This window comes from Acinetobacter genomosp. 33YU, from assembly GCF_001990725.1.
Lineage (GTDB): Bacteria > Pseudomonadota > Gammaproteobacteria > Pseudomonadales > Moraxellaceae > Acinetobacter > Acinetobacter seifertii.
On sequence record NZ_LFZQ01000004.1, the window covers coordinates 115,344 to 173,014 of the forward strand.

Below are 57,671 nucleotides of genomic sequence, written 5' to 3' on the forward strand. Positions count from 1 at the left end.
AATCTTATCTAAAATACATTCGCCAAATTGCATGAAATGCGCGTAGCTATTTGTCCAATTTGGTTGGTGACTAAACGGCGACTGTGATCTAGCAAAATGATGCAGTTTTTGTAAATAAAGTAAGGAAGCCTGTCTTGCTGTGGCAGCAAATAACCAGTACCACATAATGACGAAGTACATCACAAACTTGCATAACCAACGTCCACCAAAACGATAAAACCAAAGCATTAACATTAATGGCAACATGCCACCACGCTCTTTAATATCATTCCATTTGGGAGAAGCTGACTGTGTCATGGTTAACCTTGCAGCTTATGTTTTAACAGTTTCGGCAAACGAATCAGCATCCCCATAAATAGAGTTGCATGTGCCTTGCTTAGACCTAAGTTGTCTCGCCAAGCATGAAAATGGGAAATCCCCTGCTCTGGATAAACCACTGGCGTCGGAACATTAATAAAAGGAATATTTTCCCATTTTAAACGCACTAAAATTTCACTATCAAAACCCATACGTGGCTGGAATTTAGCGCTATTCAATACCTTAATAGTGCTTTCAAGTGGATACACTCGGAAACCACACATACTGTCTTTAATCTCAAACGATAAACTATTTAACCACACCCAAAAGTGGGTGATGTAACGTCCATATAGGCGCTTTTTGGGAATAGAGGCATCGAAATATGGCTGACCAATCACCATCGCATCTGAATGCTGCCGAGACTGTTCCAGAAATTTTGGAATGTCATCCCAGCAATGCTGACCATCGGCATCGAGTTGTAATGCATGACTTAAACCAAGCGCATGCGCTGCGCGTAATCCGGTTATTACAGCTTGGCCTTTGCCTTTATTTACCTCATGCTCAATTAAATGAATTTGAGGATATTGCTCTGCCAAGCCTCTTAAAATTTGGCTACACGCATTATCGCTTCCGTCATTTACCAACACAATCGGCAGATGAAAACCATCCAAATTAGCAATCAAGTCTGCTAAGAAATGTGGATGATTATAGACTGGGATAATAAAGCCATAGTTGGTCTGCATTTTTAACCCTCTACTTCCGTTTGCAAAGCAAATAATAGTCGTCCTGAAGCTAGAATCTGTTCTGAATCACGTAATTCAAAACTCACTTTATGCTCTTTTCGAGAAAGCTTGAGTTGCACGACAGCATAAGGACAAATGAGATTTTGGAATTTTAACTGCTCATACCCTTGGCACCAATTTAAATCGGACCAAATTGATTTAGCAAAATATTGTAAAAAACCTATTTGCCCCACTCCTGGATAAATGGGCTGTTTTGGAAAGTGGCCTTTAAAACATGCTAGGTCAGATGGAAACTCAAGACTAAAAATATAGTCATCTGCACTTTGGCTCTGTGATAGCACTACAGGTTGCAACATCGGCTTGAATAGTGTTTTCAAATAACTTTTATCGAGTTTAGACTGTGTATTTTGAGGTAACTGACTTAAAAAACGCCATTGACGTGGAATTGCTAAGGTTTCTAAATGATCTTTCAACTGCTGTTTTAAATGGCCAACAAAGACTGCCTTACCCTGCTTTTTCAACTGCTCACGAGCCTGCTCTGTCAGAACAACAATACAACCCAGCATTTGACGATGCTCATGCTCAAACACCAGTACATGACACTGTTTGACTTCGTCTAAGGCTTGAATACTTTGTTCAATCGCATCTAGACTCAAACGCTTTTCTTCAAGCTTAATAATTCGGTCGGTGCGCCCTAAAAGCTGAAAGCTCTTACACATGTGATCTGCCCATTCAGCACGATCACCTGTGGTAATCCAGTTATCTTCATAAGCATGATTACTTTTGACCATGAGCTGATGATCTTCAATACAAATAGCTACATTGGCAAAAGGCGTCCATATGTCATCATCTTTAGCACGATGGGCAATGCCGCCCGTTTCCGAACTTCCCAAAACTTCAACAATTAAGCAATTTACTAAAGGACGAACGCCACTTTCTAGTTTGCCACCAGAACTAAAGACCATCTGACATTGTTCTAAAACCACATCGGCTGTCCAGCGTTTTAATAAAGCTGGGCTTGAAATCAAATAATTACTTAAACCCAGTGTTTTTAATTGCTTTTGAACGTGTACGACATCTTCTGGATAAGCAACTTGCGGTATATAAAAACAACGCCCTGTTGCAAGAGGTAAAAGTAGCTTAAACAGTAATCCATAAATATGTTGGTGGCTCACCGTTGCAATAGCTATAGCATCATTTTCAAAAACAAAACTTTGGCTTAAGCCTTGCACCTCATTGAGTAATTGTTTTAGGGTTCTTGGGATTTTTTTAGGCTGCCCTGTTGAACCAGAGGTATAAAAATAGAGTTGTGCCTGCTCTAAAAAGTCATCATCCAACGTTAAAGATAAGGGAGCAACTGATTCAACACTTTGACGTTTTAAAAAATAAATATGCTGTGCTGCAAAGTCCTGTTCTAATTCACGCACTCGATTTGGCGGTAACAGCACCTGCTTTTTAGCCAATAAAGCAGCAAACAATAAAACCAAAAATTCGTAGCTATCTGTTTCCCATAAAGCCCAAGTTAAATTTTCTAATTGAGCAATTGCACCGGCTTGTAAGGCCACATCCTGCCAAAAATGATTAAAGCTAGTTGAATGCAGAGCACTATCTAAGCAAAGTGGCTGAACCGAATCGATGAATTTCTGAAAATGACACTGCATAATTTTGAATTAATGATTTGAAGAATGTAAACGCTGATGCCTTTTACGCAAAATAAATTCGCCAAGGAATAACATACCCATCAGCACATAAGAAATAAAGCCATTATAAATGACCCAAATTTGAGTCGAAGTAAAAAAAACCGTAATGAATGCAATTAATGCATTACATAAAAAGAAAACACACCAGACCTTAGTGACCTGCCTAGTCCAATGAACTCCTGATGGTGGTAAATCAGGTTCAATCAACCGAGCAAAACGCTCAATCATAGAAGGAGGTTTTATTAAGGTGAATGCAAAAATACCTAAAGCGCCTAAACTCATCCCAACCGGATACAGCTTTAACCATGCATGATCCTGTAGTAGTAAGCTTAAGCCACCACAAACAATAGCGAGGCTGGTTAAAGGCCATAAAAGGTGATTACCTTTACTAAATAAACGTAAAACACCTAGCCCAATAAGCAATGCACTTACCCAGACAAATTGTCCGTGCGATAAACTCCAACCAACAATAAAGGGATACAGCACAAAAAGTGCTGTAATTATCCCTTTAATTAACATTTTCATTCAGCAGTCATATTCTGAATAACAGTCACCACATCTAACACAGTTCTTACATTTTTAAAGTCTTCAGGTTTTACTTGTTTACCTGTGAGCTCTTTAATCTTAACTACCAAATCAACTGCATCAATACTATCTACATCTAGATCTGAATATAAGTTTGAATCTAACTGCACAGACTCAGGTTCGATTTCAAATAAATCTTCCATCCATTCACGGAGTTTTGCCAGTACTTGTTCTTGAGATAACATCATCACACTCCTTATGCTTGCTGCTGCGCTTCGACCAAGGCAACCAAACTTTGAACTGATTTAAAGTGCTGTTTGGTCTCATCCGATTCTGCACTTAAATGGATGTTGTAACGTTTTTTCAAAGCAAGTCCTAACTCAAGGGCATCAATCGAGTCTAATCCTAAACCTTCTCCAAATAATGGAGCTTCTGTATCAATATCGGCAATAGTAATATCTTCTAGTGCTAAAACATCAATAATCATTTGCTTTAGTTCATCAGCAAGATTGCTCATTTCAAGATAACTCTTCATCAAAAATTTTGTAAAAACTACGACTTAACTCACGAACTTGTTTAGGTCCTACTGTTAAATCTTCTAATAGATCTTTTACATACACTGCATCTAGTACCTTCACTTCTATATGAAATGGCCGAGATGGTACGTGATACCATTTTTCATTTTTGGTTAATGTAGATGGAGCACATGTAATCACTACTGGGCGAATTGGCACATTTGCACGAATGGCAATATTTGCGGCCCCTCGCTGAAACTCATTGAGGATCATTCCTTTTTCAGTCCGAGTACCTTCCGGAAAGATCAAAAGAGAAGCGGCATTATCCTCTTTTAGCCGAGAAACACAATCCTCGACAAACTGTTTAGAGCCTGCATTTAAAATATAACCTGCACTTTGTACTGGCCCTTTGGTAAATGGATTGCTCCAAAGAGATTCCTTCACCACACAATTAGCTTGCTGCATCATACCAATTAGTACTACAACATCAATCAAAGTCGGATGGTTGGCAATGACAAGTTCTTGGCGACTATTTTCTAATTTTTCTAGACCTTCTACCGAATAGGTCATAATGCCAAGCTTAACCATCATTTCAGTAAAGCCTTTAAAGCTATGCTTAATTATACTTTGTGCATATTGTTGGCGTTTTTCCGGATCTGATGTGGTCACTTTCAATGCAGGTGCAATGACTGCCGCGATTGCCATCCCCCCTATACCAAAACTCGCAAAGCTAAAACCTGTAGCAGCTACCCGCCAACAGTAATTACTTTTTTGCTTTAACTTTTTAAGGTTTAGCATTTTTTCCACCCATATTCAGACATAGAAAGATCAGCACTTTGCCAAAAACGAGAAAATGTCAGACTGTCTAATTCATCTGTAGGTGACCATTCAGTAAACTGTAAATTAGGCTGATCCAGACTTACTAAAGCAGCCATTGCATAGGCAGGAAAATCAATAGTCTCGCTATAAATGTTTGGTAAGGGTTCATCGTAGGCTACGACTAAAACCCGCTGAATACGTGGTAAAGCTTTTAATGCAGCGTAAGCTTCTATTAATCCTTCAGTCCATGAACAACTTAGACTGGTAGATGGAGTGTCATCCTGACATAAAATAGAATACAAACCAGAAATAGCATTGTGAACTGAGGTAGAGAACTGCGTAGGTGATGGTGTTTGGCCTTGCAGAACATCTTGTAATATTCCCAATGTTTTGGCTTCATCACCATAACGTGATATCCAAACAATATAATCAACACGCTGTCCATCTAAAGTACTAATTGCACTATTGAGCGCTAATTTAGCCAAGGGTGACAGACGCCTTCTTTGCATGGCGGGAATACACTCAAGTGCCGCGTAAGAAGGCTGGGCATGTGTAAGCGTTAACTGGGCAAGATGTAATGTTACCATGCTAAAAAAGAACCTTAAGCAGCATTATTCTTTCGGAATATAGATTATTTTATAAAAAAATGGATTATAGCATTCGTTATGAAATTTACAAAAAATTACGTTTATCAATCACACTTTTTCATAAATCTTTGTTCTGTCTTAATTCTTTGTAAAAAAAGCCCAAAGAATACTTTGGGCTTTTTTACATGAATACAGATTAACGGTTAAATTTCTTTTCCGCTTTCTTGAATTTCTGAATATAACGACGACGACGAGCTGCTGTACGCTCATCAACTTGACTCTTACGACCTTCAAACGGGTTTTCAGAAGTTTTAAAGTCAATACGAACTGGTGTACCTTCAAGTTTATATACTTTACGGAACACGTTCTCTAAGTAACGGCGGTAGTCCGCAGGTGTTTTATCAACCTTGTTACCATGAATCACAATAGTCGGTGGGTTTTGTCCGCCCATGTGCGCATAACGCATTTTAATACGTTTTCCGCTAATCATTGGTGGTTGGTGAGCTTCTGTTGCATCACTCAAAATTTGAGTTAATTTCGCTGGTGATACTTTTAAGTTCGCAGACTCATAGGCACGATGGATAGAAGGATATAAATCACCTACCCCTGTTCCATGCAGTGCAGAAATTAAATGAATTTTTGCCCAAGGAATAAAGTCAAAACGACGCTCAACATCAAGCTTACATTGCTTACGGTCATACTCGCTCATGTTGTCCCATTTGTTAATGGCGATTACCATGGCACGACCAGCTTCAAGCGCATAGCCAATTAAATGTAAGTCTTGCTCAACAATACCTTCACGTGCATCGACCACAACAACCACAACGTGTGCATCTTTCATAGCCTGTAAAGTTTTAACAATTGAGAACTTCTCAATCATTTCATCAACTTTACCTTTACGACGCACACCCGCTGTATCAATTAAAGTGTATTTACGACCTTCACGCTCAAACGGAATATAAATAGAGTCACGAGTTGTACCCGGTTGGTCAAATGCTACTACACGGTCTTCACCAAGTAAGCGGTTTACCAACGTTGATTTACCCACGTTTGGACGACCAATAATGGCTAAACGTAAGCCAGTGTCTTTGTCATGTTCATCTGGGTTTTCATCTTCTGGAACTTCTGCAAGTACATCTTCAAGCATTTGCTGTACGCCACGACCATGGCTCGCTGCAACTTGTAATGGTTCACCCATACCAAGTTTATAAAACTCAACTAAAGCAGCTTCAGCATGAACACCATCTACCTTGTTCGCAACAAGATAAATTTTCTTACCTAAAGTACGAAGTTCACGAGCAATTTGCTCATCAGAAGCTAACAAACCAGCACGCGCATCAACTACAAAAATAATAATATCTGCTTCGTTGATGGCTGTTTTTGACTGCTCGGCCATGTAGTTATCTATACCGCCTTCACTTTCACCGATACCGCCAGTATCAACAACAATGAAAGACTTATTTTGATAAGTCGCATCACCATATTTACGGTCACGAGTCAGACCCGCGAAGTCGGCTACAAGTGCATCACGACTCTTGGTAATCTGGTTAAATAACGTTGATTTTCCGACATTCGGACGACCAATGAGCGCAATAACGGGTTTCATACAATAACCTTAATCAAGACCAGCCATATCTCATGGCATGAGCATTAGAAACAATACAGGAGATATATTTTAAGGTCAGATATGACCATAATAAAAGACGGGGCTTTGAACTGATTTAATTCAAACACCCCGATATTTTTTAACAGCGTAATTTGTTAAGCGGCTATTTTAGCACAAGCGAACAAAATTAACGATTCTGCCAAATACTTAAATCGCCTTTTTGGGTCGAAACGTAGAGTTGATTCTCAATAACACGTAATGTATTGACCTCACCACTTGTTTTTGAACGTCCTACCAATTTACCTGTTGCCGGGTCGATCAAGTGTAAAACACCATCCAAATCACCGACTATTAAATTTTGGCCTAATACAACAGGATTACTTAAATGACGATTCAATAAGCTGTCATTTTGCCAAAGCTGCTCGCCTGTCGTTAAATCATAAGCAGTCAGCTTGCCATCAGTTGATGAGACAAATACCTTATTGTCATAAACTTCTGGACGTTTGGTACTGCTTGAATCTTCACTCCAAACTACACGTTGAGAAGCCAAATCAGTCACTGTGACTTGCCCTTGGAAGCTTGTTGTCACCATAAGCTGGCCTGCAACAACTGGATCACCATCAATATCGATCAGGCGTTGAATATCAGAACGACCTTCACTTACCGCAACACGACGTTGGAAACGTGGAATACCGCTAATGATATCAATTGCATAAACATAAGCATTTGCTGAAGCAATTAAAACAGTGCGTGAATCAAGGCTCACTGGCGATGGCTGACCACGTAAACTAAACTGAACGTTTGGCAATTTGTATGCCCAAACTTGTTGTCCTGTTGATGCATCATGGGCAAAAACAGTACCGTCATTTGCAATCGTAATCACACGTCCAGACTGAACTAAAGAAGGACTTAATAATGCACCAGATAATTGTGCAGTCCATTTTTGTTCACCTGTTGCTTGATCTAAAGCAAATAGCTGACCTTTGCTGTTACCCACAACAACAATACCTTCAGCCGCTTCAACACCAGAGCTTAAGCCCAATTTACTTACTTTTTTCTCCCAAAGTCTTTGTTTGCCGCGATATGCTGCAACTTCGCCTTTAGGATCAAGTGTAAAGACAACGCCTTCATTAGCGTCAAGTTGTAAACGTAATGGATCTGCCTTATTCGTAGAAGAAACACTGCGTGAAAACACCGGTACTAGAGCCTTTGTTGACTCAGTCAATTTCGGTAGTGGATTTGGTTTTGCTTCTTTTACTTTGTTGCTAGAACATCCCACCAATACAGCTGATGCGATTGCAATTGCCAAAGGCAGTTTGAATTTCTGATTCATTAAGACTCTTCCACCTGTGTTTCCAAAATTGGGCGCTCAATCTGTGGATCTTCAACTAAAACGCCAACACTTTCGAGTTTAATTTGTAAAATTTGTCGCTCTTGTTTACGTTCCAGTAACGAATCCCATGCAGCTTGATACGCTTTTTTAGCAGAATCAATATCTTTCTTCGCAACAAAGATATCACCACGTAACTCTTCTACTGTTGCTTTAAATGCCGGGTCGACATTACCAGACAAAGTTTTTAGAGCTTCATCATATTTGTTTTGCGCCAATTGTGCATCTGCTAAACGCAATTTTACAACCTGAATCAGTCCTTCATCTTTTACTTTTGAGTTTTCAACTTTTTTCAAAGCTTTTTCAGCAGCCGCATAATCTTGTTTTTCATATGCAAGCTTTGCCAATACAAATTGAGTTTGTATCGCCTGAACTGAATCAATATCGTCTTTTACAAGTTTATCTGCCGAAGCTGTTATTGAAGCTAAAGCATTTGGATTATCGGCTGTTGCATTTGCCTCATCCATTAACTGCTGTACTTTTGCAGTTTCAGTCTGACTCGTTGCAAGATTTCTTTTTTGCCAATATTCCCACCCAAAAAAGGCAATCAATGCAATGAGAATCCCGCTAATCATGGCAGAACCATATTTTTTGGCGAACGACTTTAAGCTGTCGAATTGTTCTTCATCACTTAAGCTCATGTGATTGTCCTTTTCCAGATGTTTCAGTTTATTTTGCAAATTTTTCAATTAAGAATGGTACAAGTTCAGCTAGTGCAACTTGTGTCTGCTCAGCTGTTGCTAACTCTTTGATAGCAAGCTGCTGTGCTTCCCATTCACGCTCACCTAAAATCATGGCGTAAACAGCCCCAGCCTGATCAGCTTTTTTCATCTGACTCTTCATGCTGCCTTGTGAACCCGTTTTAATACGAATATTACTATTCGCAGCTTCTAGCTGATCGCGTAATTGCTCTGCCAAAACCAATGCTTTAGCTTGGTAAGCAGGCTCTGCAACCAAGAATGCTTCACAATCACGTACAGTTTCAGGTTGTTCAACTTGTTCAATCAGAAGCAGTAAGCGCTCCATTCCCATGCCAAAACCTACAGCAGGTACAGATTGGTCTGCCTTACCTTTTAGCTGACCAACCAAGCCATCATAGCGACCGCCACCACACACTGTACCTTGCGACCCAAGTGCTGTTGTTGTCCATTCAAAAACAGTTTTATTGTAGTAATCTAAACCACGAACCAATTTTTGATTAATTACAAATTTAACGCCAGCAGCAGTCAAATAATCTTGTAATTGTTGGAAGTGGTTTAGACTATCTTCTTTTAAAAAGTCATTTAATTTCGGCGCATTTTCCAAAATTTTCTGAGTAGATTCAATTTTAGAATCTAAAATACGTAATGGGTTTGTCGTTAAACGGCGCTGTGAATCTTCATCCAAAGCATCTTTATGCTCATTTAAGAACGCAACCAAAGCATTACGATATTCTGTACGTTCATCTTTTTCGCCCAACGTGTTCAACTCAAGCTGAACCATATGATCAACGCCCATACGTTTCCATAAACGAGCTGTCATCAAGATAACTTCAGCTTCAATATCAGGAGTTGCCACACCAAAAGTTTCAACACCAAACTGGTGGAACTGACGGTAACGGCCTTTTTGTGGTTTTTCATAACGGAACATAGGTCCCATATACCACACACGCGGCGTAGCACCACGCAATAAGTTATGTTCAACCAACGCACGTACACAACCAGCTGTCCCTTCTGGACGCAAAGTTAATGATTCAGGTGGGTTTCCTTTATCGAAGAATGTGTACATTTCTTTTTCAACGATATCGGTTGCATCACCAATAGCACGTTTAAACAGTCCCGTTTGTTCAACGATCGGCAAACGAATTTGTTGGTAACCATAAGCATCCATTAACGATGCTAAATGCTGCTCGAGACGTCTCCACGCTGATGTTTGCGTTGGTAAGACGTCATTAAAACCTTTGATTGCGACTATTGAACTCATGATGAACTACGAATAATTTCTTTAGATTTAGCTTCTTCAAGCTCTTGAACACGTTGACGAACCATTGTTTCGATTTCATCAACCAATTGATCGGTATCGATTAAATGGCTTTTCTCACCATTACGATAAACCAGTGAGCGAGGCGCAGCCCCAACAACCCCGATGTCTGCTTCTTTTGCTTCACCCGGGCCATTTACCTTACAACCAATCACTGACACATCCATTGGCGTACGGATATCTTCTAAACGCTCTTCTAAGGCTTGCATCACCTGAATCACGTTAAATTCTTGACGAGAACAACTTGGACAAGCAATAAAGTTAATCCCATTAGAACGTAGACCAAGCGATTTTAAGATATCAAAACCAATCTTAATTTCGTCTTCAGGTTCAGCAGCAAGCGAAATACGCATGGTATCGCCAATGCCTTCCATCAATAACCCGCCAAGAGCAATCGCTGATTTCACAGTACCTGTACGGTAAATACCAGCCTCGGTTACACCCAAGTGCAATGGATTATCAATTTGTTGAGAAAGCAAACGATAAGCATCCATAGTCAAAAATACATTTGATGCTTTTACGCTGACTTTAAACTCATGGAAATCTAGACGGTCTAAAATATCAATATGACGTAAAGCTGACTCAAGCAGTGCCTGCCCTGTAGGTTCGCCATATTTTTTCTGTAAATCTTTTTCTAGAGAACCCGCATTCACACCAATACGCATAGAAATGCCGTGATGACGTGCAGCAGCAACAACTTCACGAACTTTCTGGTCTGAACCGATATTACCTGGGTTAATACGCAAACAGTCAGCACCATAGTCTGCAACTGCCAAAGCAATTCTATGGTCAAAGTGAATATCAGCCACTAGTGGAACTGAAACACGTTTACGGATTGCACCAAAAGCCTCAGCTGCTTCCATAGAAGGAACTGAAACACGCATAATATCTGCACCTGCGTCAACACAACGCTCAATCTGAGCTACAGTTGCATCGACATCGCAAGTTTCGGTATTTGTCATACTTTGCACACTAATAGGTGCATCGCCACCGACATAGACCGAACCAACACGAATTTTACGTGTTGGTCGACGTTTAATTGGGTTCTCTATCATTGTATCGCTCAACTCATGGTATTAGCGGGATAAACGGAATTCAGCTTTACCGTTTACCGTATATGGAGACAATGAAATCTGTTCTTGGTTTAGACTTAATGACACAGCTGTTGCATCATCAAGACGAATCTGGAATGGAGACTCCCCATTTAAGGTTAAAGTCGATGCCTGACGACCTGTCGCTAAAACCTTACCTGTTGCATCTACAATATGAACAGAAGTTGGACGGTTAAAGTTTAACACCAATTGATCGCCCGCTGTTGCAGAGCCATTTCCTTTCATAGGTAAAACTTCAACATTAGACTGACTTGCTTTTGGCACCTCAGTCTCACCTTTGTTTGAAGTCCATTTTTGAACGCCTATCACGATCAATGACACTACAGCAATAATCAAAATCGCAAGCAATGCACGCTTTAACCATTTTTTATTACGATCACTATTAGAACCCGGTAATTTACCCATGATTTTAATTGGTGAGTTGTTTAAAGCATGATTTGGCAAAAGGCCTGTATCATTTGCATAAATCTCATCAAAACGCTGAATAATTGCAGTTGCATCAGCATTTAAATATTTTGCATAAGAACGATAATAACCTTTGATAAAAGTTGCTTCTGGCAAAGATTTATAATCGTCTTGCTCTAACGCACTTAGCGTTTTCAACGGCATATTTAAGTCTGAAGATACTTGCTCTAATTCTTTTTTCTGAGAAACACGAATTTGACGTAAATACTCACCAGGACGTTGAATATTTCCTAAAGCAGAAGTCGGTAAGCTTGAGCCAGTTGGCTGCTGTGAATTAGGATTTATTTCCATACGGCCTCAGTACTATACTGTAATTGCAAATAACGTTGATATTCTGGACTTTCCGGGAATAAAGCACGTAATTGATTTACTAAAACTTGCATTCCCATTTTATCCGCATTGGCTCGAGCCACTCTTAAACCAATCCAAAGTGCGCGAGCACCCTGATTTTTCTGCCCCACTGTACGAACATATTGCTCATACATTTGTGTAGCAGCCGGAATCTGCTGCTGCAAATAAAAAATTTCTGCTAACTCTAACATTGAAATGTAAGAGTCACGGTTAGCAAGGAGCGCTTGTTTGAATGTTTTTTCAGCACTCGCAATATCACCTAATTTTAAATAAATCCGCCCCAGATTTTCTAAGGCTTGGTAACGTTGGTCATAACCTAATGTTGCACCAGCAATACGGAACTGCTCGACGGCATCATTATAACGTTCCATCTGGTACAAATACGTACCATAATTATTACGCGCCTGAGCGTTATCTGGCTCAGAAGAAATTGCACGTTTAAAATAATGTTCTGCTTTTTCTAAATTGGGTTTACTGCCTTCTTGTTGCAATAAAATACCCATCATCATATTTGCCGTTGCGTCACGACTCTCGATACTTAGAGCTTGGTCGAGGGAACGTTTTGCTGAGTCCAAGTCACCAGAACGAATGTATTCTGCAGCAAGCTGCGTACGCACCTTAACTGCTTTTTCCGGGTCCTTTTTTAGTGTTGGCGACGTCTGACAACCACTTGCCAGAAATGCAACTGCAACCCCCATACATAACATGATCTTTAACTTCGGAGTACTCAAAGTCTTCCCTCAACTTTATCCTTGTGTACGTAAAATCTCTTGACGCTGTGTCACTTTTTTCTGCCACTGTTCAGCACGGCGGGTTCTATCAGCCACTTGACCCACTAACTGTCCACATGCAGCGTCAATATCATCACCACGTGTTTGACGAATCGTACACACAAATCCGGCATCAGACAAAGTTTTTTGGAACGAGATAATACGATTTCGACTTGAGCGACCATATGGCGCGTGCGGGAATGGATTAAATGGAATCAAGTTAATTTTACTTGGTAAATTTTTTAATAATTTAATCATTTGCTGTGCATGTTCAGGCTGATCATTCACGCCCTCTAACATCACATATTCAATGGTCACATGTTTACGCGTACTTTCATTACCATCTTTGGCAATATAGCGCTGACATGCTGCAATCAACTGAGCCAATGGATATTTTTTATTAATAGGCACAAGTTCATTACGCAACTCATCGTTCGGCGCATGTAAAGAAATTGCTAATGCAACATCAATATCTTGCGCAAGTTGGTCAATTTTCGGTACAACACCTGAAGTTGATAAGGTCACACGACGTTTTGACATACCATAAGCAAAGTCATCAAGCATAATCTGCATTGAGCTTAATACGGCATCATAGTTGAGCAGAGGCTCACCCATACCCATCATCACGACATTGGTCACTGAACGCTCACGATCAGCAACAGGCACTTCTTCCATATAAGAATAGTTTGCCATCCAAAGTTGCCCAATAATTTCATCAGGCGTTAAATCGCGTTGGAAACCTTGCTTACCTGTTGAACAAAATGAGCAGTCCAATGCACAGCCTACTTGTGATGAAATACACAAAGTTTTGCGTAAGCCTGTTTTATCTTCGGCAGGAATTAATACAGTTTCAACTAAAGAACCTGCACCCTCACCTACGCGAAACACCCATTTACGTGTGCCATCTTTTGAATAGTGACGATGCACAACCTCAGGAGCTTTAATCTCACAAATTTGTTCAAGTTTTGCACGCAACTTTCCTGAAATATTCGTCATTTCAGCAAAATCAGTAACAAAGTACTGATGAATCCATTTCATGACCTGTCCGGCACGAAACTTTTTCTCACCAATATCTTCAAAGAATTTTTCTAATTGCGCGCGTGACATGCCGAGTAAATTCACTTTTTCGGCAGCAGGCGATGCTGGCGTGGACGAAGATTGCTGCTGTCCATCAAGATTTTCAGATGAAACGACCACTGCAGAACTCATGTGTATTTACCTAAACCATGTCAAAAACAGAAGATATTGTTCAAGAATCAAACAATATGCTCTTGAGAGAATAAAAAAACCAGATAAGTAGTATACCACTTATCTGGTTTGAATGCTTTCGATTAACGAGTGCGTGGGCAGATCTCGTTGTCAGCAAAGAAGTAAGCAATTTCACGCTCTGCAGAAGCAACTGAGTCAGAACCGTGAGCAGCGTTTTCGTCGATGCTTACAGCGAAATCAGCACGGATAGTACCAGGAGCCGCTTCTTTAGGGTTTGTAGCGCCTAAAATTTCACGGTGAGCAAGAACTGCGTTTTCGCCTTCAAGAACAGATACTACAACTGGACCAGAAGTCATGAATGCAACTAAGTCACCAAAGAAACCGCGTTCTTTGTGCTCTGCATAGAAACCTTCAGCATCAGCTTGAGAAAGGTGTTTCATTTTAGTCGCAACAATTTTTAAACCCGCTTTTTCGAAACGAGCAAAAATTTCACCGATGTGGTTTTTAGACACAGCATCAGGCTTTACGATAGACAAAGTACGTTCAATAGCCATGAGTGGCTCCTTTATTTTAAGATTTAAACTTTAAAAAATTTGCAGCATTATACCGATGTCATAGGTAATAATCAGCTTTGAATGTGTAAAAGTTGCGATTTTTTCTACTGTTTTTAGCGAACTTCGTCTATCCAAGCCATTTGGATACCTTCTAACAATCCTTCGGTTGATTTATTTGGGTCATCACTGAAGTCTGGTAATGCACATACCCATGCATGTAAATCGGTAAAACGGATCCATTGCGGATCAACTTCTGGATGTGCTTCTGACAATTCAATGGCAATATCAATCGTATCTGTCCAACGTAAGCCCATAGCGGCTCCTATCTGTTTAATCTGCTAAATCACGAACTGCGTACTTTAGCAAATCCACAAACCTAATCGATAGCTTAAGCTGATAAAAATTACTGTTCGTTATAAAGCAATGTTTAATAATGGCGCTACAAATATAATGATGCTTGCCACTGATGCACCAATAAGAGCCCCGACAATCACATCACTTGGATAATGAAGTCCAAGCACCATACGAGACAAAGCAACAAGTACCATGAACGGTAACATAGCGGCTAATAACACAGGCTGGATATAACCCAACACAATTGTCACCATCACTGCATGCAACGTATGACCAGATGGAAAACTAAAGTGATCAAGTGGTCTCTCCCCAAGCACAATCACCTGATGTACTTGATAAGGACGTGGACGCGTCGTTTTATGTTTTAGAAATTTATAAATTGCCGTTCCTATTGAGCCGCCAATTAACAAATAGATAATTTGCAAACTGTAGGTAATGCCATGCATTCCCCATACAATTGCTAGCATGAGGTACCAAAATGGCCCATCGCCCGCACGGCTAATAATTTTGAAGAATAAAGCCACACGTTGTGAGTGAGAAAAATGATTGAGATATAAACAGCCTCTCAAATCGAGATCGAGTATTTTTATTTTTGCATTCTTTAATTTCATGGTCGTTCTCCTATTTTAGGATACTTAGGTGAAGTCCACCGAGGATTCCTTCACTACCTGATAAAATGCCTGTTCTAATTGCTGTACCGGAAGTTGCCAACCGCTTTGCTGTACTTTACGACAGGCTTGTATGCCCATTTCTCTAAGTTGTTGTACTGGAGGGAGTTGATAAATTTGTTGTATAAAATGGTCTTTCTGTCCAAGTGGACTTAACCAGCCACTTACGTTATGGACTAAATATTGATGTGCACATGCATAATCATACGCGATAACTGGCAAACCGCTTGCCATTGCCTCTAAAACTACGTTACCAAACGTTTCAACTTGACTCGCAAACACAAATACATCTGCGCTTGCATAGGCAGCCGCCAACTCTTGCCCACGCAAACTACCGGTAAAAACTACATTTCTCGCTTCTGGCAGTGCTTTTAATCGAGCAAGATCTGGGCCATCTCCTACTACCACCAGTTTAGTTTTATGTTGCGACATGTTTTGCATGGCTGCATAACTTTCAACAATCAATTGCACTTCTTTTTCTGGTGATAAACGCCCTACATACAGCATGACACGAGTATCGGCATCGACACCCCATTGCTGACGTAAACTTTCTGAACGATGCTTTGGTGAAAAGCGCGTGGTATCGACCCCTCGTCCAACCACAATAAGTGGACAGGTAATACCAAAACCACGTAAGGCTTCCTCTGTATCTTTACTCGGCACACAGGTCACTTGAGTATTGTTATGAAACCAGCAAAGGTATTTTTGGATTGGCTTAACCAAGAAAGCCAAATCAAAGAATCGACTAAAATCTTGAAATGGTGAATGGAAGCCACTAGAAACTGGAATATCTTTTGCCTTGGCAGCTTGCATGGCAGTTAAGCCCAAAGGCCCTTCCGTCACAATGTGTACAACATCAGGCACAAACTTTTCAAAAGCTTTTGAAACTTTTAAATATTGAGGCCAGCCAAATTGCAAAGTTGGATATTTGGGTATGGCTTGTGACATGACCAGACATTCTTGCTCTGGCAAAAAATCATGACACTTGGCTTTTTGTTCTGGGCGAACCAGTAAAATTTTATGACCTTGTTTTTGTAGACCTTGACATAACTGTAATAACGAGAGTGCTACACCATTAATCTCTGGTGGCCATGTCTCTGTCACAATCGCAATTTTTAAACGTGGACGGACTAAATCATGGAGTTGATGCAATCCCTGAGTATTAGACCACTGCTGTTTTTGTTTGAAATGGAATTGGAAGCTTTCAGGAAGTTGCTGTTGTTTTAATAGTGCTGTCGCGAATGAGCCGTGCATAGCGCCATCCATCAATGTATTTATTTTCATGCTTAAAGATTAAGCAGCTTTCTTGACACTTTGATGATAAATGCATGACAGTTTACTGACATCAAAAATTAAAAAAGCACGCTGAGAACAGCGTGCTTTTTCGTAAAAGAGCCAAAAGAACTTAACGGTTTTGCAATTTTGCATAATCCATAAGTACATTTGCTGCTTCATTCACAAATGTTTCTTCTTCTGGCAACGCAGGACGTTGGTTAGCTTTCATTTTCGCGCGAGATTCAGCTAACGCATCTAATGAAGCTTGATAGCTTTCCCAGTTTGCAAAAGGTTTTTGACCTGTTGCTGCACGACGTTCATTTTCAGCATCTAAAGTTTGCTTTTCTAAACCAAGAAGCTCAGCACGGCGCTTATCAATATCAAGTACAACTTGCTTTTGGTCACTCGTAACCTTCGCAATAGCCGTACGTTTATTTAAATATTTAAACTGTGGGTCAACTGCTACACGCTGTTCTGAAAGTTGAGACAACTTCGCAACATACGGTTGAACAGAACCTTCTCGTTTAAATGGTGCAGTCGGGATCGTATCCCACTTCAAAGCATTCTTCGATTTACGCTCACCAAACTCTTCGTTATAGATGTCGACAAGTTTAATATCTGGCACTACACCTTTGTTTTGCGTACTACCACCAGTAACACGGTAGAATTTACGCTGAGTTAAGGTCGCTTGACCGTATGCCAAAGTATCAAGTTGAACTTGAGCTGTACCTTTACCTGTGGTTGTACTACCAATGATAATGCCACGCTCATAATCTTGAATTGCTGCAGAGTAAATCTCACTTGCAGACGCTGATGCTAAGTTCACCAATACAGCAAGTGGACCTGTATAGATTTGCTGACCGCCATCGTTGTCTTCAAATACACTTACATTGCCGTTGCCATCACGAATTTGTACCACTGGACCTGACTTAATCACCTGTCCAAGCATACGTGCAACTTCTTCTAATGAACCGCCCGGGTCGTTACGCAAGTCAATAATAATACCTTCTACTTTCTTCGCTTTTAATGCCTCAAACGCATTTGCAGTGTCTTCAGAAACTGAACGATATTGCTGACCAGCTCGACGTGAACGATAGTCAAAATAGAACGATGGGATTTCAATCACACCTAGTAGGTGCTTTTTACCATCGCGTGTTACTTCAACGGTACGTGAACGAACACCTGCATCTTCTTCTTGAATAACATCACGCACTAAAGTCACATTACGTGCCTGACTCATTGATGCACCAGCACCAAGAAGTTTCAGCGTTACTTTAGTGCCTCGTTTACCACGAATAAGTCCAACAATTTCCGAACTTGACCAGCCAACCACATCGATCATTTTACCGCCCTCTTGAGCGACACCAACGATTCGATCTCCTGATTTCACTTGACCAGACTTACTTGCAGGACCACCTTCTACAATGGTTTCAATCTTGGTGTAATCTTCATTGCCGCGTTCTGGACGAATCGATACCCCAATACCTTCAAGTTGTAAGGTCGTTTGGCGGTTCAGTTCTATCGCATCAATTGGCGGATAATAGTTACTATGTGGATCATAAGTCGCCAACATTGCATTTAATGTTTTATCTAAAACATCGTCGCTTTTCACACGGCTAATTCTTTCAAGCTGACGTGTATAACGTTTAGTCAGAGTCTGCGCTGGTGTTAAATCTTCTGGGCCTCTTAAGTCTTGACCATCAGCAAGTGACGGATTTTCTTTAAGCGCCTTTTGTTTTGCTTGTTCCTCTTCACGGCTAATCGTCAAATTGATTAACTGTGATACCAGCATTTTACGCCAGTGATTTTGCTGCTCAGCCGTTGTTTTAAAATACGGCGCTTTTTCGCGATCTACTTCAATATAGCTATTTGGCTGTTTTAAATTTTGTGGTTGTTTTAACTCAGCCAGCATGAACTCGTAAAATTGTTTTAAGCGTTCACGATATTGCTGGTGAATTGCAAACGGTCCAGTTAAGTTCCCCGCTTTTAATGAAGCACCAAAATTTGAACCATAGAGTTTTTTATAATTTTGAACTTCAGCGTCTAAAAATAATGAGTGGTCTGGATCAAGACTGTCTAAGTACATATCGAGAATACGATTAGATGTATTCGCATCTAGTCGCATATTTAAATAATGTTGGCGATCAACTAAAGTTGCCAGTTGACGAGCCACCAAGGCCTGCTCTTGCGTTGGCTGGATCGATTGAGAAACAGCAGCAGTATTAGTTGCTGCTCTTGCTTCGTTCATCGTATGAGAGAAGAATAAACCGCCAGTCGCGATTGCTACTGCACAAGCTATAGTTTGAAGTTTCATAAATTCTTAATACTTCCTTGGGTGTTCGTATCTTACACGCTCTGTTTTCGATATGAACTAAGCAGATTCAACATCTTAACCAACTAAATTGTTTATACCGTGTAGTTTTATCATATTCTGTACTGACAAAATGTAGCAAATCATTGCAAAATTCGCTTATTGTTTTTCAATCAAAATTCAAATGGAACCAATATGATTGGCGCGTTGATGCTGGACATTGCCGGCACAGAACTTACTAAAGAAGATATTGAACTATTACAAGCTCCGCAAGTCGGTGGCATGATTTTATTTGCACGAAATATTGAATCACCACAACAAGTCCGTGCTTTAACCGACCATATGCGCCAAGTTCGCCCAGATATTTTAATTGCTGTCGACCAAGAAGGTGGTCGAGTTCAACGTTTAAAATCTGGCTTTACTCTATTGCCAGCAATGGGTCGCTTTGGCGAACTCTATATTACTCAACCCCAAAAGGCTCTTGAACTCGCTGAACAGTGTGGCTGGTTAATGGCAACAGAAGTATTGGCAGTGGGTATCGATTTTAGTTTTGCACCGGTTTTAGACCTTAATGCAATTAGCGATGTGATTGGTGACCGTGGATTCTCTAAAAATATTGAAGATATCGCTCCGCTTGCTGGCGCATTTATGCGCGGTATGAAAAAAGCTGGAATGGCAAATACCGGCAAACACTTTCCAGGTCACGGTTCGGTCAAAGCAGACTCTCATGTCGCAGCTGCAATTGATAGCCGTAGTTATGATGAAATTTACAACCATGACATGCAAAGCTTTATTAAGCTTATGCCTGAGCTCGATGCGCTCATGCCTGCACATGTAATTTACGACAAGGTTGACCCAAATCCGGCAGGTTTCTCACCTTTCTGGATTCAAGAAGTCCTTCGTAATCGCTTGAAGTTTAATGGCGTACTTTTCTCTGATGACTTAAGCATGCAAGCTGCTTGCGTCGCTGGTGGTGCAGATGCGCGTATTCAGGCCGCTCTGGCAGCGGGTTGTGATATGGGGCTGGTATGTAATGACCGCAGTGCAGCCTGTACAGCACTCGAAGGTATTACAAAATTAGAGTTACCAAACCAAGAACGACTTGAACGCATGCGTGGCCAAATTCCACAAATTCAGATTGTTGAAACTTTATCGCTTGGCGACGAGTGGCAAGCTGTCAAAACAGCCATTGAAGAGTTTAAAAATTCGATTTAACTTTGCTGAGTAATTAATAAGTTTTTTGTGACATAAGATTATCTCAACAATTAGATACTCGACAACGTCATCCACAACCTGAGCAATGCAAAAGCGTTAGCGCTTTCGCATTGCGCAAGGCAAACGAAGTGCGTAGTATTTTACTCAAGCATAGCTTTCGTTTTTCGGTACGGCAAAGATAATCAATCTTTGCTTTTCGTACCTCAGGTTTTGGTTACTTTTCCCGAAAGAAAAGTAACTCCAACTGAAAGTTCATCCCAGAATGTCAACCTAATTGACAGGACTCCGTCATGCAGGTTTATTCGGCATCAATGCATTAAAATCTCTTCATTGTTACAAATAATGAAGATCACACAAAAACAATAAATCGAGTTCAGGACGAATGACACAACACCTTTCAAAACACCGCCACATCTCTTTTACAGCCCACTATACTGGTTATATCTGGTATCAAATGGGGATCTCACATGAAGCACTTGCTACGAGTAAAGGCAAATCACTGGCATATTTAGTTCATCCATTAGAGTCTTGGGCAGAGAAATATGTCGGTGGCAGTATGCGCACGACACTCAAACAACGCCACACCATGCTTGATCATCACTTAGAACAACTCATTCAAGAAAGTCCTGATTTACAAGTTCTAGAAATAGCATGTGGCCTGTCTCCACGTGGCTGGTGGTTTAGACAGCATTACCCTTCGATTACATATCGAGAACTTGATTTACCCGATATGGCACAAACCAAACAAAATGCGTTACAACAAATTGAAAAAAATGCACCTGAGATTTTATCAGTCGATTTATTTACCGAAGCCTTTGCTCAAGCATTTGAAGTATTTGACCCGAACCGCCCACTGGTTGTGATTAGTGAAGGTTTGATTAACTATTTTGATAAAGACTTATTAAAACAACTGATCCAGTCAATTGCTCACTATGGGACTTCTTTTAAAAAGTTCCATTACTTAACCGACCTTTATCCTGAACCTGTTAAAAATAAACTTGCAAGCATTATCTGGAACAGTAGTAAATTACTTAAACTCATGTCTCGCAGCTCATTTAGTTTTCATTTTAAAACGCCACGTGAGGTGAAAAAATTTTTTGAAGATGCAGGATTTAGTCAGGTGAGTATTGAGCAACCACAAATATTCTTTGGGGAAATTTCTAAAGAGAGCAATGAAGAGCATTTAGGTGATTTAGTCTGGACTATTCATGCTCAATTAAAATAAAAAAAATGGAAGTCTCATAATTTTGAGACTTCCATTTTATGAAAAATTAAAATTTATGCGGCTAGCTTTTGGCGAGCAATAAAACGACTTAAACGATCAGCAAGCTCAAAACTGCCATGTTTAAATAAAGCACGTATTCCTTGTTCAGTAGCTTCAAAGATTAAACATTCAATCGAGAAAGGGCCTTCTTCATCTTCTAGATGCAGAGCCAGATCCCGTGGGTGTTCATTTACAAAGTCGAGCTGTGTCACATCATCTAACTTTAAGTACATTCCAAAGAAAGTGACATCTGCAATCGTTACTGGCACTTCTGTTTTACATTCACGGTGGCTCAATTTGGTTTTAGGTTGGAGGACTGAAATCCGCTCTTCACCACGACGCTCCATGCTTTGCATTTGTTCGCGCGTCATTGGAATAATGCCATCCAGATTTTGGATAGATTCACCTTTTAAGAATGAAGTAAACAAACTCATGGTTTCTTTACGACGCTGGAGCTGTGGTACATGATCAGCATTCGCAATGAGTGCAAACTCCATATCAGGACATTGCAAAGCAAAGTTCGCATTTTCATGAGGCAGAGTAAAACTGTCATACTGCCCCGCTGCAACCAGTGTTTTACACTCTGGAATTGGCACATTTGTTAACCGTAGAAGACGATTACAGTTAATGTCATAACGTTCGCGCTCGGTACCCGTGAACTCAGCCATTTGCCTAAAAAAAAGTTTTTTAGCTGTCGGAGACATGCGTGTTTTATCTAACTTGGCATGATTGACCAAATATAAAATGACCGCTTGCCCGAACTCTTCCATGCGGTTTTCTTGCATAAGTTTGAGTGATTCTTCCAAAATCATTCGCCAGCTTTTACGCGTTTTTTGCATTACACCCATCAAAATCATACGGTCCATTAAATCTGGACGATGATAGGCAAAACAAGAAGCAACAACTGAACCCAACGACATGCCCATTACAGAAACTTTTTGAATTCCAACAATGTCTAACCAGCGACCTAACATTTCTGATAGATCAGGTAGTTCTAATGTTCCAGCAGAAATTCCGGTATCCCGATTGGTAATTTGTTGATTTGCACCCATAGATGGTAAGTCAATTAGAATGACAGGACCACTTTCAAACAGTTGCTCAACACAATATTTATAAGAGTTAAAATTTTGAAAAGCGCCGCCAACAATCACGATGGGTGTTTTGTGAATGGTTTTTGGATCTGCAATCGCCATGTACTCAATTTTCCAGCCGTCAATCCATGTAGTACGAGCTGGCTGTTTAAAACTATCTCTATTGTAGATATCGAAAAACCCAAAACCGGCATAAGCTTGGTTTATCTCCGAATCCATTTGAATAATGGAATTCATATCCTTGCTTCCTCCTTGCTGTAATTTTTTTATGCTGCAAGAGTTCCTTCTTGAACATGTAATCTTTTATGCACAAATCTTTAAAATTTGTATTAGTTTGTATTGCACAAGTCCATTCTAAACAATTGTTTGAAATATACGCAATCGCTGAAATGACCGCTCATCTTGTTTAAGCCGCTAATAGTTTTCAAAATATTTAATTGTTTCTTTATAGCGATCACATTTTTGAAAAAAAGCCATTCATTGTTCCGCATTTGACTGCTACTATCTTAGTCATTGGTAAATGATTAAAAACTGCTATGCAAGATTCAATTGAACAATACATGCAAAAAGTTGGGCAACAAGCACGTGAAGCTTCACGCGTATTAACAAGTGCTTCAACTTCGCTTAAAAATCATGCACTCTCTGCTATTTATACTGCTTTAGAAAATAATCAGGCAGCAATCTTGGCGGCGAATCAACTCGACATGGAAAAAGGCCGTAACAACAAGCTTGATAGTGCCTTACTTGATCGTCTTGAGCTTACGCCCGCACGCTTTAAAGGGATGTTGCAAGGTTTAAAAGATGTGATCGCGCTTGTCGATCCAATTGGGGAAATTACGGATCTTGCATATCGCCCCACAGGTATTCAAATTGGAAAAATGCGTGTGCCTCTAGGCGTAGTAGGTATGATTTACGAATCACGCCCAAACGTAACACTTGAAGCTGCATCTTTAGCAATTAAATCGGGCAATGCCATTATTTTACGTGGTGGTTCAGAAGCACTTGAGTCAAATAAAGCCATCGCAGAAGCGATTAAACATGGTTTAAAAGTTGCTGGTTTACCTGAGCATTCAGTACAAGTGATTGAAACCTCTGACCGTGCAGCGGTTGGTCACCTCATTACCATGGCTGAATATGTAGACGTTATTGTTCCACGTGGTGGTAAAAGCCTAATTGAACGTGTAACCAATGAAGCTCGTATTCCTGTGATTAAGCATCTTGATGGTAACTGCCATGTATTTGTAGAAGCTCAAGCAGACTTGCAAAAAGCATTACCAATTACATTGAATGCCAAAACGCATCGTTACGGCGTTTGTAATGCGATGGAAACACTGCTTGTTGACGAAAAAATTGCAGACGTTTTCTTACCACGTATTGCTGAACTGTATGCTGAAAAACAAGTTGAGTTGCGCGGCTGTCCAGAAACACGTCGTATTTTGGGTGCCTCTGTAAAACCTGCGACAGAAGAAGATTGGTATACCGAATATTTAGGACCAATTCTTGCTGTTAAAGTGGTTAGTGGTATTGATGAAGCAATTGACCATATCAACAAATATGGTTCACATCATACCGATGCAATTGTGACTGAAAACTATACTTTGGCTCGTCAGTTCTTGGCTCGTGTGGATTCAAGTTCAGTCGTGATTAACGCTTCAACTCGTTTCGCTGATGGTTTTGAATATGGTTTAGGTGCTGAAATTGGTATCTCAACAGATAAAATTCATGCACGTGGTCCAGTTGGTTTAGAAGGCTTAACTTCTCAAAAATGGATTGTGTTAGGTGACGGTCAAATTCGTCAATAATCAATCTATTCTTGCAAAAAACGCCTGATCAATTTCAGGCGTTTTATTTTGTTAGCTCCAATAAAAAACCAGCTCAAAGGCTGGTTTTTTAATCGTGTATTCATTAGAAAATAAAGTCGGTATTCACAAATTTAGAATAGTGCTCAGACACCATAGAAGCCAGCATACCTTTGCTATCATCGGTCTGTTTAGCAGCAATCATAGCGCGGATAGAGAATGCACGTAACGCATCATGCACAGACAGCGTACCTTCGGCAGAATCTTTACGGCCACCGAATGGAAATACATCTGGACCACGCTGACACTGACAGTTGATATTTACACGACAAACTTGATGTACAAGTGTATCGACTAAATGACCAATTTGCTCGGGGTCGCTACCAAAAATACTCACCTGCTGACCATGATCAGAGGTCGTAACATATTCCAGCACAGTTTCGATATCATCATAAACAGAGACTGGTACCACTGGACCAAACTGTTCTTCGCGATACAGTCTCATACCCTCTGTTACCGGATAAACTACGGCTGGATAAAACATGGTTTTGCAGAACTCACCACCTTCCGGATTAACGACTTTAGCTCCTTTCGCTACGGCATCATCAATGACTTCAGTCATATAGGTGGTACGGTGAATACCTGGCAATGGAGTAATAAATACACCTTTTTCCCATGGCATACCCACTTTTAGTTTAGCCAGTTCAGCCGTTAAGCGCTTAACAAATTCGTCAGCTATTGACCGATGTACCATCAGCATTTTGAGCGCAGTACAACGTTGACCATTAAACGACAATGCTCCCAACAGGCACTCTTTCACCGTCAAATCCAAATCAGCATCTGGCAAAATAATGGCTGCGTTCTTTGCATCTAATCCTAGAATCGCACGCAGACGGTGAGATTTTGGATGTTGTTTTTTCAAATGATCGGCCACTTTACTAGAACCAATCAATGCCAATACATTAATTTTTCCAGATGCCAAAAGATGTGGTACTACCAATGAACCTGGTGCATAAATGGTATTGATCACGCCTTTCGGAAATGAATCACGGAATGCTTCCAACAACGGTTCAAACAATAAAGTACCAAATTGAGGTGGTTTGAAGATAATCGTGTTGCCCATCAACATGGCTGGAATCAGAGTCGCAAAGGTTTCATTCAATGGGTAGTTATATGGTCCCATACATAACACCACACCCAGTGGGGTACGACGGATTTGACCAATGGTACCTTCAGCAATCACAAAGCGGGAGTTGGCATTATCCAAATCTTTCAGGGCATCTATGGTTTGACGCATATAGGTCACAGTACGGTCGAACTCTTTCTCGGAGTCCGCCAAGCTCTTACCAATTTCCCACATGATTAGTTTAACAATGAGGTCTCTCTGTTCCACCATACGCTGAATGAAATTTTGCATACAAGCGATGCGCTCACCCACTTTCATCATTGGCCATTCACCACGACCATTATTGTAGGCGCGTACTGCCGCTTCTAACGCTTCGTCACTTTCTTTCTCACCCATGACTGGATAACTACCAAGCTCAACTTGCTGCAAGCTACCGTCAGGTTGCTGAATCCAGATTGGAGAGAATGTCTTCTTGGTTGAACCAGCCCATAACTTCAACTCACCATCCACTAACGAGATACGCTGATGAATCTGAGATGGCAGACGTACGCTGTCAGGAATACTATCTACTGAGGGAAATTTATGTTGTAAATTATTTGAATGGCTCATTATTCTTATCTCCAATTATTTATAAATGTAAACCTAGCCCGTTATGAACAGGTCTAGTTTGTGTGAATACCAGTACCGTTACCGGTATTCACCTTGCTTGGGCCTCAGGCTATAGAGTCATCAATATGTGTGTTTTAAATGAGGTTACCCTCGACACACACTATCAGTCACCTCTAGTTTCTGCATGACTTGCATAACGATTTGTTCAGGTGTGAGCGCAATATCAATAGCAATTGCTTCATTCACATCAGGCTCCTCTAATGTATCTAGCTGAGTTTGTAACAATGATGGATCAAAGAAATGACCCGATCGCTCAGCAAGTCGTTGCTGCAACAACTCATAAGAACCTTTTAAGTATACAAACTTAATGTTCTGGTCATGACCACGTAGAATATCGCGATAGACTCGTTTTAGTGAAGAACAAGTAAATACAGCCGTTTCACCTGCTTGTTGTTTTTCTTCAATTGCCTTACGAATAGCTTGTAACCACGGCAAACGGTCTTCGTCAGTTAAAGGAATACCTTGGCTCATTTTGCTTTTATTTGCAGCCGAATGAAGCGTATCGCCATCGAGGAACTCACAAGCCAAACGCTCTGATAACAACTCACCGATTAGGGTTTTACCTGTTCCACAGACACCCATTGCAATCACAATCATGGATTACTCACCTTTAATTATAAAATAGTGCTAAGCAGTAGCGTGAAAGATAAACCCAACACCGAAATGATCGTTTCTAATACCGACCAAGTTTTGAGTGTCTGCCCTACTGTCATACCAAAATATTCTTTGATTAGCCAAAATCCTGCGTCATTTACATGTGAGAACACCAATGAACCTGAACCCGTCGCAAGGACTAAGAGTTCCGGTCTAACAGCAACACCTGCCGTGGCTGCAATTGGAGCAACAATACTACATGCTGTAGCCATAGCCACCGTTGCAGAACCTGTTGCCAAACGAATCAATGCTGCAACAAACCAGCCCAACAATAACGGCGACAAATTTGCCTTTAAGGCTGTAGATACAATCTCATCGGAAATACCAGTGTCACGCAAAATGCCACCAAATCCACCACCAGCACCTACAATCAACATAATCCCGGCAATAGAAGCTAAACACCCACCACAGAATTTTTCAATTTGTTCACGGTTAAAGCCCTGCATCGTACCAAAGGTAATAAAGCTGACCAGTACGGCAATAAGCAATGCGATATCAGAAGTACCAATGAAACGTAGTAGATCATTTGCGAAAGTCTTTGGTGCAAAGAATAGATCAGCCCAACTTCCGATTAACATGAGTACAACAGGCAGCATAATCGTAAATAAGGTAATCCCAAAGCTTGGTAGCTCACGTGTCCTATTCGTATCTGCTTCAACGAACTGCTTTGCTAACGGGTTATTTTCAGGCAATTTGACATATTTATTAATCCAGAGTGCATACAAAGGCCCAGCTACAATAGCTGTTGGAACACCCACGATTAAACTGTAAGCAATCGTTTTACCAATATCCGCATGATAGGCCTGCACTGCCAGCAAAGCTGCTGGATGTGGCGGAATTAAACCATGCACAACCGACAAACCAGCAACCATCGGTAAGCCAACAACCAGTAAAGATTTACCTGTCCGTTTAGCAATGTTAAATGCAATTGGAATAAGTAGAACAAAACCGACTTCGAAAAATACGGGAAGACCAACAATAAGGGCAATAAACATCATGGCCCAGTGAATATTTTTCTCACCAAACCATTTAATTAAAGTAATTGCTATTCGTTCAGCACCACCCGACTCGGCCATCATTTTGCCGAGCATCGTTCCGAGTGCGATTACAATCGCAAGGTGGCCCAAGGTTTTACCAGTACCAGCTTCATATGACTTAACAATATCGCCCATTGGCATGCCAACAGCTAAAGCTAAACCGAGTGAAACAATGATAAGAACTAAAAAGGGATAAATTCTGAACTTCGCGATCATAATAACCAATGCAATAATCGCGATTACAGTGTAGATCAGCAACATGCCACCCTGAACCGTCTCCATGGGACATTTCTCCTTGGAATTATTATTTAGGCACACTGCCTAAACAAAGGTCTTCAACCACAGTAATTCCTACTGTTAAGACATTAATTTTTTATATTTAGGTGTGACCAGCACAAACTGGTCACATCAATACAGCCTTTAAAGCACATAAAATGCACTTCATTTTTTATAAATATTGACTACATTTACAATGCTCTCAACTGACTCGCAATTTGAGCTAAACGCGTAATTTCAGCCCAGTCTTGTGCAGCAACAGCAGCTTTAGGCGTCAACCATGAACCACCTACACAAACTACGTTAGGTTGCTTCAAGAAATCTGGTGCTGACTCTGCTGTAATTCCACCTGTTGGGCAAAAACGCAAGTTTGGAAATGGACCATAAAATGCTTTGAGCATCTCGACTCCACCTGCTTGCTGCGCTGGGAAAAATTTCACAATGTCATAGCCCAACTCAATCGCCTGAATCAGATCACTTGGTGTCATAACTCCTGGTAATAAAGGTAAGCCAGCATCTTGCGCAGCCAAATGTAAGTCTTTGGTTAAACCAGGAGATACACCAAACTTAGCGCCTGCTTTTTTAGCTTGGGCGCAATGCTCAGGCTTGGTAATTGTTCCCACACCCACCACAATGTCATCTGCCAACTGGCTTGCACGCTCAATAGCAGCTAAACCAGCAGTAGTACGTAAAGTAATTTCCAGTACTTTTACACCACCAGCATGCAACGCACGTGATACATGTTCACCTTGTTCGGCGGAGTCAAAAGCCAACACGGGAATTACTGGGCCTAATTTGACCACATCTTCAATCTTGCTCATTACTTTGTAATTCCTTTGTCTCAAATATGCGCTTGCGGCTCTTCACCAACAAGTGAACCAAACACAGATGCACCATGTTCAGCAGGTGCTGCTGCTGCACGGAATACACCAAATAATTCACGGCCGAAACCAACTTCGTTTTCTGCCTGATGTTCTGGCTGTGCAACAGGGCGTGATTGCCAAGTTTGTTCATCTAACTCAATATCGAGTACACCAGCCTCAGCATCAATAACCAACATATCTCCGGTTTGGACTTTAGCAATCGGCCCATTTAGTAAGGCTTCTGGAGATAAATGAATCACCGCAGGAACTTTGCCTGAAGCACCAGACATACGACCGTCAGTGACTAATGCAACATGGAAACCTTGATCTTGTAAAACACCCAACACAGGCGTCAAACGATGTAACTCAGGCATACCATTCGCACGAGCACCTTGGAAACGAACGACCGCAATAAAGTCTCGATGTAATTCGCCACGATCAAACGCTGCTTGTACCGCTTCTTGAGAGTCAAATACGATTGCTGGTGCTTTCACTTTACGATGCTCTGGCGCAACAGCAGAAATCTTGATTACGCCACGGCCAAGGCGACCCTGCATTAAACGCAAGCCACCATCTGGCTGAAACGGCGCATCAATGCTACGGAGTACTTTGTCATCAAGGCTTTGAACTACACCGTCAACCCACGTGAGCTTACCGTCAATCAACTTCGGCTCTTTGGTGTAGTGCTGTAAACCTTTACCTGCAACAGTCGTTACATCGTTATGTAGTAAACCTGCTTCAAGTAAGTTACGAATAAGGAATGCCACCCCACCCGCAGCTTGGAAATGGTTTACATCGGCCTTACCATTTGGATAGATTTTTGCGAGCAATGGAACAACAGCAGACAACTCATCAAAGTCATCCCAGTCAATTAAGATGCCAGCCGCACGTGCAATCGCAATCAGATGCAATGTGTGATTGGTTGAACCACCCGTCGCGAGTAAAGCCACAATGCCATTGATAATGGCTTTTTCATCAATCACATGACCAATTGGTGTGTAGTTGCCACGCTCAGCAGTTAAGTCAAGTACACGCTTAGCCGCTTCGGCAGTGAGCGCATCACGTAATGGCGTGTGAGGGTGAACAAATGCAGCGCTTGGCAAATGTAAACCCATGACTTCCATCAGCATTTGGTTACTGTTTGCAGTACCGTAGAAGGTACATGTGCCCTGACCATGATAGGCAGCCGATTCAGCTTCAAGTAAGGCATCACGGCCCACTTGACCAGTCGCAAATTGTTGACGAATTTTGGCTTTATCATCATTTGATAAACCACTACTCATTGGACCCGCAGGCACAAAAATAGTTGGTAGATAGCCAAACTGTAACGCACCAATAAGTAAGCCCGGCACAATTTTATCGCATACGCCGAGACACAATGCGGCATCGAACATATTATGAGAAAGTGCAATGGCTGTACTCATCGCAATTGTTTCACGTGAAAACAATGACAATTCCATACCGGCATTACCTTGAGTAATGCCATCACACATTGCCGGCACACCACCAGCAAACTGAGCAACACCACCATTTTCACGGGCAGCTGTTTTTATAATGTCTGGGAAGGTTTTATAAGGGGCATGTGCTGAAAGCATTTCATTGTACGAAGACACAATGCCAATATTTGGTTCACGGCCAACTTTAATAATTAATTTTTCATTATCTTCCATGCTGGCAAAACCATGTGCGAGATTGGCACATGAGAGTGCTCCACGAGCAGGAAATTTACCTTGGGCATGTTCAATGCGTTGTAAATATGCAGAACGAGTTTTTTGGCTACGCGCGATTACACGCTCGGTAACTTTTGCCAATATTGGGTTCGGCAAGTCCATGCTGGACGCTCCTGTACAACCGGATAAGCCGGAAAAACAAAATAGACCAAACGATATATTTAACGATCATTTGGCAGAGGGATGAATAATATTATTAAGGCAAAAAGCGACATGCAAGTCCTTATAACTCCGAGCAATACTCTAGGCCTTAGCATTAAAGACAAATAATGTTTAAGTTTTAAACAAGGAAATGATTTTATTTTTGACTATATTTACGGGTAAATTAAATATTAATAACTATGAGAAATTTCTCATAATATCAAAGCAATAAAATATCTTTATAAATGGATGAGCACTGACTTTTTTATACTTATTTTGATATTAAAAATGTTTATAATTTATCCTTTTTATCCTATGTATAAACTATTAAAACTTAATTTCAATTACGTATATTATTTGTAATACTCCCCTGTAGTTTGATTAAAATAACAACACTTATTTTTTCTTAAAAAATTTATACCAAATAGTTGAAAATTACATTGATTCAAAATTTACTTTTCATAAATATATACAAAAAACTGTTTAATTCTTCTACAAAAAAACAATAAATACAGTGGTTAAGCTTTATACTCGACGAATATTAGTTATAAAAAATTTGATGGTCGATAGTGCTTAAGTCTAATGGGCTAAAGTCTATCTTGGACAGAAAAACAACACATGTTAAAACATCACAACCTGCTCTCAATGCATGTTGCAATTAATGCCTTTTGATCAGGAAGTTAGGAAAACTATTTTTAAATCAGGACTTGGGTATTTCAACGTGGCTACATCAGTATTAGTTATTAATTGCGGTTCTTCATCTATTAAATACGCGCTGGTTTCAGACCGTCGTGAAGATCGTATTTATGGTTTAGCAGAAAACTTAGGGGCGGCTGATGCTCGTATTAAAGGAATTACAGTCGGTGGAGAACCACTAGAGCTCTCAATTCCTTATGCTGACCACGCCAAAGCTTTAGAAACTTTACTTGCACGTCTTGCAAACTATAAACCTCAAGCAATCGGTCACCGTGTCGTACATGGTGGAAGCCTCACTAAAGCTGAATTACTTACTCCTGAAATTATAGAACGTATTCGTGCAGCCACCCCTCTTGCACCGCTTCATAACCCAGCCCACTTAATCGGGATTGAAGCAACAATGCGCCTATTTCCTGAATTACCTCAAGTTGCCGTATTCGACACTGCATTCCACCAAACCATGCCTGCGCATGCATACCGTTATGCAATTCCTAAATTCTTATATACAGACCATAACGTTCGCCGCTATGGCTTCCACGGGACAAGCCATGCCTATGTGTCAGACCGCGGTAGTGAACTGGCTGGTAATTTCCAAAAAGGTGGTTGGTTAACAGCACACTTGGGCAATGGTAGTTCGACTTGTGCAGTATGGAATGGACAAAGTGTTGATACCTCTATGGGCCTTACCCCGCTTGAAGGCGTTGTGATGGGAACCCGTAGTGGGGATGTCGACCCAAGCTTACACAGTTTCCTTGCAAAAAATCTTGGCTGGGACTTAGCGAAAATAGACAAAGTTTTGAATAACGAAAGTGGCTTACTTGGCTTATCACAACTCTCTAACGATATGCGTACAGTGATTGAAGCCTCTGAAAATGACAACGAAGATGCGCGTCTTGCAATTGAAGTATTTAGTTACCGCCTTGCCAAATCACTTGCAGCATTAAGCTGTGGTTTGCCAAGTATTGATGGCCTGATCTTCACAGGTGGTATTGGTGAGAACTCAGCTTACATTCGTGAAAAGACTTTAGCTTATTTACCTCACTTTGGTTTACAGCTCGATAAAGACCAGAACAACAACTTAAAACGTGGCACAGAAGGCCGCATTGATAGCGGTACAGGACCACAAATTTGGGTGATTCCAACCGATGAAGAAGGCCGTATTGCTAAAGAAACTCGTCAGGTTGTAGACGTTGCACAAAATACATCTCCTGAAATTAGCCTTGCTTAATTACAGAAGTCAAAGAACGTTATTTATAGGTTTATATGAATACAATTTTATTAATTCCTACAGGTGAAGGGGTTGGTTTAACCTCTGCCTGCTTAGGTATGATTTATGCACTTGATTGTAATGGGATTAAAGCAGGCTTTTTAAAACCGTTTTCTCAGGTAGATCAAGAAACTTTAGACCGAACTACATCTCTATTTGGTCATTTATTTCAAGGTAAAACTGTTCAATCCATTTCTCATGAAAAGTTAACCCAACGCATTGCGTCAGGTGAAGTCGATGAACTCCTTGAAGAAGCAGTAAGTCTTCATCGCAGTATTGCAGCAGACAATAATGTCATTATTGTCGAAGGCTTATTGCCAAATGGGCAAGACCATTTTGCCAGTGAGCTTAATGCTAGCCTTGCCCAAGCTCTCGATGCAGAAGTAGTTTTAGTGAGCACGGCTGACATTCAAAACCCACGTAAAACAGCCGAGAAAGTTGAAGCTCACTTACGTCAATTTGGTGGTGCAACTTCTAACCGAACAGCAGGTGTACTCTTCATGCGTACACGCGGCTTATCTGAAGAAACAGCTCAGATTCCTGTCGCATTCGACCCATCGCTGCGTCCAACTGAAGACATCGCAAAATTTACGACAGAACTGCAAAAATACAATCGCTACTTTGGATCGAACGATTTACCAATTATTGGTTTAGTTCCATTTAGTAATACACTAAGCGTACCTAGAACTTTAGACATCGCGAACGTGATTGATGGTCAATGGGTACATCAAGGCGAAGCGAAAACACGTCGTATTTTGCACTCAAGTTTAATTGCCTCAAGCATTGAATATGAATTGAATAAATTCATTGCTGGCGAGTTGATTATTAGCGCATCTGAACGTACCGATGTGTTACTTGCAGGTAGCTTGGCAACTAGTAACGGTATTCCATTGGCAGGCTTGGTACTGACCGAACGTGAAGCACCTGCCCCTGAGCTTTTAGAGTTTTGCCAAAGCGCTATCAAACAAGGCTTACCAATTTTACATACCCGTTTAAACACACTGGAAACAGCACAGCGCTTATCCGATTTTGGTAATGAAATTCCAATCGATGACACTGAACGTGCCGAGCAAGTGACTCGTTTTGTTTCAAGTCATATCGATGTCGAATGGCTTAAACAGCACAGTAATAACGGTGCAACTCCTCGTCTTTCCCCTTCAGCATTCCGTCATGAGCTGGTACAAAAATCGATTGCAGCTAAAAAACGAATTGTGCTTCCAGAAGGCGATGAGCCACGTACTATTGAAGCAGCTGCTATATGTCAGGCTCGTGGTATTGCACATTGTATTTTGCTAGCAAAACCAGATGCAGTTCAAGACGTTGCAAAAGCACGCGGGATTGAACTACCAGCTGACTTAGAAATTATTGATCCGGACAGCATTCGCAACCAATATGTTTCACCAATGGTTGAACTCCGCAAAGGTAAACTCAACGAGTTACAAGCCAAAGATCAATTACAAGACACTGTTGTTCTTGGCACCATGATGCTGGCGCTAGATCATGTAGATGGTTTGGTTTCTGGTGCAGTTCACACAACCGCGAACACCGTGCGCCCTGCTTTTCAGCTCATTAAAACCGCCCCGTCTTACTCTTTAGTTTCGTCCATATTCTTTATGCTTTTACCAGATGAAGTTTATGTTTACGGTGATTGTGCAATTAACCCAGACCCTACAGCCGACCAGCTTGCTGAAATCGCGATTCAGTCTGCTGACTCTGCAAAAGCGTTTGGAATTGACCCACGTATTGCCATGATTAGCTATTCGACTGGAACCTCTGGAACAGGGGCGGATGTTGAAAAAGTACAGCAAGCAACTCAAATTGCACAGCAACGCCGCCCTGATTTACTGATTGATGGCCCACTCCAATACGATGCAGCTTCTGTTGAAAGTGTAGGACGCCAAAAGGCACCAGACTCACGCGTAGCTGGCCGTGCCAATGTATTTATTTTCCCAGACTTAAATACAGGTAACACGACCTATAAAGCAGTACAACGTGCAGCAAATGTGGTCAGCGTTGGACCAATGCTGCAAGGCCTAAACAAACCAGTCAATGACTTGTCTCGTGGTGCTTTAGTAGATGACATTGTCTTTACTATTGCATTAACAGCAATTCAGGCTGAACAACAAGCTGCTGCCAAATAATTAATATCATTTAATCTTTTCTACCTCTCGCCATTTGATGTCCGCTCAAATGGCTTTTTTACTCTCAAATAACTACCTTAGCTGTTGGTTATTCTTAGTTTTAAATCACTTAGCATTATCCTTATTCGACTTTTGGTCAAAACATCAACCAATCCCCCACAAGATTGTGTTTTTGTCATATAATTTAGCCCGCTAGCTAACAGCCCGCTCAAGAGATTTTCTGGTATGACAACGATTATCAAACAAGATGACTTGATTACATCAATCAAGGACGCCCTACAGTTTATTTCGTACTATCACCCGCAAGACTTTATCCAAGCGATGAGCCGTGCTTATGATCGCGAAGAAAACAAAGCTGCAAAGGATGCAATTGCACAGATTTTAATTAACTCTCGCATGTGTGCGGAAGGTCATCGTCCAATTTGCCAAGATACTGGTATTGTTAACGTTTTCCTTGAAGTGGGCTTAGATGTTAAATTCGATTTAACAATGAGCTTAGACGATGCAGTAAATGAAGGTGTTCGCCAAGGTTACCTTGAAAACAGCAACGTTCTTCGTGCATCTGTACTTGCTGACCCAGCATTTGGTCGCAAAAATACAAAAGATAATACCCCTGCTGTAATTCACTACAAACTCGTTCCGGGTAACAAAGTTGATATTACTGTTGCTGCTAAAGGTGGCGGTTCAGAAAACAAATCTAAACTTGCAATGCTTAACCCATCTGACTCGATTGTTGACTGGGTTCTTAAAACTGTTCCAACAATGGGTGCAGGCTGGTGTCCTCCAGGTATGCTCGGTATTGGTATTGGTGGTACTGCTGAAAAAGCCATGATGCTTGCTAAAGAAGCACTCATGGAAGAAATCAACATGGACGAATTACTTCGCCGTGGACCAGAGAACAAAATCGAAGAACTTCGTATCGAAATCTTTGAAAAAGTAAACGCTCTCGGTATTGGTGCTCAAGGTCTTGGCGGTTTAACCACTGTTCTTGATATTAAAATCAAAGATTACCCATGTCACGCTGCTGGTAAACCAGTCGGCATGATTCCTAACTGTGCTGCGACTCGTCATGCTCACTTCCAGCTTGATGGTACAGGCGTAGCTCATATTCAAGCACCAAAACTTGAAGACTACCCTTCAGTCACTTGGGACTCTTCACAGTCTAAACGTGTAAACCTTGATACCATTACTCAAGAAGAAATGGATTCTTGGAAACCGGGCGACACATTACTTCTTAGCGGTACAATGTACACAGGTCGTGATGCTGCGCACAAACGTATGGTTGAAATGATCGACAATGGTGAAGAATTACCAGTTGATCTTAAAGGTAAATTCATTTACTACGTTGGCCCTGTTGATCCTGTGGGTGATGAAGTCGTTGGTCCTGCTGGTCCTACAACTGCAACACGTATGGACAAATTCACACGTAAAGTACTCGAGCATACTGGTCTATTCGGTATGATTGGTAAAGCTGACCGTGGTCCAACAGCAATTGAAGCAATCAAAGACAACAAAGCAACTTACCTTATGGCAGTTGGTGGTGCGGCTTACCTCGTATCTAAAGCTGTTCGTGAAGCTGAAGTTGTTGCCTTTGCTGACTTAGGTATGGAAGCAATCTACAAATTCGTAGTTGAAGATATGCCTGTATCTGTTGCAGTTGATGTAAACGGTACTTCAATTCACGCAGTGGCTCCAAAAATCTGGCAAGCGAAAATTGGAAAAATTCCAGTGACTGATGCAACTGCATAAATAATGAAAAAGGAACATCAATGTGATGTTCCTTTTTACTTCAATGATTATACTCTTAAATAAAAAAATTTATTGAGCTCGCATGGATTATAAATATACGTTATCTTTATTTTTTGGATTATTCTTCTTTAGCTTAACAAGTGCTTGCGCAAAACCTGCAAAACCAGAAACTATTAATAAATATCTTGAAGTGACTCATTCAAGAGAAACTTTTGAACTATTACATGAAATAAGAAAAGCTTATTATTTAGAACTTGCTACTCAACGCGTTCTTTACCACATTCAAGCACCCACTCTTGATGCACGTTTACTTACACCCCAGCAATATCAAGTCGCTGAAAGAATTGCAGCCTTATATCTCAAAGAAGACCCTATTTTCAGCTCATCAGAAAAACAATATCAACTTGTATTTAAACAACTTCAACAATATGTTTCAGAAGAGAGTCTTCTCTATTTTATTGAACACTATCAAACTGAGTCTGGACAAATACTTGTTAAAAAAAATCTTTTAAAAGAATTATATTTAGCAGATCATCTCCCTAAACTTTTAACTAATTATTTAGATGAAAGTAAGTTCATGCTTTATATTTTTCGAGATATTTTGACGTATAAAAAGCCGTATACAGAGGAACAATAAAAAAAATGTCTTTTAATATTAATCTATCATTATCAATGTCTAGCATCTTATTAGGTATTATAACCACTACAAGCTTCGCAATGCCTCCAACTCAAGAGACAGCAATAGAAGTATTAAAAACAAGTTTATTTGATCAGACTATACAACACTATCAAACTGAACGTTTGGCACAAAGCTATAGCAAAAACCTTTTACAAGGTATTCCTTCAAAAGATTTAGTTGAAGATAAAGCGTATTATGCGCCTAAAATAGAAAGACAATTATTAGAGCGAATGCAAAGTGATGATTTTAAAAATTATTATATCCAACAGCTAATTCAACCTTATTTAAAATTTTTTGAGGAGGAAGAGTTAGTTTATCTACTACACATATATGAACATCCTTTAGCGCAAGAGTTTTTCAAACAAAATCAAAAGGCCATAAAAAACCAACAAGATGAAAATTATAAACCTGAGCAAATAGTAAAATACTATCAACAAGAGCAACAAGTACTTAAAATACTAAAAACATTGACTCCCGAATAAAAAAGCAGGCTAATACCAGCTCATTTTTAACAAAGTTAAAGAATTCCATAATTTAGTTGATGTAAACGGTACTTCAATTCACGCAGTGGCTCCAAAAATCTGGCAAGCGAAAATTGGAAAAATTCCAGTAATCGATGCCGCAGCAGGCTAATCAAGAAAAGCACCGAATTCGGTGCTTTTTTTATGCTTTATAATTTTTTTTGAAATTGAAAAGAATTGTAACAATTAGTTCGCCAATCTATGTTATTAATAAATACACCCACCCGCCATATATTGCATATAGGTCATTTCATGACTATCCGCCCTATTCTTAAAAATCTCTCAATCAGCCTCTGCCTAAGCTGTATTACGACAAGCTTGTTTGCCTCTCCTGCGAAATTAAGCTCAGTAAAAGAACTCATGCAAATGAGCCAAATTGATTATTTACTGAAAGAATCAATTAATGAATTAACGCCTTATTATGATCAACAAGCTGAACAGATCATCACTAATATTACGGGCATCAAAACTTTAGGTCCGAAAGAAAAAGAGGCCGCCAAAAAGTTAGGCTTACTTTTAAAAGATTCGAGTAACCAGCTCATTAGTAGCCCAAAAACCACGCAAGCCTTACAAGATATTTATTTAAAGACATATACTGAAGAAGAAATTCAGGCAAATCTGAAATTTTTAAAAACCCCAGAAGGCCAATCGATTACGCGTAAAAACGTACAGATTATGGGGCAAATTTCAGAATACATGATGGAGTTGGGACAACAAACCTTTAATGACCCTAAAGCACGTGATCATATGCAAGAAGAGATGCTTAAAATTATTGCGCCACTCATGAAGGATAAAGAAAAGTCTTAACTTTTCTTTATCCTTTGTAGGCCATTACCACGTTAAAGGGTTCCACAACTTAAATGGTTTAATCAGATGGACATCTGATTTTTCATCATATTTGGCTGGTTTTAGCTCTTGCGGTTTATGTCGAATCTTTCCTGAAGCATCTTCAGCAACAAAATTGTAGCTAGAAGATTTAAGCTCCGTAAAAGCAATCTCTCTACGTCCGATATTGTCTTGCATTAACATAAATGGGCCAGTGTGTTCACCGCGGTCCATTTTGTTTTCTTCATCGTATTTTAAATAATAAGATGTTCCTGCATCGACCGTAATATCAATATATTTTGGCTCTTGAAAATGAATACCTAATAAAGGCCGACTTGCAGAAATACGATAACTTCCTGCTGGCAGTTCAATCCAGTAATAATGGTTATGCAATAAGCTTGGAATTCGTTTGCCATTTACAAATAAATTAATTGCTGCAATTTCCTGACGGTTCCATTTGGTATCTGGCCGATAGAGATAGACTACTGCTGCATGTTCATTTTGCGGTTTAATCGGTACAAATGTCTGACCTAGTTTTTGGTTGACCCATCCCCCCATGCTAAAACCACCCACATGGTATTGATCAAATACACCAGGTGCTTTATCAACATCAACTTTAGGTAAAGTCGCAGTCAGCTCAGCTGGATTCTTTGCCAAGTGTGATGAACTATGGCAACCCGCAAGTAATGCGGTACAACTTAATGCAATAATTAAATAACGCATGACATCCCTCAAAGCGTTTTCTTTTGATTTTTCTATATCGCAAAACTATGCGTATTTTGTTTTTTTAGATTAACACCACCTACATGAATTGAAAACAAAAAAAGCATGAATCACTCACGCGATTCATGCTTTTTAGATGAATGAAATCTAAGCAGACTTCGAATCAATTACTTTTAAATCTGCCTTAGCAACACTTTCATGAGTTGCTGTTTCTTTAGGCTGACGTTCTGGCTTGTAAACAGGTTCAGCTTCACCATTAATCACTGCTTCATTAATGAAAACTGTTCCTACATCTGTACGGCTTGGTAAGTCATACATTGTTTCAAGTAAAACATTTTCCAAAATCGAACGTAGACCACGAGCTCCAGTATTACGCTCAAGCGCTCGCTTAGCAACTGCACGTAAAGCAGAGTCTTCAAATACAAGGTCAACATTTTCCATGTTGAACAAGTATTGATACTGACGAGTTAATGCATTTTTTGGTTCTGTCAAAATTTGCATTAATGCTTCTTCATCAAGCTCTTCAAGCGTCGCAATAACTGGTAAACGGCCAATAAATTCTGGAATTAAACCAAATTTCACTAAGTCAGTTGGCTCAACTTGACGGAACAATTCAGCAATTTTCTTGCTTTCATCTTTTTTCTTCACGTCAGCTGTAAAGCCAATTCCGCCTTTTTCTTGGCGCTGTTGTACAATTTTTTCCAGCCCAGCAAATGCACCACCACAAATAAATAAGATATTTGAGGTATCAATTTGAATGAACTCTTGCTGTGGATGTTTACGTCCACCTTGTGGTGGAATTGAAGCTACAGTACCTTCAATCATCTTAAGCAATGCTTGTTGTACACCTTCACCAGAAACGTCACGCGTAATCGACGGATTTTCAGATTTACGTGTAATCTTGTCAATTTCATCGATATAGATAATGCCCTTTTGAGCTTTTTCTACGTCGTAATCTGCTTTTTGCAAAAGCTTTTGTACAATATTTTCAACGTCTTCGCCGACATAACCCGCTTCGGTTAAAGTTGTCGCATCTGCCATCGCAAATGGAACATCTAGCAAACGAGCCAATGTTTGAGCAAGTAATGTTTTACCTGAACCGGTAGGTCCAATCAGTAGAATGTTACTTTTAGCAATTTCCACATCTTTAGACACATGACCAGATTGCCCGACTTTTAAACGTTTATAATGGTTATAAACGGCAACAGATAATGTCTTTTTAGCAAGATCCTGACCAATCACATATTGATCAAGCGCAGCACGTATTTCATGCGGTTTTGGCAATGCCTTGCTCGCCCAGTCACCTGCTTCAACCTGTTGGCTGGTTTGTACAAGGTCTAAGCAGACATCTACACACTCATTACAAATATATGCGTCCTCGCCCGCAATCAGTTTCCCGACTTCAGACTGCGTTTTACCGCAAAATGAACAATGTTTTTGTCCTTGAGGATGTTCGGACATATTCTCTCCACAAATAGAATCTTAAATATGAGGGCAAGCGATAGAGCTAAATGACTATATGGAGGCGTTTTCCAACAACTCAAGCCACTTAAAAACTCTCCTTATGGACGCTTACTTAATACCTGATCGACTAAGCCATATTCTTTTGCTGCTTGTGCAGTCATAAAGTTATCACGATCAGTATCACGGGCAATCGTGTCATAGTCTTGACCACTATGTTCTGCCATCAAACGATTCAAGCGTTCTTTAATAAATAGAATTTCACGAGCGTGAATTTCAATGTCTGATGCCTGACCACGGAACCCACCTAATGGTTGGTGAATCATTACACGTGCATTTTCAAGGCAATAGCGTTTACCTTTAGCACCAGCATTTAATAAGAATGCGCCCATAGATGCAGCCTGCCCCATACAGTATGTTACTACATCAGGTTTGATAAATTGCATCGTGTCATAAATCGCCATACCAGCAGTTACCGAACCACCTGGCGAGTTAATATAAAGATGAATATCTTTATCTGGGTTTTCAGCTTCTAAGAACAACATTTGAGCAACAATCAAATTTGCCATGTTGTCTTCAACTTCACCAGTTAGAAAAATGACGCGCTCACGTAAAAGTCGTGAATAAATATCAAAAGAACGTTCGCCGCGAGAAGATTGTTCAACCACAACAGGAACTAAAGCATTTTCAATTGTTGGAACATACATACGTTATTTATTCCTAAATTTTTTGTGACTTAACCTATGGCAACAATATGCGGGATAATTTCTCAAATTGCAAAAGGTTCGCACTGAAATATTATATTATTTATACCTAAGTACTGCATGGCGTACTCAAATTAACCACATACCCAAAAATGAAAAAGGCGCCTATAGCGCCTTTTCCAGATTTCTCAAAAGATTAGCCCATACGGCGAGCTTGTTGTTCTTTCAATAAATCTTCGTAAGATACTGCTTTGTCAGACACTTTAGCTGCAGCTAAGATATGATCAACAACTTGATCTTCTAACACAACAGCTTCAATTTGTTGACGTTGTTGAGCATCATTTTTGAAGTATTCGATCACTTCAGTTGGATCTTCATAAGAAGAAGCCATGTCGTCGATGTAAGCATCAACACGTGATTGGTCAACTTCAAGTTTAGCATCAGCTAATACTTTGCTTACTAAGATACCAAGCTTAACTGAACGCTCTGCTTGCTCTTTGAACAATTCGTCAGGAAGCATGCTCTTGTCGAAAGATTGAGCGCCAGCACCGCCAAATTGTTGAGTGAACTGTTGAACCATTTGCTGACGTTGACGGTCAATTTCTTGAGCAACCATTGCAGTTGGAACTTCAACTTCGTTAGCAGCAACAAGAGCATCAAATGCAGCTTGTTTAACTTGGTTACGTAAACCATTGCGAACTTCACGTTCCATGTTTTTACGAACGTCAGCTTTTAATTTTTCAACGCCTTCTTCTTCAGTAACACCGAAGATTTTCAAGAATTCAGCATCAATCTCTGGAAGTTTAGGTTTTTCAACTTGCTTCACAGTGATTTTGAATTGAGCTGCTTTACCAGCCAAGTTCTCAGCTTGGTAATCTTCAGGGAAAGTTACATCAATTACTTTCTCTTCACCAGCTTTCATGCCAACGATGCCGTCTTCGAAGCCAGGAATCATACGACCTGAACCTAACACAAGTTTAAAGTCTTCAGCAGAACCGCCTTCGAACTTTTCACCGTCGATAGAACCTTCGAAGTCAAAAGTCACTTGCATGTCTTTTTTCGCCATACCCTTGGTCACAGCCCAAGTTTGACGTTGTTTTTGCAAGTTTTCGATCATAGTATCAACGTCAGCGTCTTTAATTTCAGCTGTTTTACGTTCAACTTCTAAACCGTCAAATGCTTTTACTTCAACTTCAGGATAAACTTCTACAGTTGCTTCAAAAACTAAAGCATCTTCTTTATGTTCAACTTTCTCAATGTTCGGCATACCTACCGCATTGATTTTTTCTTGTTGAATCGCTTCAAATACGCTGTCACGAATGATGTCATTCACAACTTCTTGATAAATACTTGCACCGTATTCGCGACGAACAACGTTTGCAGGTACTTTGCCTGGACGGAAGCCGTTGATCTTCACAGTTTTGGCAGTGCGCTTCAAACGAGCTTCAAATTGCTCGTTAACACGGCTCGTCGGTACAGAAACATTTAAACGACGGGCAACGCCCGAAACCGCTTCAGTCGTTACTTGCATGGCTTCCTCGATAAAAATTAGTTAGTAGGAACAGTTTTAAAAAAAGTGCTGTATTATATGACAACTTTCAAGATATACAAAATTAACCGATCAGATCAGTAAATTGAAGGCCGTTTTTTCAGTAAATTTCACAATAATTTTATGATTTTTTAATTTTTTTTAACTCAACCTTAAGCCAAAGTAATTTTTTAGTTATTCTTCATAAATCTAAAATTACAATTAATTTATCAATAATTATCGTTTTTCATAAAAATTAATAATAATTAATTAATTAGCAATTTTTAGCGACAAAACCCGATTAAATCTTTCATATTTTCTTCACAATCCTATCGACAAATCCAATTAACACAAACTGTACATATAAATAAGAATTATTATTATTCGCATAACGTTTTGTATTTAAGTCCTGAAAGTCATGTCATTGATTAGAACACGTAAAAAAATTGTTTCATCTGCAATCGCATCATCCCTTTCTATGATTGCAACAACTGCAATGGCACAAGAAACTGTTTCACAACTACCAACCATTCATACTCAAGCAACTCACGAAGAATCTTTAAAAGTAGATGAGTCGGCAAATTCAAAATTAGTTGCTCCCCTTTTAGATACTCCAAAATCCGTTTCTATTCTTTCTCAAAAATTAATTAAAGATTCAAACTCTAACACCCTACTCGAAGCTTTACGCTATGAACCAGGTATTACTTTAGGCGCAGGTGAAGGCGGTACCCCATTTACCGATATGCCATATATTCGTGGCTATAGCGCTCAATCTTCTGTTTATGTGGATGGTGTTCGTAATTCAACTTCTCAAAATCGTGACATGTTCGCTATTGAGCAAGTTGAAGTCATTAAAGGTTCTTCTTCTGCGCTTGGCGGCGGTGGTAGTGTTGGGGGTAGTATTAACCTAATCCCTAAAGTCGCCCATGAAGGTGATGTTTACCAAGGTAGTGTTCAAGGTGGCACCGACAACTATCGCCATATCCAACTTGATGCAAACAAAGACTTTGGTAATGGCGTTGCTGGTCGTGTTGTTGTTATGGGCCATGAAAACGAAAAAGCTGGTTCAAACAACGGTGCGGAATATGCTCGCGCTGGTATTGCTTCAAGTCTTGCATTTGGCCTAGATACAGCAACTCGTGGAACACTAAGCTACTACTATTTACGTAGTAATGATGAACCAGATGCAGGTATTCCCTTCCTTCCTGTTGGTGGGAAACCAATTGATGTAAAACAAGGCACATACTACGGTTGGAAAGCTCGTGATTTTGATAAACGTGAAAACCATATCGGCACGTTTAAATTAGAACAAGATCTTGCTGATGATTTAACATTATCAAACACGATGTCTTATACAAAATCTAAATCGGATTACATCTATACCAATGCCGATGACTCAAAAGGTAATGTAACGAAAAATGGTACTATTTCGCGTCGTGCTTTAAGTCGTATTGTAGACACAGATGGTTATAGCGATCAGCTTGCATTAAAAGGTAAATTCAATACAGGTGCGCTTAAACACTCTTTTAATACAGGTGCCGAGTGGAGCTACCAACAATCAAATCAAGGTGTTTATACGTTTACTGATGCCTCTGGCACCACATCAACAGTACATAACACCAGTTGTCCTGTAAGCAGTGCGCTTTCAAATGGCTGGTGTACTTCAGTAGATAATCCAATGAATGGAGCATTTACTGATACTTTAGGTAGCATCAAAAATCAGTATACAACTCGCAGCCGTACTGTTTCTCTTTATGCATTGGATAGTATCGAGTTTAATCCGCAATGGCTTTTAAATTTGGGTGTACGTTGGGATAAATTCGAAACTGAGCGTAAATATAATAAAAATATTTATAAAACTGTTAAAGATATCGATAAAACGAGCACAAGCGGCAACTATACAAATGACGTAAGTATTGCAGCTGGTCAGAAATTCGAAAATGATAGTGACTACTTCTCTTATCAAGCTGGCTTAGTCTACAAACCAACTGAAAATGGTAGTATCTATGCAAGTTTCGCAACTTCTGCAAACCCAGTTGGGGTAGACCAAGGTGACGGTGCAGATGCCTTATCCACTTCTTCTCAACAAGCAAATGATTTATCTCCAGAAAAAGCACGTACTTTCGAAGTTGGTACTAAATGGGATCTCTTCAATAATCGTGCAAACTTAACGGCTGCTATTTTCCGTACCGAGAAACAAAATACTCGTATCGCTATTGATGCTAATACCACAACCAATGCTGGTGAAAGTAAAGTTGATGGCTTCGAAGTCGGATTCAACGGTAAGATAACTGACAAATGGGAAGTTTCTGCGGGTTATAGCTATTTAGACAGTGAACTGACAAAAGCGGCTTATAACGCAGTTGCTCAAGAAGGCAAGCCGCTCCCATTCGTCGCTAAAAATAGTGCGACATTGTGGTCTACTTATCGAGTACTACCTAAGTTAACTCTAGGTGCTGGTGCCGAATACCGCGATAAAGTATTTACCAATACAAATACTGGCACAACAATGCTTGAAGACAAATATTTGCCAACTTATACCATTTACAATGCTATGGCTAAATACGATGTCAACAAGAACGTAAACTTACAGCTTAATATCAATAACATTTCTGATAAACGCTATTTTACAAGTGCTCACCCAGCTCACTATGCATTTGAAGGCAATGGTCGTAACGCCGTTTTAGCCATTAACTTTAAATACTAAAACTTAATTCCATAATTTATTTATGGTATTAATTAAAGCAGATATAAAGATAGCCTCGTAATGAGGCTATCTTTATAAATAAAGTATTTACTTAAAAGGTGTTTGCTGTGATTCATCATATCCCCAATGTTTTAAGCAAAGAGCAAGTTGCAGAGTTTCGCAAGCTCATGAAAGAGGCAAATTGGGTAGGTGGTAAAGTAACTGCCGGCACTTTGTCTGCCTCTGTTAAAAGAAATCAACAACTCTCTGAACAAGACCCGCTTACACATCACTTAAGTGATATTGTCATTAAAGCAATTTGGCAAAATCCTGTGTTTCAAGCAGCAGCCCTTCCCCACAAAATTATTCCACCACTGTTTAACCGTTATGACGAGTATGAAAGTTTTGGTTTCCATGTAGATAACTCAATTCGTCTTATACGCGGGACTTCAGAACAACTACGTACCGATTTATCTTGTACCTTATTTCTAAGCGAACCTGATGAATATGAAGGCGGCGATCTCGTTATCGAAGATACTTATGGCTATCACGAAGTTAAATTACCAGCGGGTGATGTGGTGCTCTACCCGTCTACTAGCCTGCATGAAGTCAGTAGTATTACATCAGGTACTCGTTTTGCCTCTTTTTTCTGGGTGCAAAGTTTGGTTCGCGATGATAGTAAACGCCATCTTATATTTAACTTAGATGAAAGCATACGTGAACTACGTAAATCACATGGCGATAGTTATTCTGAAGTGATGAAACTGACTAATATTTATCATAATCTCATCCGTATGTGGTCAGAACTGTAACTCTATTTATTTTTGCCTTATTTAGTCTAATTAATTATTTTTATCTCAATAAGGCAAAATAGTGAAAATTATTTCCCATAAAACATCGAACAACGCAAAATTAGAAAATTATTTTCTGAACACTGAAATTAAAATAAGTATAAGACTTTTGCACAACGTGTAATCATTGTTCAGATGTGGTATATCTAGACAAAGAGCATATTCGCAAACCACTAAACTTACTATTTCATGGTCTATAGATGAAAACGAATTACTTGTTTGCCCCGCCTATCCAAGCAAGACATCATCTCGAACTCCTGATGCTGCGCCTCGCGCGCGTATAAATTTTTGTCTGCATTTTAGAGCAGACCTTTTCAAATTCGCTTTAATTTTTCTGTATTAGATACCATATATAACTGTAGAACGTTGCCTTTCACACGATACCTAGAGCAACCGTGCTACGAGATAAGGAGTTTTCTCATGATGTTGGCTGACCCAAGCAAAAAATACCGCCGTATGTACCAGCGAGTCGATTTACCAGACCGCCAATGGCCAAATAATGAAATTACAAAAGCGCCGATTTGGATGAGCACGGACTTACGTGACGGTAACCAAGCAATTTTTGAACCGATGAACATGGAACAAAAATTCAAAATGTTCAAGATGCTTGTAAAAATCGGTTTTAAACATATTGAAATCGGTTTCCCTTCCGCGTCTCAAATTGACTTCGATTTTACTCGCATGTTAATCGAAGAAAATCATATTCCTGATGACGTATACATTGAGGTTTTGGTTCAAGCACGTGATCATTTAATTGAACGCACATTTGAGTCTTTAGTAGGTGCTAAACGCGCAATCGTACATATTTATAATTCGAACTCTCCAACTTTCCGTCAAAAGGTGTTGAATGTAGATGTAAATGGTGCAAAACAGTTAGCAATTAATGCAGCTCAAAAAGTGAAAGAGTATGCAGCGCAATATCCTCAAACTGACTGGATTTTCCAATATAGCCCAGAATGTTTCTCTGCAACCGAATTAGAAGTTGCTAAAGATGTTTGTGATGCTGTGACAGAAATTTGGGATGCTCGTCCAGACCATAAAGTGATTTTAAACTTACCGGCGACTGTCGAAGTTTCAACTCCAAATGTTTATGCAGACCAAATTGAATGGATGCATCGCAATTTGGCACGTCGTGATGGCGTGATCATTTCTGTTCACTGTCACAACGACCGCGGCTGTGGTATTGCAGCATCGGAACTTGCCATTATGGCGGGTGCTGACCGTGTCGAAGGTTGTGTTTTTGGTAACGGCGAACGTACTGGTAACGTTGACGTTGCAGCCATTGCATTGAACATGTATACCCAAGGTGTAGCGCCAGAGTTAGATTTCTCTAACATTAATGAAGTCATTGCAACAGTTGAAGAATGTACTGGCTTACCTGTACACCCTCGTCATCCATATGCAGGTGACTTGGTATTTACTGCATTCTCTGGTTCACATCAGGATGCAATCAAAAAAGGCTTCGAGTACCAGAAAAACGAAGAAATCTGGGATATGCCTTACTTGCCAATCGACCCGAAAGACTTGGGCCGCGACTATGATGCTGTCATTCGTGTAAATAGTCAGTCTGGTAAAGGCGGTATCGCTTACTTATTGGAATCAAACTACAACGTTGTATTGCCACGTCGTTTGCAAATCGAATTCAGCCAAGTTGTTCAACAATACGCTGATGAGAATGGTACAGAGATTAATGCCAAAGAAATCTGGACATTATTTAAAGACACATATGTCGATGTGAAAAACCAACATTACACAGTCAAACACTACAAGTTATCAGACATTAACGGTACTCAAATTATCGAACTTGATGTAGATGTTGAAGGTGAAACACAACAACTTCGTGGCGAAGGTAATGGTCCTATCTCTGCATTCTTAAACGCACTTCAATTACCAATTGACGTATTGAACTATGAAGAACGTAGTATTAGTTCAGGCGCAAATGCCAAAGCATTAACCTTAATTGAACTTCAAGTGAAAGGTACAGGTAGAGGCTCATTTGGTGCTGGCGTTCACGACAACACAGTGACCTCATCAATTGAAGCTATTATTGCATGTACCAACCGTTTGATTGATCAAGGTGTTCTAAGTACAGATCAGGTTGTTGCCGCCGCTGTTTAATTTAAAAAAACTCTTTTGAAAGGATACCTAGCTTGGTATCCTTTCTTTTTATTCCTGAAAGATTTAAAAGGCGAAATGTTCCCGTGTCTTTTCCAGCTGATTCAGTGGGGTTAGTCACTCCGCAAAAGTTCCAATTTGAAGAACCATTACATCTTGAATGTGGCCGTGTTTTGCCACGTTTTGAATTAATGGTTGAAACTTACGGCACTTTAAATGCAGATAAATCAAATGCCATTTTAATCTGTCATGCCCTTTCCGGACATCATCATGCAGCGGGTTATCACCACGAAGATGATAAAAAAGCTGGATGGTGGGATAGCTGTATTGGCCCGGGTAAAGCAATTGATACGAATAAGTTCTTTGTAGTTTCGCTCAATAATATTGGTGGTTGTAGTGGCTCAACTGGCCCAACTTCACCAAACCCTGAAAATGACAATCGCCCTTATGGGCCAGATTTTCCATTAGTAACGGTACGCGACTGGGTTAAGACTCAGGCCATGCTTTCCGACCGTTTGGGTGTAGATGTCTGGTATGCGGTTGTTGGTGGATCATTAGGGGGCATGCAAGCACTACAATGGTCTGTAGACTACCCTGACCGCCTGCAAAAATGTGTGATTATTGCCAGCGCACCAAAACTTTCAGCACAAAATATTGCATTTAACGAAGTGGCACGTCAGTCGATCTTGTCTGATCCAGACTTCCATCATGGTCGTTACTTAGAAAATGATAGCTATCCGAAACGTGGCCTGATTTTGGCTCGTATGGTCGGCCATATCACCTATCTTTCTGAAGAGGCGATGAAACAAAAATTTGGCCGTGATTTAAAATCAGGCAAATTTATGTACGGTTTTGATGTCGAGTTTCAGGTTGAAAGCTATCTGCGTTATCAAGGTGAACAGTTCAGCCGTAACTTTGATGCCAATACTTACCTCATTATGACCAAAGCTTTGGATTATTTCGATCCTTCACGCGAATACGGTCATTCACTTACAGAAGCAATGGGTAAAACCAAATGTCAGTTCCTGATTGTCTCATTTACAACAGACTGGCGTTTTGCACCAAGCCGTTCTCAAGAAATTGTAGATGCACTTATTACCAATCATAAGCCGGTCAGTTACTTAGATATTGATGCTGAGCAAGGCCATGACTCGTTCTTATTCCCGATTCCACTGTATGTCAAAACCATGCGCGCTTTCTTAGGCGGTGAAGAACACTTAAAATCGACATCACTGGAGGCAAGTTAATGCGTATTGATCAACAACTGGCAGAAAAGTGGATTAAACCCGGCTCAAGCGTGCTCGATTTAGGGTGTGGTGACGGTGAATTACTCGCTCATATGAGCCAAAAACATCAAATTCGTGCTTATGGTTTAGAAATTGATCAAGAAAAGATTGCAATTGCCGTCAGTCGCGGGTTAAATATTATTCAACAAGATTTGAATCTCGGTTTAAGCCGCTTTGCTGACCAGTCTTTTGACTATGTGGTAATGGCACAAGCTTTGCAAGCCGTAGATGCACCCGATGTTTTATTAAGAGACATGGTGCGTGTGGGTAAACAGGCAATTATTACTTTTCCAAACTTCGCGCATTGGAAGACTCGCTCTTTTCTTGCATTAAAAGGAATGATGCCTGTGTCGGATGCTTTACCATATATGTGGTATAACACCCCGAACATTCATTTATGTACATTTAAAGATTTTGAAGCACTCTGTGCTGAAAATCAGATACAAATTATTAATCGACTCGCCGTCAATGGAAACCAGCAGGGAAGCCTGTTAAGCAAACATATTCCGAATTTGTTTGGTGAAGTCGCTATTTATCGAGTGAGTGCACTATGAAAAAGACATTATTTAGCACACTATTTGCAGGACTGCTAAGTATGCAGGCTCATGCAGATTATATCGCCCAGCCACAATCGGTTGCGAGTCAGGCTGCACGCTTTTCAACAATGGGGGTAAGTGACCTTCAGAAAGCTGCAAAATCTGGTCAAGCAGGCGCACAGTTTTACCTAGGTACACACTACCAATATGGTAAAGATGTAGAAAAAGATGAGAAGCAAGCTTTCGCATGGTTTAAAGCTGCTGCTGACCAAGGTTTATCACCAGCACAGTTAAATGTAGGTCGTATGTACGCCGATGGTATTGGCGTTAAGAAAGATGAGTCTATGGCTCGTAAATACTTCGAAAAAGCAGCAAGCAACGGTGATAACCGTGCAAGCTATAATCTTGCGATGATGGAAGAGCAAAAGAAAAACTACGTTGGTGCTTACCAGTGGTATGAGCTTTCAACTCGTGATGGCATGCTAGACAATAAAGTAATTAGTTTATCTGAAGGCAAGAAAACTGCGCTTGCAGCTAACTTAACACAAGAACAAATTCGTACAGCACGTGACCGCGCTGACAAATGGATCCAAGCACAATAATAACGGTTCATCCGTAAAAAACCTTACTCGACTAAAACCACCTTGTATGCTGTACAAGGTGGTTTTAGTTTTTATATTCTATTTATTTTCCTCTATATCCCCTCTTAAAAAACACGTAACATAACTCATGTTCGATATTAGCTATAAAGTTTGGTTTTATTATGTCTACCCCACATTGGTTTGATCAGGGCAGTTTAGTTCTTGCCAGCAATAACAAAGGTAAAGTCGCAGAGTTTGAAAAACTTTTTGAACAACTTAAGTTACCTGTAGAAATTATTCCTCAAGGTCGCCTTAATATTCCTGATGCCATTGAAGACGGCTTAAGCTTTATTGAAAATGCGATTATTAAAGCACGTCATGCCTCTAAAATTTCAGGTAAACCTGCTATGGCTGATGACTCTGGTATTTGTGTTCCAGTTTTAGGTGGTGCACCTGGTATTTATTCAGCACGCTATGCTGGAGAACACGGTGACGATGCAGCGAATAATGCCAAATTATTAAATGATCTTTTACCATACCGTAAAAATGGTGAAGTGATTGAAGGCATGTTTGTGTGCGTACTTGCTTTAGTCACACATGCGGAAGATCCATTACCACAAATTTTCCAAGGTATCTGGCACGGCGAAATTTTAGAAGCTGCACGTGGTGAAAATGGTTTTGGTTATGATCCACTGTTCTGGTTGCCTGAGCTACAAGTTTCTAGCGCTGAGTTGTCTAAAGAAGACAAGAATAAGATTAGTCATCGTGGACAAGCGATGCAGTTATTTAGAGAGAGCTTACAGAAGTAAGCTGATTATATAGCCACAATATGCAACGTTAAAACATATTAGATTTTGTATAGGCAACCCTTACTTTTCAAAGATGAAAAGTAAGCAAAAATCTTTTGTTAGACTGATGGCACTTCCTTGTGCCACAGTCTAACTGGCGGCATCCATGCCGCCTTCGCATAAGCAAATGTGGGGAAGAAAATTTAAAATTAATTATAATACTACATGTAAAAACACTGCATAAATCGCAATACACACACAACTCACAATCGTCCCCGAAGCGATATAAGCCGCCGATCTCCCCGTCCCTTGATAATGTGTTTCTAGCGCTACAATATTAGCTGCTGGCGGCAGGCAGAACATTAAAAACATCACTCCTATTTGCTGGCTTATATTTGGAATGGGTAAAAATCTATAAGTTAATCCACAAAGTACAAATCCACACGCCACCTTAAATGCTTGAGCTTTCGTACTGTAGATTAAATCTTTTGTATAAACTCTGGTACGGCGTAGCCACATTCCAAGCACACACATACCAGCAAAAGTCATTGCAAATTTAGCAATATCATAAATCCAGTGTATGGCAGGGTGTTCAATATGTTGAGCACCTAAAAGTCTGAGTACAACAGCGCAGAATATTGAAATACAAGGTGGAGAGGTTAAAACCTTTTTTAATATATTGAGCTTACTCTGTGGTTCCGTTGTTACGGCAGTCACACCCCAAGCATTACCAAACAGTGACATTCCAATATATAAGGCGACTATTGGTGCAGTTGCTTTAGGGCCAAATAAAGCCATGGCAAAAGGAAAACCTAGCCATCCAATATTGGTATAACTGACGCAAAGCGCCAATAAACGGTCTTTAAATAAAGCCAAATAAGCAAAGAAAATAATAAACGCTGAGCCAAAACTAAAAAGCATTAAACTCAAGCTTCCAGATTGATAAAATACGATGTTGTAAATAATCACAATCGGAATCAGGAGTCGTGCAAGCCAAGCAGAAAGAATAGGTTTTATAGTTTCGGAGATAGAAGTTTGGGCAAGTAATAGTCCAGTGATAAATGCCAATATTGGCAATAGTAATCCCACACTTTCCCCCACCTACACATCAAAAACAGTTTGTTATGCTACACCTTTTAATTTTGAAATGTATGACCGATTTCACCTAAATTTTCCTTAAAATTAAATGAACTGAACAGCAAATAACTTTGTAAGAAATACTTTTAAAAATCTTATCTTGTCTAATTTACTTTAGATACTGTCTTAAAAATGAAATATAAGTGTCACATTCTTGTCATAGCAACCTGTTGAGATAAAGCGAACTAAAAAGAGGTATAAAATTATGGCCGGTTTATCTATTTGGCATGTGGTTATTTTCGCAATCGTCGTTATTTTATTGTTCGGTACATCTAAATTAAAAAATATCGGTAAAGATGTAGGCGGTGCAGTAAAAGACTTCAAAAAATCAGTTCGTGAAGAGGATGATGCTACATCTTTAAATACTCCTCGTACGATCGATGCACAAGTTAAAACATCTGAAAGCACTTCAGTGAAAAGCTAAAGGTTTCCCCCATGCTTGATGTAGGAATGACAGAGCTACTCTGTTTTGCAATTATTGCAATTTTAGTTTTAGGTCCAGATAAGCTTCCAGAAGCTGCACGCTTTGCTGGTCGCTGGTATGTTCGACTAAAACGATATATTACCAATTTGCAAAATGAGATTGATCAGGAGTTGCGTCTTTCTGAGTTCCGCAAAGAAATGCAAGAGGAACTTAATCGCATCGAAGCATTGGAACGGAAAGTACAACAACAGCTTGAAGAAATACAAAAACAGCAGACTTCTGAGCATTTAGAAGTTACTGAAAAACCGAAAACAACACAAAAGCCTATTCGGAAATGTATTCCTATATCAGACCATTACAAAGTGCCGTATGTTGCAAAAATTACGCCTTTAGTTCCTCAAACTGATATAGCCGAAACATCTCCTGTTGAATTGAAGATTGCCGTATGAACCAACTGCCTTCAACCACTGTAAATAGTCAAGAAAACCTAGACCAAATGCCAATCATGAATCATTTGGTCGTTTTGAGACGCCATTTATTCAGGATTGTAGCGGTAACATTATTCTTATTTTTTTGTTTACTACCCTTTCGAAATAATACTTACCAATTACTATCTGAGCCTTTAAGGTTACAACTTCCTGCATCATCGTCAATGATTGCAACAGATGTAACAGCAACCTTTATGGCACCTTTTAAATTAAATTTATTTGTCGCACTTGTGTTAGCCATGCCATTTATTCTTTATGAAATATGGTCTTTTGTTCGTCCAGCACTTTATCAAAAAGAACGCCATTTAGCGCTTCCATTACTGGTTGGCAGTATTGTCCTATTTTATGCAGGGGTAGCTTTTGCTTATTACATTACCTTGCCTGCAATACTACATTTCTTTATTAGCGTTTCACCTGAAACGGTAGCACCAATGACCGACATTAATAGTTATTTAAGTTTCTGTTTAAAGCTATTTTTAGTGTTTGGTGTCACTTTTGAAATTCCTATCGCCACCTTATTACTAATTTTAATTGGCGTAGTAAATACTCAAAGTCTTGCTGAAAAGAGACGTTTTATTATTGTGGGATGCTTTTTTGTTGCCATGTTTATTACCCCACCAGATGCGATTTCAATGGTGATGTTAGCGATTCCAATGTGGTTACTTTTTGAAATAGGCTTACTCTTTGGAAGAATTCTTGAAAAGAGAAAAAGACAGACTGCTGAATGATTTACAACTTTTCTTTAAAAGCCCAGATATTAAAATTTGGGCTTTTTATTTTTGAACATTTGTTTAAATCATCAAGCTGTAAACTGTCTTCAAAGTGACTTAAAAATGTAAGAAAAGTGTCATTTCCAATCCATAGAATCAACTCAACAAATATACACACAAAAGTTACGGATTTATTATGACAACTGCTTCTAACCACCCAACACGTCGCGATATTTTAAAATGGTTTACGGGGATCCCTTTTCTTCCATTAGGTGCGATGGCTACGGCAGCAACGTTAGCAGGCTGTAATGACAGCAATAATGATTCAAATGTTGTTACTCCACCGCCAACAGTAAACTTTAAAAATGCAACCTTTACCTCAATGGCTGCACCTTCTTTAGCTAACCCAGCAGCAATGGCAACCACAACTGTCGGTTCAACCCTTTCAATCAGTTGGGAAGATGGCTCAAAAACTGACTATACATTAGCGTATAAGCCTTTCTTTACAACTGGCGATCTTGTTGCAGATGGTAAAGGTGGAAAAATTCTAGCGGGTGGTTATGTTGATATTAATAACCAGCCGATTATCGATAAATCAAAACCTGGTCAAGAACGTCAGTTCTTCTCTGATTGTCCAGATGGAAGCTCTTTAATTAGCTTTAAACAAGCAACAGGGCGTGATTTTACCGATGCAGACAAACAAGCTTTAGGTGTTACGGGTAACCCTGTATTTCACGTTGTTCAATTTGAATATACGACTCGTGACCAAAGTTTGCCGCCTATATCTATGTATGGCGTATTACCATCTCCAATTGCGATTTTAACTTTAGACCAAGACCCTAAAACTGGTCATTTAACGCTTATTAAATACCACAATGTCGATACTTCTAAAGTAAACGGTCTATGGATTACTTGTGGTGCAAGCTTATCTCCATGGGGAACTCACCTTTCTAGTGAAGAATACGAACCAGACGCAAACAACGTTGCTGGAAGCTACTTACCAGTATTTAGCAAAAACTTATTTGGTGATAGTACTAAAGGCAACCCTTACCACTACGGTCATTTACCAGAAGTAACTGTAAATACAGATGGTACGGGTTCAATCAAAAAACATTACTGTTTAGGCCGTATTTCACACGAACTTATTCAAGTTATGCCAGATAACCGCACTGCATTGATGGGTGATGATGCAACCAATGGTGGTTTATTCATGTTTGTTGCCGACAAAGAAAAAGACTTATCTGCGGGTACACTCTATGTGGCTAAATGGAAGCAAACCTCAGGTGTAGGTGCTGGTGCTGGTGATATTTCTTGGATTAACCTTGGTCATGCGACAAGTGCTGAAGTAAAGAGTTGGGCTGATCAATACAAGATTACCGACCTGATGGATGTAAAAACATCTGATCCAAAAGATGCAAGCTATACCAAAATCCGTTTTAGCGGCAAAGATAACTGGATCAAACTTGTACCAGGTAAAGAACGTGAAGCAGCTTTCCTAGAAACGCATCGTTACGCAGCTTTAGTTGGTGCAAGTATGGGTTTCACCAAGATGGAAGGTACAACTGTCAACATTAAAGACAAAATTGCATATTCTGCAATGTCTTACATCCAGACTTCTATGGTTGATAAAACTACTGATATTCAAGTGCAAGGTCCAAAAGCTGGTGCAGTTTATGCACATACGTTAAAGGGTAGCCAAGTCGATAACAAAGGCCAGCTCATTAACAGTGAATGGGTATCAACGCACATGGAACCACCAGCAGCTTTAGTGGGTGAGGACCTAACTACTGCTGACGCTCTAGGTAACACTGCAAACGCAGATAAAATTGCCAACCCAGATAACCTTAAGTTCTCTGAAAACTTACGTACGCTCTTCATTGGTGAAGACAGTGGTATGCACGTAAATAACTTCTTATGGGCATATAACGTAGATACCAAACAATTAAGCCGTATTCTATCAACACCTGCTGGTGCTGAATCGACAGGTCTTCACGCGGTAGATGCGGTAAATGGCTGGACTTACATTATGAGTAACTTCCAGCACCCTGGTGACTGGGAATCTCCATTACACGATAAAGTAAAAGCAACGCTTGATCCTCTTGTTCGTGCAAACTACAAAGACCGTTTTGCTGCTGCGGTAGGTTATATTACGGCTGATCCTCTAGCACCATCTGTTGTGAAGAAATAATTCTTACCACAACTCAAAAGAAGCCTGCTTTATGCAGGTTTCTTTTATTGTATTTAAAGTTCATTTATTTCTAAAAAGAGGTACCTGCTGCTGTACAATTTGGCCGCCATGTTCCCCTTGCTGGGTCTTTTCCAACCAAATCCATTCATTATTGGTCATTCTTAAAAAATTCGAACACCGGGTTCCATATACTGGGCTTTGGATAAAAGTCGATGATAGCAACTCTTCCATTTCTGGTTGAATACCCGTATTTGGCAACAATGCTGTGGTGACTTTACGCTCATCTTCTAAAATATCCCACGCTGCATGTTGCAAGCTTAGCTCTTCTGTTTTGTGCTGATGCATAGGCAAGAACTCTTGCGTAAAACGAGTTCTTAAATGTCTGGTTTTCTCCCAGTGATCGGACATCAAACCATTCGAAACTACATACACACCATTGGCTAATACTTGAG

At 40.0% G+C, this 57,671-nt stretch carries 53 protein-coding genes and 1 pseudogene (2 of these 54 cut by a window edge); 21 read left to right on the forward strand and 33 right to left on the reverse strand.

The window, feature by feature from the left end:
• From AC056_RS03425 to AC056_RS03525, 21 genes are all read right to left on the reverse strand, one after another.
• Window positions 1-297: the 5' portion of an acyltransferase gene (locus AC056_RS03425; RefSeq protein WP_100290124.1), read on the reverse strand. Its footprint begins 630 nt before the window's first position; only the first 297 of its 927 coding nucleotides appear in the window; the start codon lies at window positions 295-297; the stop codon falls past the left edge of the window.
• A 2-nt stretch (window positions 298-299) separates the two neighbouring features.
• The gene (locus tag AC056_RS03430; protein ID WP_077162753.1) at window positions 300-1,040 is read right to left on the reverse strand and encodes a glycosyltransferase family 2 protein; all 741 of its coding nucleotides are present in this window, start codon (window positions 1,038-1,040) and stop codon (window positions 300-302) included.
• 2 nt (window positions 1,041-1,042) lie between these two features.
• Complete coding sequence (locus tag AC056_RS03435; RefSeq protein WP_077162754.1) at window positions 1,043-2,701, reverse strand: AMP-binding protein; 1,659 nt, start codon at window positions 2,699-2,701, stop codon at window positions 1,043-1,045.
• Between the two features lie 9 nt (window positions 2,702-2,710).
• Window positions 2,711-3,265, reverse strand: coding sequence for a septation protein IspZ (locus tag AC056_RS03440; protein WP_077162755.1), 555 nt, complete (start codon window positions 3,263-3,265; stop codon window positions 2,711-2,713).
• Window positions 3,262-3,516 carry an acyl carrier protein gene (locus tag AC056_RS03445; protein WP_170318151.1) on the reverse strand — a complete coding sequence of 85 codons (255 nt, stop codon included), beginning with the start codon at window positions 3,514-3,516 and terminating at the stop codon, window positions 3,262-3,264. Before AC056_RS03445 ends, AC056_RS03440 begins: the two co-directional genes overlap by 4 nt.
• Window positions 3,517-3,521: 5 nt before the next feature.
• Window positions 3,522-3,782, reverse strand: a complete 261-nt coding sequence (locus tag AC056_RS03450; RefSeq protein WP_039250423.1) for a phosphopantetheine-binding protein — start codon at window positions 3,780-3,782, stop codon at window positions 3,522-3,524.
• Window position 3,783: 1 nt separating this feature from the next.
• Window positions 3,784-4,587: a lysophospholipid acyltransferase family protein gene (locus tag AC056_RS03455; RefSeq protein WP_077162756.1), complete on the reverse strand. Its 804-nt coding sequence runs from the start codon at window positions 4,585-4,587 to the stop codon at window positions 3,784-3,786.
• On the reverse strand, window positions 4,572-5,186 hold the full coding sequence (locus AC056_RS03460; RefSeq protein ID WP_077162757.1) for a beta-ketoacyl synthase chain length factor: 615 nt from the start codon (window positions 5,184-5,186) through the stop codon (window positions 4,572-4,574). The genes AC056_RS03455 and AC056_RS03460 overlap by 16 nt, the downstream gene beginning before the upstream one ends.
• Window positions 5,187-5,382: 196 nt before the next feature.
• Complete coding sequence (gene der / locus AC056_RS03465; RefSeq protein ID WP_019458083.1) at window positions 5,383-6,792, reverse strand: ribosome biogenesis GTPase Der; 1,410 nt, start codon at window positions 6,790-6,792, stop codon at window positions 5,383-5,385.
• Between the two features lie 187 nt (window positions 6,793-6,979).
• Entirely contained in the window at window positions 6,980-8,125 is a 1,146-nt protein-coding gene (bamB, locus tag AC056_RS03470) for an outer membrane protein assembly factor BamB (RefSeq protein WP_068932554.1), read from the reverse strand.
• A complete protein-coding gene (locus tag AC056_RS03475; RefSeq protein WP_002053293.1) occupies window positions 8,125-8,823 on the reverse strand; it encodes a YfgM family protein in 699 nt (232 codons plus the stop codon). Before AC056_RS03475 ends, bamB begins: the two co-directional genes overlap by 1 nt.
• 28 nt (window positions 8,824-8,851) lie before the next feature.
• Entirely contained in the window at window positions 8,852-10,144 is a 1,293-nt protein-coding gene (hisS, locus tag AC056_RS03480) for a histidine--tRNA ligase (protein WP_077162758.1), read from the reverse strand.
• A complete protein-coding gene (ispG, locus tag AC056_RS03485) occupies window positions 10,141-11,256 on the reverse strand; it encodes a flavodoxin-dependent (E)-4-hydroxy-3-methylbut-2-enyl-diphosphate synthase (RefSeq protein ID WP_004698760.1) in 1,116 nt (371 codons plus the stop codon). Before ispG ends, hisS begins: the two co-directional genes overlap by 4 nt.
• Window positions 11,257-11,277: 21 nt before the next feature.
• On the reverse strand, window positions 11,278-12,069 hold the full coding sequence (locus AC056_RS03490; RefSeq protein WP_077162759.1) for a helix-turn-helix domain-containing protein: 792 nt from the start codon (window positions 12,067-12,069) through the stop codon (window positions 11,278-11,280).
• The gene (gene pilW / locus AC056_RS03495; RefSeq protein WP_004698762.1) at window positions 12,060-12,860 is read right to left on the reverse strand and encodes a type IV pilus biogenesis/stability protein PilW; all 801 of its coding nucleotides are present in this window, start codon (window positions 12,858-12,860) and stop codon (window positions 12,060-12,062) included. Before pilW ends, AC056_RS03490 begins: the two co-directional genes overlap by 10 nt.
• A 15-nt stretch (window positions 12,861-12,875) precedes the next feature.
• Window positions 12,876-14,108, reverse strand: coding sequence for a 23S rRNA (adenine(2503)-C(2))-methyltransferase RlmN (gene rlmN / locus AC056_RS03500; protein WP_004698763.1), 1,233 nt, complete (start codon window positions 14,106-14,108; stop codon window positions 12,876-12,878).
• A gap of 122 nt (window positions 14,109-14,230) precedes the next feature.
• Window positions 14,231-14,662: a nucleoside-diphosphate kinase gene (ndk, locus tag AC056_RS03505; RefSeq protein ID WP_000963851.1), complete on the reverse strand. Its 432-nt coding sequence runs from the start codon at window positions 14,660-14,662 to the stop codon at window positions 14,231-14,233.
• Window positions 14,663-14,775: 113 nt separating this feature from the next.
• On the reverse strand, window positions 14,776-14,976 hold the full coding sequence (gene iscX / locus AC056_RS03510) for a Fe-S cluster assembly protein IscX (RefSeq protein ID WP_004698764.1): 201 nt from the start codon (window positions 14,974-14,976) through the stop codon (window positions 14,776-14,778).
• A gap of 99 nt (window positions 14,977-15,075) precedes the next feature.
• A complete protein-coding gene (locus AC056_RS03515; protein WP_019458079.1) occupies window positions 15,076-15,627 on the reverse strand; it encodes a phosphatase PAP2 family protein in 552 nt (183 codons plus the stop codon).
• Window positions 15,628-15,651: 24 nt separating this feature from the next.
• Window positions 15,652-16,950, reverse strand: a complete 1,299-nt coding sequence (locus AC056_RS03520; RefSeq protein ID WP_077162760.1) for a glycosyltransferase family 4 protein — start codon at window positions 16,948-16,950, stop codon at window positions 15,652-15,654.
• A gap of 139 nt (window positions 16,951-17,089) precedes the next feature.
• Window positions 17,090-19,273 carry a carboxy terminal-processing peptidase gene (locus AC056_RS03525; RefSeq protein WP_077162761.1) on the reverse strand — a complete coding sequence of 728 codons (2,184 nt, stop codon included), beginning with the start codon at window positions 19,271-19,273 and terminating at the stop codon, window positions 17,090-17,092.
• A gap of 192 nt (window positions 19,274-19,465) precedes the next feature.
• Between AC056_RS03525 and nagZ the strand changes: the two genes are divergently transcribed.
• On the forward strand, window positions 19,466-20,485 hold the full coding sequence (gene nagZ / locus AC056_RS03530) for a beta-N-acetylhexosaminidase (protein ID WP_077162762.1): 1,020 nt from the start codon (window positions 19,466-19,468) through the stop codon (window positions 20,483-20,485).
• Between the two features lie 382 nt (window positions 20,486-20,867).
• Complete coding sequence (locus AC056_RS03535) at window positions 20,868-21,710, forward strand: class I SAM-dependent methyltransferase (RefSeq protein WP_077162763.1); 843 nt, start codon at window positions 20,868-20,870, stop codon at window positions 21,708-21,710.
• A 53-nt stretch (window positions 21,711-21,763) separates the two neighbouring features.
• Here the strand turns inward: AC056_RS03535 and AC056_RS03540 are convergent, their stop codons facing one another.
• Window positions 21,764-23,077: an alpha/beta fold hydrolase gene (locus tag AC056_RS03540; protein WP_190977848.1), complete on the reverse strand. Its 1,314-nt coding sequence runs from the start codon at window positions 23,075-23,077 to the stop codon at window positions 21,764-21,766.
• 299 nt (window positions 23,078-23,376) lie between these two features.
• Here AC056_RS03540 and AC056_RS03545 point away from each other — a divergent pair, with 299 nt between their 5' ends.
• Complete coding sequence (locus AC056_RS03545) at window positions 23,377-24,642, forward strand: glutamate-5-semialdehyde dehydrogenase (protein ID WP_039250396.1); 1,266 nt, start codon at window positions 23,377-23,379, stop codon at window positions 24,640-24,642.
• A 103-nt stretch (window positions 24,643-24,745) separates the two neighbouring features.
• Here AC056_RS03545 and AC056_RS03550 read toward each other — a convergent pair whose 3' ends face one another.
• The 5 genes from AC056_RS03550 to edd all read right to left on the reverse strand — a co-directional run bounded on the left by AC056_RS03550 (window position 24,746) and on the right by edd (window position 31,096).
• The gene (locus AC056_RS03550; RefSeq protein ID WP_077162764.1) at window positions 24,746-26,374 is read right to left on the reverse strand and encodes an NADP-dependent glyceraldehyde-3-phosphate dehydrogenase; all 1,629 of its coding nucleotides are present in this window, start codon (window positions 26,372-26,374) and stop codon (window positions 24,746-24,748) included.
• Window positions 26,375-26,518: 144 nt separating this feature from the next.
• Window positions 26,519-27,031: a gluconokinase gene (locus AC056_RS03555; protein WP_019458072.1), complete on the reverse strand. Its 513-nt coding sequence runs from the start codon at window positions 27,029-27,031 to the stop codon at window positions 26,519-26,521.
• A 17-nt stretch (window positions 27,032-27,048) separates the two neighbouring features.
• A complete protein-coding gene (locus AC056_RS03560) occupies window positions 27,049-28,407 on the reverse strand; it encodes a gluconate:H+ symporter (RefSeq protein ID WP_077162765.1) in 1,359 nt (452 codons plus the stop codon).
• Window positions 28,408-28,592: 185 nt separating this feature from the next.
• Window positions 28,593-29,222 (reverse strand): bifunctional 4-hydroxy-2-oxoglutarate aldolase/2-dehydro-3-deoxy-phosphogluconate aldolase, encoded by a 630-nt coding sequence (gene eda / locus AC056_RS03565; RefSeq protein WP_077162766.1) that lies wholly within the window; start codon window positions 29,220-29,222, stop codon window positions 28,593-28,595.
• A 20-nt stretch (window positions 29,223-29,242) separates the two neighbouring features.
• On the reverse strand, window positions 29,243-31,096 hold the full coding sequence (edd, locus tag AC056_RS03570; protein ID WP_077162767.1) for a phosphogluconate dehydratase: 1,854 nt from the start codon (window positions 31,094-31,096) through the stop codon (window positions 29,243-29,245).
• Window positions 31,097-31,856: 760 nt separating this feature from the next.
• Between edd and AC056_RS03580 the strand changes: the two genes are divergently transcribed.
• The 7 genes and pseudogenes from AC056_RS03580 (at window position 31,857) to AC056_RS03605 (ending at window position 38,995) form a co-directional block, all read left to right on the forward strand.
• Window positions 31,857-33,059, forward strand: a complete 1,203-nt coding sequence (locus AC056_RS03580; protein ID WP_077162768.1) for an acetate/propionate family kinase — start codon at window positions 31,857-31,859, stop codon at window positions 33,057-33,059.
• A gap of 35 nt (window positions 33,060-33,094) precedes the next feature.
• Window positions 33,095-35,239, forward strand: a complete 2,145-nt coding sequence (gene pta, locus AC056_RS03585) for a phosphate acetyltransferase (RefSeq protein ID WP_077162769.1) — start codon at window positions 33,095-33,097, stop codon at window positions 35,237-35,239.
• Between the two features lie 225 nt (window positions 35,240-35,464).
• Window positions 35,465-36,988, forward strand: coding sequence for a fumarate hydratase (locus AC056_RS03590; RefSeq protein WP_004698789.1), 1,524 nt, complete (start codon window positions 35,465-35,467; stop codon window positions 36,986-36,988).
• Window positions 36,989-37,070: 82 nt separating this feature from the next.
• Entirely contained in the window at window positions 37,071-37,625 is a 555-nt protein-coding gene (locus tag AC056_RS03595) for a hypothetical protein (protein ID WP_039250383.1), read from the forward strand.
• A 5-nt stretch (window positions 37,626-37,630) separates the two neighbouring features.
• Window positions 37,631-38,149 carry a hypothetical protein gene (locus AC056_RS03600; RefSeq protein WP_077162770.1) on the forward strand — a complete coding sequence of 173 codons (519 nt, stop codon included), beginning with the start codon at window positions 37,631-37,633 and terminating at the stop codon, window positions 38,147-38,149.
• Window positions 38,150-38,204: 55 nt separating this feature from the next.
• Window positions 38,205-38,300 (forward strand): annotated as a pseudogene (locus AC056_RS20060) (hypothetical protein); the annotation flags it as partial.
• 140 nt (window positions 38,301-38,440) lie between these two features.
• The gene (locus AC056_RS03605) at window positions 38,441-38,995 is read left to right on the forward strand and encodes a DUF2059 domain-containing protein (protein WP_004698794.1); all 555 of its coding nucleotides are present in this window, start codon (window positions 38,441-38,443) and stop codon (window positions 38,993-38,995) included.
• A 24-nt stretch (window positions 38,996-39,019) separates the two neighbouring features.
• On the opposite strand, the gene AC056_RS03610 is transcribed toward AC056_RS03605, so the two are convergent.
• The 4 genes from AC056_RS03610 to tig form a co-directional block, all read right to left on the reverse strand.
• Window positions 39,020-39,736, reverse strand: a complete 717-nt coding sequence (locus AC056_RS03610) for a DUF2846 domain-containing protein (RefSeq protein ID WP_077162771.1) — start codon at window positions 39,734-39,736, stop codon at window positions 39,020-39,022.
• Window positions 39,737-39,883: 147 nt separating this feature from the next.
• A complete protein-coding gene (clpX, locus tag AC056_RS03615) occupies window positions 39,884-41,197 on the reverse strand; it encodes an ATP-dependent Clp protease ATP-binding subunit ClpX (RefSeq protein WP_002053318.1) in 1,314 nt (437 codons plus the stop codon).
• Window positions 41,198-41,298: 101 nt separating this feature from the next.
• A complete protein-coding gene (gene clpP / locus AC056_RS03620) occupies window positions 41,299-41,904 on the reverse strand; it encodes an ATP-dependent Clp endopeptidase proteolytic subunit ClpP (RefSeq protein WP_000289452.1) in 606 nt (201 codons plus the stop codon).
• A gap of 193 nt (window positions 41,905-42,097) precedes the next feature.
• Window positions 42,098-43,432, reverse strand: a complete 1,335-nt coding sequence (tig, locus tag AC056_RS03625; RefSeq protein ID WP_004698800.1) for a trigger factor — start codon at window positions 43,430-43,432, stop codon at window positions 42,098-42,100.
• 415 nt (window positions 43,433-43,847) lie between these two features.
• On the opposite strand from tig, the gene AC056_RS03630 reads away from it, so the two are divergent.
• The 7 genes from AC056_RS03630 (at window position 43,848) to rdgB (ending at window position 52,293) form a co-directional block, all read left to right on the forward strand.
• Window positions 43,848-46,136, forward strand: a complete 2,289-nt coding sequence (locus tag AC056_RS03630) for a TonB-dependent receptor (RefSeq protein WP_077162772.1) — start codon at window positions 43,848-43,850, stop codon at window positions 46,134-46,136.
• A 107-nt stretch (window positions 46,137-46,243) separates the two neighbouring features.
• Entirely contained in the window at window positions 46,244-46,927 is a 684-nt protein-coding gene (locus AC056_RS03635; protein WP_213033466.1) for a Fe2+-dependent dioxygenase, read from the forward strand.
• A 459-nt stretch (window positions 46,928-47,386) separates the two neighbouring features.
• Window positions 47,387-49,084 carry a 2-isopropylmalate synthase gene (gene leuA, locus AC056_RS03640; protein WP_039250377.1) on the forward strand — a complete coding sequence of 566 codons (1,698 nt, stop codon included), beginning with the start codon at window positions 47,387-47,389 and terminating at the stop codon, window positions 49,082-49,084.
• An 83-nt stretch (window positions 49,085-49,167) separates the two neighbouring features.
• A complete protein-coding gene (gene metX, locus AC056_RS03645) occupies window positions 49,168-50,328 on the forward strand; it encodes a homoserine O-succinyltransferase MetX (protein WP_025469059.1) in 1,161 nt (386 codons plus the stop codon).
• Window positions 50,328-50,921, forward strand: coding sequence for a methionine biosynthesis protein MetW (metW, locus tag AC056_RS03650; protein ID WP_031947306.1), 594 nt, complete (start codon window positions 50,328-50,330; stop codon window positions 50,919-50,921). The genes metX and metW overlap by 1 nt, the downstream gene beginning before the upstream one ends.
• Window positions 50,918-51,505, forward strand: coding sequence for a tetratricopeptide repeat protein (locus AC056_RS03655; protein WP_019458061.1), 588 nt, complete (start codon window positions 50,918-50,920; stop codon window positions 51,503-51,505). Before metW ends, AC056_RS03655 begins: the two co-directional genes overlap by 4 nt.
• Before the next feature lie 161 nt (window positions 51,506-51,666).
• Complete coding sequence (rdgB, locus tag AC056_RS03660) at window positions 51,667-52,293, forward strand: RdgB/HAM1 family non-canonical purine NTP pyrophosphatase (RefSeq protein WP_004698813.1); 627 nt, start codon at window positions 51,667-51,669, stop codon at window positions 52,291-52,293.
• 192 nt (window positions 52,294-52,485) lie between these two features.
• Here rdgB and AC056_RS03665 read toward each other — a convergent pair whose 3' ends face one another.
• On the reverse strand, window positions 52,486-53,361 hold the full coding sequence (locus tag AC056_RS03665; RefSeq protein WP_077162774.1) for an AEC family transporter: 876 nt from the start codon (window positions 53,359-53,361) through the stop codon (window positions 52,486-52,488).
• Window positions 53,362-53,614: 253 nt separating this feature from the next.
• On the opposite strand from AC056_RS03665, the gene AC056_RS03670 reads away from it, so the two are divergent.
• The 4 genes from AC056_RS03670 to AC056_RS03685 all read left to right on the forward strand — a co-directional run bounded on the left by AC056_RS03670 (window position 53,615) and on the right by AC056_RS03685 (window position 57,219).
• The gene (locus AC056_RS03670; RefSeq protein WP_004698818.1) at window positions 53,615-53,833 is read left to right on the forward strand and encodes a Sec-independent protein translocase subunit TatA; all 219 of its coding nucleotides are present in this window, start codon (window positions 53,615-53,617) and stop codon (window positions 53,831-53,833) included.
• Window positions 53,834-53,844: 11 nt separating this feature from the next.
• Window positions 53,845-54,282 (forward strand): Sec-independent protein translocase protein TatB, encoded by a 438-nt coding sequence (gene tatB / locus AC056_RS03675; protein WP_039250363.1) that lies wholly within the window; start codon window positions 53,845-53,847, stop codon window positions 54,280-54,282.
• Complete coding sequence (gene tatC, locus AC056_RS03680) at window positions 54,279-55,049, forward strand: twin-arginine translocase subunit TatC (RefSeq protein WP_077162775.1); 771 nt, start codon at window positions 54,279-54,281, stop codon at window positions 55,047-55,049. Before tatB ends, tatC begins: the two co-directional genes overlap by 4 nt.
• A 178-nt stretch (window positions 55,050-55,227) precedes the next feature.
• On the forward strand, window positions 55,228-57,219 hold the full coding sequence (locus tag AC056_RS03685; protein WP_077162776.1) for a PhoX family protein: 1,992 nt from the start codon (window positions 55,228-55,230) through the stop codon (window positions 57,217-57,219).
• A gap of 60 nt (window positions 57,220-57,279) precedes the next feature.
• Here AC056_RS03685 and AC056_RS03690 read toward each other — a convergent pair whose 3' ends face one another.
• Window positions 57,280-57,671: the final stretch of an NRDE family protein gene (locus tag AC056_RS03690; protein ID WP_213033471.1), read on the reverse strand. The gene runs 394 nt beyond the window's last position; 392 of the gene's 786 nt are visible here — the last part of the coding sequence; the start codon falls outside the window, past its right edge; it ends in the stop codon at window positions 57,280-57,282.

Excerpts from the sequence above, each read along its gene's own strand:
- AC056_RS03430 (WP_077162753.1), bottom strand. The coding sequence starts at position 1,040 with ATGCAGACCAACTATGGCTTTATTATCCCAGTCTATAATCATCCACAT.
- AC056_RS03435 (WP_077162754.1), bottom strand. The coding sequence starts at position 2,701 with ATGCAGTGTCATTTTCAGAAATTCATCGATTCGGTTCAGCCACTTTGC.
- AC056_RS03440 (WP_077162755.1), bottom strand. The coding sequence starts at position 3,265 with ATGAAAATGTTAATTAAAGGGATAATTACAGCACTTTTTGTGCTGTAT.
- AC056_RS03450 (WP_039250423.1), bottom strand. The coding sequence starts at position 3,782 with ATGAGCAATCTTGCTGATGAACTAAAGCAAATGATTATTGATGTTTTA.
- AC056_RS03460 (WP_077162757.1), bottom strand. The coding sequence starts at position 5,186 with ATGGTAACATTACATCTTGCCCAGTTAACGCTTACACATGCCCAGCCT.
- der (WP_019458083.1), bottom strand. The coding sequence starts at position 6,792 with ATGAAACCCGTTATTGCGCTCATTGGTCGTCCGAATGTCGGAAAATCA.
- bamB (WP_068932554.1), bottom strand. The coding sequence starts at position 8,125 with ATGAATCAGAAATTCAAACTGCCTTTGGCAATTGCAATCGCATCAGCT.
- AC056_RS03475 (WP_002053293.1), bottom strand. The coding sequence starts at position 8,823 with ATGAGCTTAAGTGATGAAGAACAATTCGACAGCTTAAAGTCGTTCGCC.
- hisS (WP_077162758.1), bottom strand. The coding sequence starts at position 10,144 with ATGAGTTCAATAGTCGCAATCAAAGGTTTTAATGACGTCTTACCAACG.
- ispG (WP_004698760.1), bottom strand. The coding sequence starts at position 11,256 with ATGATAGAGAACCCAATTAAACGTCGACCAACACGTAAAATTCGTGTT.
- AC056_RS03490 (WP_077162759.1), bottom strand. The coding sequence starts at position 12,069 with ATGGAAATAAATCCTAATTCACAGCAGCCAACTGGCTCAAGCTTACCG.
- rlmN (WP_004698763.1), bottom strand. The coding sequence starts at position 14,108 with ATGAGTTCTGCAGTGGTCGTTTCATCTGAAAATCTTGATGGACAGCAG.
- ndk (WP_000963851.1), bottom strand. The coding sequence starts at position 14,662 with ATGGCTATTGAACGTACTTTGTCTATCGTAAAGCCTGATGCTGTGTCT.
- iscX (WP_004698764.1), bottom strand. The coding sequence starts at position 14,976 with ATGGGCTTACGTTGGACAGATACGATTGATATTGCCATTGAATTGTCA.
- AC056_RS03515 (WP_019458079.1), bottom strand. The coding sequence starts at position 15,627 with ATGAAATTAAAGAATGCAAAAATAAAAATACTCGATCTCGATTTGAGA.
- AC056_RS03520 (WP_077162760.1), bottom strand. The coding sequence starts at position 16,950 with ATGGATGGCGCTATGCACGGCTCATTCGCGACAGCACTATTAAAACAA.
- AC056_RS03525 (WP_077162761.1), bottom strand. The coding sequence starts at position 19,273 with ATGAAACTTCAAACTATAGCTTGTGCAGTAGCAATCGCGACTGGCGGT.
- nagZ (WP_077162762.1), top strand. The coding sequence starts at position 19,466 with ATGATTGGCGCGTTGATGCTGGACATTGCCGGCACAGAACTTACTAAA.
- AC056_RS03535 (WP_077162763.1), top strand. The coding sequence starts at position 20,868 with ATGACACAACACCTTTCAAAACACCGCCACATCTCTTTTACAGCCCAC.
- AC056_RS03540 (WP_190977848.1), bottom strand. The coding sequence starts at position 23,077 with ATGAATTCCATTATTCAAATGGATTCGGAGATAAACCAAGCTTATGCC.
- AC056_RS03545 (WP_039250396.1), top strand. The coding sequence starts at position 23,377 with ATGCAAGATTCAATTGAACAATACATGCAAAAAGTTGGGCAACAAGCA.
- AC056_RS03550 (WP_077162764.1), bottom strand. The coding sequence starts at position 26,374 with ATGAGCCATTCAAATAATTTACAACATAAATTTCCCTCAGTAGATAGT.
- AC056_RS03555 (WP_019458072.1), bottom strand. The coding sequence starts at position 27,031 with ATGATTGTGATTGCAATGGGTGTCTGTGGAACAGGTAAAACCCTAATC.
- AC056_RS03560 (WP_077162765.1), bottom strand. The coding sequence starts at position 28,407 with ATGGAGACGGTTCAGGGTGGCATGTTGCTGATCTACACTGTAATCGCG.
- eda (WP_077162766.1), bottom strand. The coding sequence starts at position 29,222 with ATGAGCAAGATTGAAGATGTGGTCAAATTAGGCCCAGTAATTCCCGTG.
- edd (WP_077162767.1), bottom strand. The coding sequence starts at position 31,096 with ATGGACTTGCCGAACCCAATATTGGCAAAAGTTACCGAGCGTGTAATC.
- pta (WP_077162769.1), top strand. The coding sequence starts at position 33,095 with ATGAATACAATTTTATTAATTCCTACAGGTGAAGGGGTTGGTTTAACC.
- AC056_RS03590 (WP_004698789.1), top strand. The coding sequence starts at position 35,465 with ATGACAACGATTATCAAACAAGATGACTTGATTACATCAATCAAGGAC.
- AC056_RS03595 (WP_039250383.1), top strand. The coding sequence starts at position 37,071 with ATGGATTATAAATATACGTTATCTTTATTTTTTGGATTATTCTTCTTT.
- AC056_RS03600 (WP_077162770.1), top strand. The coding sequence starts at position 37,631 with ATGTCTTTTAATATTAATCTATCATTATCAATGTCTAGCATCTTATTA.
- AC056_RS03605 (WP_004698794.1), top strand. The coding sequence starts at position 38,441 with ATGACTATCCGCCCTATTCTTAAAAATCTCTCAATCAGCCTCTGCCTA.
- AC056_RS03610 (WP_077162771.1), bottom strand. The coding sequence starts at position 39,736 with ATGCGTTATTTAATTATTGCATTAAGTTGTACCGCATTACTTGCGGGT.
- clpX (WP_002053318.1), bottom strand. The coding sequence starts at position 41,197 with ATGTCCGAACATCCTCAAGGACAAAAACATTGTTCATTTTGCGGTAAA.
- clpP (WP_000289452.1), bottom strand. The coding sequence starts at position 41,904 with ATGTATGTTCCAACAATTGAAAATGCTTTAGTTCCTGTTGTGGTTGAA.
- tig (WP_004698800.1), bottom strand. The coding sequence starts at position 43,432 with ATGCAAGTAACGACTGAAGCGGTTTCGGGCGTTGCCCGTCGTTTAAAT.
- AC056_RS03630 (WP_077162772.1), top strand. The coding sequence starts at position 43,848 with ATGTCATTGATTAGAACACGTAAAAAAATTGTTTCATCTGCAATCGCA.
- leuA (WP_039250377.1), top strand. The coding sequence starts at position 47,387 with ATGATGTTGGCTGACCCAAGCAAAAAATACCGCCGTATGTACCAGCGA.
- metW (WP_031947306.1), top strand. The coding sequence starts at position 50,328 with ATGCGTATTGATCAACAACTGGCAGAAAAGTGGATTAAACCCGGCTCA.
- AC056_RS03655 (WP_019458061.1), top strand. The coding sequence starts at position 50,918 with ATGAAAAAGACATTATTTAGCACACTATTTGCAGGACTGCTAAGTATG.
- rdgB (WP_004698813.1), top strand. The coding sequence starts at position 51,667 with ATGTCTACCCCACATTGGTTTGATCAGGGCAGTTTAGTTCTTGCCAGC.
- AC056_RS03670 (WP_004698818.1), top strand. The coding sequence starts at position 53,615 with ATGGCCGGTTTATCTATTTGGCATGTGGTTATTTTCGCAATCGTCGTT.
- tatB (WP_039250363.1), top strand. The coding sequence starts at position 53,845 with ATGCTTGATGTAGGAATGACAGAGCTACTCTGTTTTGCAATTATTGCA.
- tatC (WP_077162775.1), top strand. The coding sequence starts at position 54,279 with ATGAACCAACTGCCTTCAACCACTGTAAATAGTCAAGAAAACCTAGAC.
- AC056_RS03685 (WP_077162776.1), top strand. The coding sequence starts at position 55,228 with ATGACAACTGCTTCTAACCACCCAACACGTCGCGATATTTTAAAATGG.